This is a genomic window from Roseateles albus (assembly GCF_028595345.1).
GTDB lineage: Bacteria > Pseudomonadota > Gammaproteobacteria > Burkholderiales > Burkholderiaceae_C > Paucibacter_A > Paucibacter_A albus.
Window position 1 is genome coordinate 57,672 of sequence record NZ_JAQQXT010000009.1, and the last position, 57,048, is coordinate 114,719.

Consider the following 57,048-nt stretch of genomic DNA (forward strand, 5'->3'; position numbering starts at 1 on the left):
GCATTCGGTAATGCCACCAGCATGCGAAAGGTCAGGCTGCACGATGGCGATGCCGCCTTGTTCGAACACGCGCTTGAATTCGAAGCGTGAGTACATCCGTTCGCCGGCGGCCAGCGGAATCGAGGTGCTTTCGGCCAATCGGGGGTAATGCTCGGCCTGCTCGGCCAGCACCGGCTCTTCGACGAATAGAGGCCTGTAGGGCTCCAGCGCCCGCAGCAAAACCTTGGCCATGGGCGCAGCGACGCGACCGTGGAAGTCAATGCCGAACTCAATCTCGTTGCCAAAGGCGGCGCGGATCTCGGCGATACGGGCGACGGCGCTATCCACCGCCGCCGCACTGTCGATGATGCCGAATTCCTCGGTGCCATTCATCTTGAAGGTATCGAAGCCACCGGCGCGCAGGCGCCGGATATCGGCAATCACATCGGCCGGGCGGTCGCCGCCGACCCAGGAATAGGTCTTCATGCGGTCGCGCACCAAGCCGCCCAGCAGCTCATAGACGGGCACACCCAATAGCTTGCCCTTGATGTCCCACAGCGCTTGGTCGATGCCGGCAATCGCACTCATCAAGATGGCGCCACCCCGGTAGAAACTGCCGCGGTACATCACCTGCCAGAGGTCATTGATGCGCGCCGGGTCTTGGCCGATCAAGAAGGGAGCGAATTCCTGGACGGCGGTTTCGACGGTGCGGGCGCGGCCCTCAATGACAGGTTCTCCCCAGCCCACCACGCCCTCATCGGTTTCGATCTTGAGCAGCATCCAGCGTGGCGGCAGGCGGTAGGTCGTGAGCTTGGTAATCTTCATGGGGCCGTTGGCAGTCAAGAAACAGCCGTCAGCTTAAGTCTGCGAGATAGCTTCAAAGTATCACTTTTGAGTGATTAACTATGTTGGATCCGGATAGGTGAGAGCGTGGCTGGTGGCGATGCCCAGCGGTCAATGGGCCGCTGCTGCCGGCGCCGCTTGGGCCCCGGGGCCCAAGACCTTGAGCAAGAAGGCATCGAGCTCTTGCAGCAGTTGCAGCTGATAAGGCTGGTGGCTCAGTTGATGGTCGCCGCGGTCTTGGCTGATGAAGCGATAGTCTTTGCCGGCGGCCTTGAGTGCATCGGCCATCCAGACGCTGTGCTCATAAGGCGCTTGGCGGTCCAGGGTGCCATGCACCAGCACCACCGGGACTTCGATTCTGGCGGCTTGCAGCCGGGGTGAAGTGGCTTCAAGTCGAGCCCGGTCGGAGGCCAAGCTACCGATTTGTCGCTCAAGCGCATGGGTGCTGACTAAGAGTCGGTTGTTCGCGATCTCGCGCGCGTACTCGACCAGATCGGTCAATGGCGCAAAGGCGAAGGCGCCGCGATATTGCTGCGGTGTTTTGACCGCGCCCATCAAGGCGGCATAGCCGCCATAGCTGGCGCCTACGATCGCCACGCGTTGGGGGTCGGCGATGCCGCGCTTGACCAGTTCCGCGACGCCGTCGCTGAGGTCATCCTGCATCTCCAGGCCCCAGCGTTTCAGCCCTGCCTCCATAAAGGCCTGGCCAAAGCCGGTGGAGCCGCGGAAATTGACCTGCAAGACCGCGTAGCCCCGCTCCGCCAGAAAGGCTGGCCAGGTTTCGAATTGGCTGCCGGTCGCCGCTTGCGGACCGCCGTGCGGCAACACCACCAGCGGCAAGTTTTTGCTCGGCACCCCCTTACTGAGTTCAGGCAGGCTCAGATAGGCCTGCAAGGGCAGGCCGTCGCGGGCCTTGAAGCGGATGCTTCGCTTGCGGGCCAGGTGTTCTGGGTCGAGTTGCGCGTTGAGCTCGGCCAGTACCGCCAAGGCACTCTTGCTGCGCTGACCGAGCAAGTATTCACCCGGTTGGCCGTTGCCAAAAGAGCGCAGCAGGTAGACATCGTCGTCCTTGACCAACTGCAAGAGGCGGTTGGCCCGCTTGGGCAAGGCTTTGTCTATGCGTTCAAGCAAGGCCCTATGTTCCTCGCTCCAAAAGTAGGCGGCAGCGTCTTGGCCGTTGGAGACGAAGCCCACGGCTTCACCGGTTTTGCTGGAATGCAGCAAGCGGCCCTCCAGGTCTCTGCCGGACTTGGGCTGGAACTTCAGCGTCAAAGGCAAGGTCGGGTCGCTCAGGTCCATGGTGTAGATGGCTTGGAAGCCTTCATGCATGGCACTGACGAAAAGGACTTGCGGGTCGAGCCCGAAGCCCAGTGGCAGGACGCGGGCGGGGTCAAAGAAGCCGAAGCTGCGTGCCAGCCGCCAGTTGTCGCCCGCCGGGTCGCTGACCCAGAGCGAGAACCGGCCCTCGGTGAAGCCGACACCGACCCTTACCCGGTGCTGGGCATCGGTGAACCAGCTGCGGATGTCGGCCTTGGCCTCGCGCAGCAGTTGCCGCGCGCCGGTGTTGATGTCGACTTTGAAGACGGCCGGCGCACCGCTGAATTTGGCATTCGGCTGACTCATCAGTATGTGATTGCCATCGTCAGCCAGCCAGTCAATCACCACCGCTTGGTCGAGCGCTTGGGCGATGTCCTCTTGGCCCCGCATGCGGCTGAGATTGAGCAGGTGTGAGCCATCGGCGTTGACCGCCAAGAGACGCGATTCCATGCTGTCGGCGCTGCTGAACCAGCTCACTTGGCGCGTGCTGGGGTAGCGCAAGCTGACCACCAAACGGTCGGCGTTGACCCAGCGCAACCAGTTGAACTGGTGCTCCAGATTGTCGCTGGCCATCAGTTGCTTGAACGTGCCGCCCTTGACCGGGCGGGTCACGAGCACACTGAGCTTGCCTTGATTGAGGACGGCGGCTATCTGCTTGCCATCCGGCGAGAGCTGCACATGCTGCAGCAAGGGCGCGCGAGCGAAATCTTCTATGGTCTGGGCCGGCAGTTTCTTTGTGCTTGGGCTGCTGCTTGGCTGCGAGGCCTGCAGGGTTGACTGCTCGGTAGGCTCGCTGTCTTCGGCTTGTGCAAATGCAGCGCTGCTCAGGAGCATCAGTGCGCCCAGAGCCAGCAGCGCTCTGGCGAAATGCTGGTGGGATTTCATGCGTGCTGATCTCGTTGTTGATGACGTTGGCGGGCGGGGCCAGGCTGCAGGACTCAAACAGCGGCCTTCAACCAGGTGCAGAGCGGATGGTTTTGCAGCCGCAGCGTTTGTTCGGCCAGGCCAGCCATTGCGCGTGCGCCGGCTTCGCTGAAATGGGTGTTGTCTTTCTTGCCCGCCGGGTAACGTTCATACTCACCGGGTTTGGCCCAGAGAAAGAGCGGTTCGGATTGAGCCGGGCCGAGTGCTTGCAGCAGCACGGCGCTGGCGCGGTGCAGGTCCAGCAGCGGCACGTCCATTTCAACGGCGACTTCCCGCATCACGACGGGGTAGTCGGCATGGGTGTCTTTCAAGCGGCCTGTGGCGTCAAACTCGCGCCGCATCAGGGAGGTCGCCAGCAACGGTGTGGCGCCGCGCTCACGCACATCGCGTACGAACAGCCGCAGGTTGTCGCGGTAGGCGCCGTGCGCGGTGGCGTAGCGTGCCGGGTCCTCTTTTTTTGCGTCGTTGTGGCCAAACTGGATCAGCACAAAGTCACCCTGCGCCAGTTGAGCGAGCAGATGGGCCCAGCGGCCTTCGTCTTGAAAGTTCTTTGTGCTGCGGCCATTGACCGCGTGGTTGACGATGCGCACCGGCTCTTTGACCCGCTCGCGAAACATTTGGCCCCAGCCGCGTTCGGGGTTGGGCGGGTCCAAGGGCTTGTCCGCCATGGTGGAGTCGCCGACCAGATGCAGGGCAGGGTGGACGGTGGCAAGCGGCGGCGGAGCAGGGGGTGGCGGTGGCGGGTTGACGGCGGCGGGCAAGCCGGCATCGGCCCAAACCGGCTGGCCAGCGCCGACGGTTAAGGTCAAGGCACAAGCCTGTTTCAAAAGCTCGCGCCTCTCCAAGGGCATGGTCCTGGGCATGGCATCTCCAAATTGACATCAAACAGCCGGCGAAAAAAGGGGTGCCGAGCTTGCACTCGCACCCCTTGGACTACAGCTGCAGTTTCAAGCGCGGGGCTTAGAACTTGTAGCGGAAGCCAATCAAATACTCACGGCCGGTCACGTTATTGACCACCACGCTGTCGCGCTGGCTGCTGATGTATTGATCATTGGGCTGGTTGGTCAGGTTGACGCCTTCCAGCGTGATGTCCAGCTTGTCATTGACCTTGTAGGAGATCGAAGCATCAACGTTGAAGGTCTTGTTCTTGCCTTCCACATCGTTGTTGTTCTGACCCGGCACACGCGTCAAATAGGCCTCGCGCTGTGAGCCCGACACCCGGGCGCTGAAGGTGCCGTCGTCGTAGTACAGGGTGGTGTTGTAGCTGCGCGGAGACAGATTGATCAGGTCATTGGTGATCGTTGCCGTGCTGGTGGGCGAGACGATGTATTCGATCTGTGACTTCACATAGGTGTAGTTGAACAGCGCGCCAAAGTTTTTGCCCCAGGCCGGCAAGAAGCTGAACGGCTGCTGGACATTGAGCTCGAAGCCGCTGAGCTTGCCGCCATTGGTGTTGACCGGCGAAGTGACCGCAAAGACCTCTTCGCCCGTCATGCCTGGTGGCAACAAAGACATCGGCAAGCCGGTCTGGTTGTAGGGCAAATTGGTCTTGACGGTCTGGATATAGGTCTTGATGTTCTTCTGGAACAGACCCAGGCCGACGAAGGCGTTTTTCTCGTGGTACCACTCCAGGCTGGCGTCGAAGGTGTCGGCGCGGAAGGGCTTGAGCAGCGGGTTGCCGCCGGTATAGGTCAGCGTGCCGGTGGTGCTGAGCGTGCCGCCGGGGCTCAGATTGGCCAGCTGAGGCCTGGACATGACCTTGGCGGCGGCACCGCGCAGGATCAAGTTCTTGCTCAGGTTGGCGGCGACGTTTATCGCGGGCAGCCAGTCGTCGTAGCTGTTTTCCGCTGTGACCGGGGTGCCGCCGGCCGTGGCCAGATAGCCATCCGCCGTCATCTTGGTCTTGACGTATCGCACGCCCACGTTGCCGCGCAGCGGAATGCCGCCCAGCTCGGAGGCGAAGTCTGCCATCGCAAAGCCGCCGCTGTCGGTTTCGGTGACGGTGCGGTTGTTGCCTCGGGCGTTGGCGTTGGTGGTCGAAGTCAGCGTGTAGTCGCCTGGGCCGCCGGCTGCGCCGGTTTTCAGGCAGTTGCAATAGATGTCGTAGGCGCTGCTGATGGCATTCAGGTCGGGCAGCACCCAGCTGGTGATGGTGCCGGCCGGAATGCTTTGGCCCTTGCCGAAGCCGGTCAAGCTGGTGACCAGATTGGCCTGCGTGACCCCGGCGGGCAGGGTGTTCATGGTTTCGACCGTGCGGCGGGCCTCATAGGTCTCGAACTTGAACTTTTTGAAGTCACCGCCTACTTTCAGTGTCAGCTTTTCATTGAGCTCCCAGGCCAGATCCAGATGTGCCAGGTCATTGGTATTGGTGGTGCCGTTCGGGCGGATGCGCACTTCGCTGGGCGTGAAATTGCTGATGCTGGCCGAACCGACCGGCACGCCGATGATCTTCAGACCGCCATTCGGGTCGGACGGGTTGAGCGAGCCGTAGTTCAGGATGGGCAGGCGGTCGCTACTGCGGAAGTCCATCTCGTAGCCCTGCACATTGGCGGCGTCCAAGGTGGTGGTGGTCTGGATCGGGTTCCTGAATTTGGAGGTGGCGCGGCCGAACCTTGCGTTGAGTTTCAAGGTATCGGTCAGATCCTGCTCCAGCGTCAGGGTGGGCTGGGTGAAGGTGGTGGAGAGCTGATCGAAGCGCGACTCCGAGCGGATATCGACACCGTTGTACTTGCCGTAAAGCAGGGCGCCGTTGGGCGCATATTCGGTCGCCAGCACGCTGGTTTGCGGCTTGCCGCCCTGCGACAAGGAGCGGCTGAAGGAGATCGCTTCGAGGAAGTCTTCCTTGCGCGTTGCGTCGAGCTTGGAGTACAGCATGTCGACGGTAACCAAAGTGCCTTCGGCCGGCTTGATCTGGAAGGAGCCGGTCAGACCCAGGCGTTCTTGGTCGTGGGTTAGGCGGCCATAGCGTGGCAGGCGCGGGTGGAAGTTCTCTGCTTTGCTGGCCTCTTGGTAGGCAGCTTGGTTGGCGGGGGTATTGGCCAGGCGAGGCACACCGTTGGCGGCAGGGCCGCAAGTCGTTGCGGTGGAGCCCGTCGGCAAGGTGGTGCCGGGGGCGATGGTGGCGCCCTGTGGTGGGCACCAGCCGCCGGACGATGGGCCGTTGTCCCAGCGCACGGTGCTAAAGCCTTCTTCCAGAACCTCACGTTTGGAATAGGCGCCGGAGAACAGAACCCCGATCTTCTTGTCGGCGAAGGTGTTCGACAGCAGGAAGGAGGCTTTGGGCGTGGTTTTGCCGGACAGGTCGTTGTACATGCCCTTGAGCGACATCGCACCAGTGAAACCTGCTTTGAGGTCCAGGGGGCGGGTAGTTTGCAGGTCAACGGTGGCACCCAGCGAGCCTTCGTCGATATCGGCGGAGCTGCTCTTGCGCACGGTCAAGGAGCTGAACAGGTCGGCGGCAAAGACGTTGAAGTCAAAGCCGCGTGACCGGTTGGCGCCGCCCGAGCTGTCGGTGCCGCCGGTGGTGGCCAGCGCCTCGATGCCATTGATGCGCACACGGGTGAAGTCCTGGCCCAAGCCGCGCACGGTGATGGAGCGGCCTTCGCCGGCATCGCGGTCGATCACCACGCCGGGCACGCGCTGCAGCGACTCGGCCAGATTGGTGTCGGGGAACTTGCCCATGTCCTCGGCCTTGATGACGTCAACAATGCTGTTTTCGTCGCGCTTGGCGCGCAAGGCCGTTTCCAAGGAGGCGCGAAAGCCGGTCACCGAGATGGTGTCCAGCCTGGACTCGCTGGCCGCCGCGGGCTTGCTCGCTTCTTGCGCATGGGCCGAGCCGATCAAACTCAGCACGGCCAAGGAAATCATCGACATCACGAGGGCGTGGGGATGGGACTTGTTACTGCTGCTGGGGCGCGGGTTCATGGTTTGTCTCCTGCTGTTTTTCAATGAGCGCACCGCCGCTGGGCAGCGGTACACATAGCTGGCTTGGCCTGGATGACATGTCTTCGCATGTTTGAGGGCCGGTGTTGTGTCGCATTGCATCGCGGTGCGCGCAGGGCGCCGCGATGTCTTCATGTCTGCCCGGGCGCTGCAGTGCGCGCCGGGCGAGAAAGGGGGTTTAGAGATAGTCCTCGCGGCGGGGTGAAAACTGGTCCAGCAAGGTGCTGCCGGCTGCCAGCGCGACCACGCCATGCGGTGTCAGACGCGGCGCCACAAAGGCGTCGCCGACGCGCAAAACCTTTTTGACGCCACCGACGTCGGCCTCAAACTCGCCGCTGATTACAAAAGCGATCTGGTCATGGTCGTCATGCGCATGGACGGTGCCAATCGCACCCTGATCAAATTGCACCAGCACCGACATCAGCTCCGGCGTATGGCCGACGACCTTGCGGCGTATGCCGTCACCCAACTCGGTCCAAGGTGTGGCGGCATTGTCAAAGTAGGCGTTCATAGGTTTGGGTTCCTGCGGTCGTTGCGCTGTGGTGTCTTGCCTGCGGCCTCGGCTGCTGCTTGAAGTTGCAAATCTGAGGCTGCGATGGCTTCACTATACCGCTTGCGTGAAAAAATGAAACAGTGGTTCACTAAATAGAAACCATTATTCCGGGAAAGCACTAACATCGGTTACGCTTGCACCCAACAAGACCGCAGAGTGCCAAATCAGGGCACTCGAGACCCCAGCCGATACCAAGGAGCACCTTATGCAAGTCCGTCAACCCGTTCACAGCGAACACGCCCGCAGCCTCGATACCGAAGGCCTGCGCCGCCACTTTTTGGTGGAAGACATGTTCAAGCCCGATGAGGCCACGCTGACCTATAGCCAGATCGACCGCATCATCGTTGGCGGCATCATGCCTGTCAGCAAGGCAGTGACCTTCGCCGCTGAGTTGGGCAAGTACACCGGCACCGATTTCTTTCTGCAGCGCCGCGAGTTGGGTCTGATCAATATCGGCGGCGCAGCGCGCGTCACGGTGGATGAGCAGGTCTTCGAGGTCGGCGCCCGCGAAGCGCTTTATGTGGGCCAAGGCGCCAAGGTCTTGGCGTTTGAGAGCGTCGACGCGGCCATACCGGCCAAGCTCTATTTCAATTGCGCACCGGCGCATACGGCTTACCCGCACCGAAAGGTGACCTTGGCTGAGGCTTCGCCCGAAACCTTGGGCGCGCCCGAGACCAGCAATCGCCGCACCATCTATAAATTCCTGGTGCCCGATGTGCTGCCGACCTGCCAATTGCTGATGGGCATGACGCAGTTGGAGCCGGGCAGCTTGTGGAACACCATGCCTTGCCACCAACATGACCGCCGCATGGAGGTGTATTTCTATTTCGATATGAACGAGAACGCCGCCGTCTTCCACATGATGGGCGAGCCGACGCAGACGCGCCACCTGGTGGTGCGCAATGAGCAAGCGGTGATCAGCCCGAGCTGGTCCATCCACTCCGGCGTGGGCACCCAGGCTTACACCTTCATATGGGGCATGGTGGGCGAGAACCAGGTCTTCAAGGACATGGATCATGTGCCCATGACCGCGCTTCGCTAAATTTCAAACAAGAAGAACACCGAAAGCCAAGCATCATGATTCTCGAAAACTTCCAACTCAACGGCCAGGTCGCCATCGTCACCGGTTGCAATACCGGCTTGGGGCAAGGCATGGCCCTGGCCTTGGCGCAGGCCGGTGCCGACGTGGTCGGCATCAATGTGACCGAACCGACCGAGACGCGTCAGCAAGTTGAGGCCACCGGCCGGCGCTTTCTGGACCTGCGCGCCAATCTGTCCGACATCAGCTGCATCGATGGGCTGATCAAAGAAGCGCTGACCTTGACCGGCAAGATCGACATTCTGGTTAACAACGCCGGCATCATCCGCCGCGAAGACGCGATCAAATTCAGCGAGAAGGATTGGGACGATGTCATCGACCTGAACCTGAAGACGGTGTTCTTCTTCTCGCAGGCCGCGGCCAAGCAATTCATTGCGCAGGGCAATGGCGGCAAGATCATCAATGTGGCCTCGATGCTGTCCTACCAGGGCGGCGTGCGGGTGCCGTCCTACACCGCGTCCAAGAGCGCGGTGATGGGCATCACCCGCGCGATGGCGAACGAATGGGCTTCGCACGGCATCAATGTGAACGGCATTGCGCCCGGTTATATGGCGACCAACAACACCGCTGCACTGCGCGCCGATGAGGGCCGCAGCGCCTCCATCCTTGAACGTATCCCGGCTGGCCGCTGGGGCTCACCGGAAGACTTGGCCGGCCCGGTCGTGTTCCTGTCTTCCAAGGCGTCCGACTATGTCAACGGCTACACCGTCGCCGTCGATGGCGGCTGGTTGGCGAGGTAGCCCACCCCCGTAGGCGCTGCGCGCCACCCCCTCAAGGGGGCGAACTCAGTGGCCCGGCGGAGCCGGTTCCACGAGTTCTACTTGAGAGGTCGGCTCCTACTGCTGCGCAGTGGGGCCTCCAAGTTGTTCCGTCGGAGACACGGTGACGCTATGTATGAAAACAAAAAACTAGGCTTTCTGTTCGTGCTGCCCTTTGTGTTGGGCGTGCTGGGCTTCAAGCTATTTCCCTTCGTGATGAGCTTCGCGCTCGGCTTCACGCAATACGATCTGATGGACCCGCCGGTGTTTGTCGGTCTCGACAACTATGTAGAGATCGCCAGCGCCGACCCGCTGTTCCGCAAGTCGCTGGGCGTCACGCTCTTGTTCGCCGTGCTGGCGGTGCCGCTGCGTGTCGGCTTCGCGCTCTTCATCGCCCATGTGCTGAACTACAAGCTGCGCGGCATCAACTTCTTCCGCGCCGCTTTTTATCTGCCCTCCATACTCGGCGGCTCGATCGCCACTGCGGTGCTGTGGCGCTTCATCTTCGCCAAGGAGGGTCTCGTTAATCTGCTGATGATCAAAGTGGGCCTGACGCCGATCGCCTGGCTGGCCGATGAGCATTACTCGCTCTGGACCATCGTGCTGCTATTCACCTGGCAGTTCGGCTCGGCGATGGTGATATTTTTGGCCGCGCTGCAGAACGTGCCGGTGTCGCTGTACGAGGCGGCCGAGATCGACGGTGCCAACAAGCGCCAGCAGTTCTTCCGCATCACCGTGCCGCTGATCACGCCCGTTATCTTTTTCAACATGATCATGCAGATGGTGCAGGCCTTCCAGGAGTTCAACGGCCCTTATGCCATTACCGAAGGCGGCCCGCTGCATTCAACCTATGTGCTGGCGCTGTACATCTATGACCAGAGCTTCCGCTACTTCAACCTCGGCTATGGCGCGGCGCTGTCCTGGGTCTTATTCGCCCTGGTCGGCGGTCTGAGTGCGATCTCGTTCTGGAGTTCCAAGTACTGGGTCTTCTACTCGGGTGAGAAGGAGACGTCCAAATGAGCGGCGCAAATAGTGATGCACCTGCGCTGATCCTGGGGCGCGACCAGGGCAATTCCTGGCTCCGCTACGTGGCGCTGTTTGCCGTCGCTCTGGTGATGCTGTATCCCTTGGCCTGGCTGATCGGTGCATCGTTCAAGAGCAATGTCGAGATCTATAGCGAAATCGGCTTCTGGCCCAGCCGATTCGACTTTGGCGCCTACGTTAAGGGCTGGAAGACCAGCACCGAGTACACCTTCGCGACCTATTTTCTGAACAGCTTTTTGATCACCATCCCGCGCATCATCGTGACGGTGATCTCCTGCGTGCTGGTGGCCTATGCCTTCGCCCGCTTTGACTTCTGGGGCAAGAAGTTTTTGTTCAGCATCATGGTCGGCACGATGATGTTGCCGCTGATCGTCTTGCGCCTGCCGCAATACCTGATGTTCCGCGAGTTCGGCTGGCTGGACACTTATCTGCCGCTGATCCTGCCCTCGGCCTTTGCCACCGACACCTTCTTTGTCTTCATGCTGGTGCAGTTCCTGCGCGGCATCCCACGCGATATGGAAGAAGCGGCCCAGATCGACGGCTGCAACGCCCTGCAACTGCTCTGGCACATCATCGTGCCTATGCTCAAGCCGGCCATCATTTCGGTCATCGTGTTCCAGTTCATCTGGACCATGAACGACTTCATGGGCCCGCTGATCTATCTGGCCTCGGTGGAGAAATACCCGGTTTCGCTGGCCTTGAAGATGAGCATAGGCGCCACCGAAGAAGTCGAGTGGGCCAGCGTGATCGCGATCTCGGTGGTCGCCCTGATCCCATCGGTGGCGGTGTTCTTCGCTGCCCAGCGCCATTTCATTGAAGGTTCCGCTTCAAGCGGAATCAAAGGATAAAGAGAGATACAACAACATGGCGCAGCTAAGCCTGAAGAAAATCGAGAAGGTCTACCCGAATGGCTTCAAGGCCGTGCACGGGGTGGACCTGGAAATCCGCGACGGCGAGTTCATGGTCTTTGTCGGCCCCTCGGGCTGCGCCAAGTCCACGCTCTTGCGCATGATCGCCGGCCTGGAGACCATCACCGGCGGTGAACTGCATATCGGCGGCAAGCTGGTCAATACCCTGGCGCCCAAGGCGCGCGGCATTGCGATGGTGTTCCAGAACTATGCGCTCTACCCGCATATGAAGGTCTATGACAACTTGGCCTTCGGATTGAAGCTCGCCGGCGCCAAGAAGGACGAGGTCGACCAACGCGTGCGCCATGCGGCCAAGCTGTTGGAGATGGAGCATCTGCTGGACCGCTACCCCAAGCAGCTGTCGGGTGGGCAGGCGCAGCGCGTCGCGGTCGGCCGCGCCATCGTCAAGAAGCCCGAGGTGTTCTTGTTCGATGAGCCGCTGTCCAATCTGGATGCCAAGCTGCGCGCTTCGATGCGGGTGCGCTTGACCGAGCTGCACCGCACGCTGCGCGAGTCGGGCCAGCCGGCCACCGTTGTCTACGTCACTCACGACCAGGTCGAGGCGATGACCATGGGCGAGCGCATCTGCGTGCTCAAGGACGGCGTGATCCAGCAGGTCGATACCCCGACCGCGCTCTATGACCGTCCGGCCAACGCCTTTGTCGCCAGCTTCATCGGCTCGCCGGAAATGAATATCCACCCGGCCACCCTGCAGGCCGAAGGCGCCGGTTTGGCCGTGCTGCTCGGGGGTCAGGTCTTGCCCTTGCCCGAGGCCAAGGCCCAGCGCATGCGTTTGCAAACAGGGCCAATCAAGTTCGGTCTGCGTCCGGAACATATCTCGGCCGAGGCGCGCCCGCAGGGCGACAGCTTCCCGGTGCCGGGGGCGCTGCGTTTCTCCGAGCACATGGGCAGCGAGGTGTTTGTGCATTTCGACATCGGCAACGTGCCCATGACGGCGCGCGTGCCAGCCGACCAACTCGGCAGCTTGGCCGGCAAGGCGCGCGGTGCGGCTCATACATTTCATCTGCAGCTCGGGTGCAGCCACTTGTTTGATGGCGCTGAAGACGGCAGCGGCGCCAACCTGCTGCTCTGAAGGTTGATATGAGCTTATTTGAAAGACGCCGTTCGCTGTTCGCGCTGGCCGCCGCCAGCTTGGTCGCTTTGGCCAACGCCCCAGCAAATGCCGCCGATGCTGCCGAGCCCACCGTCTTGCGCTTCGCCTGGTGGGGCGGCGGTGCCCGCCACCAAGCGACACTGAAGGCGATTGCCGCTTTCGAGCGCCAGAACCCTGGCCTTAAGATCAAGGCCGAGTACATGGGCTTCAACGGTTATCTGGAGCGCCTAACCACGCAAATCGCCGGCGGCTCCGAGCCCGACGTGATGCAGATCAATTGGGCCTGGATGGCCATGTTCTCCAAGCGCGGCACCGGCTTTACCGACCTGAATCAATACCGCCATGTGCTGGCGCTGAATCAGTTCAGCGAGCAGGACCTCAGCATGGGCATGGTGGCAGGCAAACTCAATGCCTTGCCGGTCGGCTATAGCGCGCGGATATTCCTGTGGAACAAGGCGGCCTTCGATCGCGCCGGTTTGCCTTTGCCCAAGACCTGGGACGAGTTGTTCGCCGCCGGCGCGGTCTTCAAGCAGCGGCTCGGCCCTAAGGCCTTCCCGCTGGACGGTGAGCTTTACGACATGATTCTGCTGTCGCAGGCCTATGTGCACCAGAAGCTCGGCACCGCCTATCTGGACCCCAAGCAGCCGCGCGTGGCGATGAGCCCGGCGGCCGCGCTGGAATGGGTGCAGACCTATAAGCGACTGGTCAACGGCCACACCGCCACACCGCTGCCGCTGCGCGCAAGCCTGGGTGGTGCCGAGAAGGCTACAGAGCAGCAGCAGGATTGGGTGGTCGGCAATTGGGCCGGCAACTACACCTGGGACAGCGCGATCTCTTTGCGCGCCAGCACGCTGGATGCGCAGCAAAAGCTGGCGCTGGGCGAGTTCTCGACCCTGCCCGGAGCGGCCAATAGCGGCATGTTCGGCCGTCCCTCGCTGATGTTTGCGGTTGGGCGCAACAGCAAGAAGGCTGAGCTGGCGGCGCGCTTCATCAATTTCCTGCTGACCGATCCGGAAGCCGCGCGCATCCTCGGCAAGACCCGTGGCGTGCCCGGCGCGCAGAGCCAGTTTGATTTGTTGGTGCGCGAGAACGCCTTGCCGCCGCTGGAGCTGCAGGCCCATGCGCAGATCCAGGCGCAAAAGCAGGCCGGGCGTATCGAGCTGCCGTCGCCGCTGTTCGAGCATGCGCGCATGCAAAAGTTCATGCGTGAGGTGTTCGAGACGGTCGCCTATGGCAAGACCACCGACGCTGAGGCCGCAAAACGTCTGGTCGAAGAGGGTAATGCCTTACTTAGGCGTATCAAGTAGATGCTGGCATGAATGACGAGAGAGGGCCGTAGAGCCGGAGAGTGAGCTGGGTGGCGAGCGGATGGCCGCAGCCGCCAATGGCTGCCACCTTCAGCCTGACGCTGAGGGTGGCCCATATTTTCTTGAAACTATTGATGTGCCGAGCAGGCAAAGAAGAGCAATCACCATGAGCAAATCAACGCAGCGACAAATGCAATTCGTGTCCCGCCAGGACCCCGATACCGGTGCTCGCGTGACCCGCCTGACGCCCTTGGATGTGACTTGTCATCGGAATTATTTCTACCAAAAATGCTTTACCAATGACGGCAGCAAGCTGATCTTTGGTGCCGAGTTTGGACCTGATATTGGTGATCCCGCGAGGCCGAACTGGAACTATCACCTGCTCGATCTGGAAACGCAGGTTGCCACCCAGCTGACCGACCAGGCGGGTGAAAACACCTTCGGGGGCTTCTTGAGCCCGGACGATAAATATCTGTACTTCGTGCGAGCCGAGCGGCAGCTGATTCGCCTGCATCTGAACAATCTGAGCGAAGACGTTGCCTACACCGTGCCCGCTGGCTGGGTCGGTTATGGGACTTGGGTATCGAACAGCAGTTGCACCCAGATGGTCGGCATCGAGATCCATGCCGATGACTGGTTTCCCTTAAGCGACTGGCAGAAGTTCCACGAGATGTTCCACAAGAAGCCGCGCTGCCGCTTGATCCGCATCGACCTTGCGACGGGCGAGCGCGAAGTGATCCTGGAGAAGGACGGCTGGCTCGGCCATCCGCAGTACCGGCCCTTTGACGACAACACGGTCGCCTATTGCCATGAAGGCCCGCATGACTTGATCGACGCGCGCATGTGGTTCATCAATGAAGACGGTAGCCATATGCGCTGCGGCAAGACGCATGAAAAGGGCGAAAGCATCACGCATGAGTTCTGGGTGCCGGACGGCTCACAGATGATGTTTGTGTCCTATCTGGAAGGGCAGACCGAGCGCTGGATCTGCACACTGGACCCGGTCACGCTGGTTTCGCGGCGCATCACGGCCATGCCGCCTTGCTCGCATTTAATGAGTAACTTCGACGGCACGCTGCTGGTCGGTGACGGCAGCGGCTCGCCGGTTGACGTGGCCAATGCCAGCGGCCATGAGATCCAGAACGACCCCTATCTGCATCTGTTCGATTTGAAGGCCGGTACGCGGCGCACCATCGCAAGGCATGACAGCAGCTGGCGCGTCTACAAGGGCAACCGTCAGGTCACCCATCCGCACCCCAGCTTCACGCCGGACCAGAAGCAGGTCTTGTTCAGCTCGGACGCCGAGGGTGAGCCGGCGCTGTACCTGGCCGACTTGGGCTGAGGCTCAAGCGCCATGCGAGCCTGGCTCTTGCTGATGACCCTGAGCGCCAGTGCGGCTTTCACCCAAGCCAAGGCCGAGCCCCGGCCGCAGCTCAGTGAGGCCGACGCCAGCCACCATCAGCGCGCCGACTACCTCGGCGATTGGCAGCCGCAGCCCTTGCTGGACGCGGTCCGCTGGCCGGCCGATTTCATCGTCGCGGCTGACGCCAGCGGCACGCATCGAACGCTGCAGGCGGCGATCGATGCCGTGCCCTTGGCCGGCGCCGGGCAGCGGCGTTACTTCATTCGCCTGCGGCCGGGTACCTACCGCGAAACCGTCTGCGTGCAGGACAAGGCACCCGTCAGCTTGTATGGCGAACCCGCGGATGCGGCCGCCGTGACCCTGGTCAACGGCAACTACAGCGCCAAGCCCAAGCGGGCCGGGATAGATGCGGCCAACGCTTGCGTGCCGAATCTGGCCGCCGCCACTTATGGCACTGCGGGCAGCGCCACGCTGAGCCTGTTCAGCGACGCGGTGCATGTGGCGCATCTGACGATCGTCAATGACGCGATGGATGGCGTGCGCGCGGGTGTCGGCTATCCGCCCCAGGTCGGGGAGGGCGGCGGCGCGCAGGCGGTGGCCCTGATGACGCGCGGCGACCGGCAGCAATTGCACAAGGTGCGCTTGCTCGGCCACCAGGACACTTTTTATGCCGCCAGTCCGGCGGATGCGCGCAAGCTTGCGCGGGTCTGGGTGCAGGCCAGCCTGATCGCCGGTGATGTCGACTTTGTGTTCGGCAACGCCCGGCTGGTGATCGAAGACAGCGAGATTCTCAGCCGCGCCGGTCGGCGCAGCCCAGGGGAGGGTGGCATCGTGCTGGCGCCCAGCACGGCGGCTGCTGAAGCGCTGGGCTTTTTGATTTTGCACAGCCGCTTCGTGGCGGAGCCCGGCTTGGCTGCCGGCTCGGCGGCGCTTGGCCGGGCCTGGGATCAGGGCGTGGCCAAGGGGGCCTGGCTAGCTGGCCAGTCGCCGAACGGCCAAGCGCTGGTGCGCGACAGCCAGCTCGGGCCCCATATTGCGCCCTGGGACCCGTCAACCTCGCGGCGGCCATTCGCTAACAGTGGTGAGCAGGCCAGTCGTCTCTTGGAGTACCGCAATCAATCACTACCCTGAGTTTTGGTCGGCTTGCACCCGCTCGGTGCAAGCCCTCATGGGGGCGGGCAACCGTTCAGAGATAATTCAAATCAATTGAAACGCTTTACCAAGGCATTTGGAACAAATGGACGATGAGTCAAACGATGCCAAGCAACCGGAATCGGTTGCGGCGGTACTGAAGGTTTTTGCGATCTTGCAGGCCTTGTCAGAGCGCAGCGAGACCGGCATTTCGGATCTGTCGGTGCGCTTGGCCATGCCCAAGGCGACCGTCTACCGCTTCTTGCAGACCATGATGACGCTGGGCTATGTGCATCAACAAGCCGACAGCGAGCGCTATGGCCTGACCATGCGGGCTTTCGAACTGGGCGCCAAGGCCTTGCAGTACCCGGATCTGGTGGATCTGGCCAAGCACCATATGCAGATGCTGGCCGACAAGACCGGCGAGACGGTTCACTTGGGCACCTTGATCGACAGCGAGATCATCTATGTGCACAAGATCGATTCACGTCACACGCTGGGCATGTATTCCAAAGTAGGGCGGCGCGCGCCGCTGCACAATACGGCAATAGGCAAGGTGCTGATGGCCTGGGAGCACCCGGAGCGGCGCGACCGCATCCTCGACGGCGCCGAGTTCAAGCGCTTTCGCGACAAAACCATTGTTGACCGGCAAGCGTTTTTGGTCGAATTGGAGCGCGTCAAGGCACAAGGGTTTGGCGAAGACCGGGAAGAGTTCGATGAACATATCCGCTGCCTGGGCATCCCGATTTTTGACAGGCTGAACCAGCCGATTGCCGGCATGAGCGTTTCCTTTCCGACCTTTCGCTATGACGAGGAAAAGGCGCCGGAAATCATTGCGATGCTGACTGCGGCCAGTCGCGATATCTCCACCAAATTGGGTTGCACCAAGTTCCCACTGGACCGGTAAGCTCGCTCGATTGCTTGGGATCCTGTCATTGCCGGAGTCCACGCCTGCGGGCCATGGTCTTTCACCCGAATAGCTCTGCTCGGCGCTCTTGCGCGCGGTCGACTGACAGCCCCGGCACCAGTCTGCTGCGGCTGGGCGGCGAGGGCAGTTGGTCGAACACGCCGACGGTGACCTACCAGCCGGTCATGGGCGACCGCTTCACCCAATCGCTGCTGCAGTCGGTGCCGCCGGCGGCCGTGATCCAGCTGATTCAGGGCAGCTGGCCGGTGTAGTTGGTGCCGTTGAGGTGCTTAGTTTCTGCTTGCGGGGTGCAAAGATTCTGCTACCGTCTGCGGCAATCGTTAACGTCGGCATGTAAGGTTCTTGGCAATCGCTGGAGGAGTGAGCGACTGGTCTTGTCTACCGCGAATGATTTCTAAGGATCGGTACCGCCTATTCGACGGTTCAAGCGTCGGACATTTGACCGCGGCCTATTGAGGCCGAATGAGTTGCCGACCTGAATGACCGCAGCACATTCGATACCCGACATCGGTGCAGCCAACACTGGGGCGGGTCAGTGACCGCTGAGTGGCAGGCACCGTGAGTCTGGCCCTTGATCGCCAATGGCTGCAGCCGCTGAATCGTTGACTTAAAGATCGGGACTTTGGATGCCCGCAATGGGCACACTGCTGCCGTAGATGACGAGGGAGCGAGCGGCTCCTATAGGGGCGACCGCGCCTATTCGACGGGTCAAGCAGCAGCCATTCGGCTCCGGTTGGCCGACGATTTCGTGAACGGCTCCTCTGAATGACTGCAGCACATTCGAGACCCGACATCAGCGCCGCAATATCTGCTGCGGGTCAGTGACTTCTGGGTGGCCGGCACCGTGAGTTCGGCTCTCAACGGCCAATGACCGCAGCCTCTGCGGTGCCGCCGTTTGCAATTTCGCTGTTCATCCCCGCAATGCACGAAACGGGACATTGAAATTCTGGCTTGCCCAACCTTGGATTGCTCAATGCAGAGGACTTCTCGGACGTAGCTGGATTAAGTTTTCCAACCCTAGATTTCACTTAGCCCAATTTCCATTGCCCGCGCATGTATGAAACTGCCGTCACCTGGCCAAAAGGCAAGGTCGTCAATCGCTACAGGCGCTCCGATGTATAAACCCCTCTGGGGCGATTGGGTGATTTGAGAGCGCGAGAACTTGTGACGTTCAAGACAAACATAACCTTGAATTCACTGACCGAAGCGGCGTAGGAGAAATCCAACAGCGAGGCAGTTGAAGAAATGCCAAAAGCCAAGAAAAAATTTCCTCCCAAGACAACCAGCCGATCGCAGAGACGAAGTGGGTGTCATGAGCCGGAGCTCAAAAGCAAGACGGGCTGCAAGGTCCAAAAGATGAACACGCGGCCTTCGGGATACGACAAAGCAGTTTCGAATATGCGCAGGGGAGGGGCCTCCGGCGGCCTGGCAGGGGCCTCTAGAAAACTCAATTCAAAGCCCGGCGCACCCAACTTAAACTAGCGGCCGTATTTGAGCAACCGTTGCACCCCATCGCACCGAGCTTAGCCCGCTTCAGGTTCATACCCGGACAAGGGAATACTGTTAACCCAACGAACCGAATGATTCTAGAAGTTCAGGCAGGATCGTAGGCCGACCTCGTTCATTCAAGGCTGCGCCAATCACGACTGCGTTCAACATCAACTTGTTGTCCGGCAAACGATAGATTGACTGATTGAATGCGAGGCGGAGCCGTCCCTTTCGTTCAAACGCTGTCCGAACAACAAAGGAATCTCCGCTTGTCAGAGATGCTTTGAAGTCGGCCTCGATGCGGGTCACAACCAAGTCAATGCTGCGCTTGGCCAGTTGCGCAAAGCTGATGCCCAAGCTTTGAAGCAACTCATGCCGAGCATGCTCCAGGTAGTTGAGGTAAACCGCGTTGTTGACGACTTGCCCCATGTCGCATTCGTAGTCACGAACCTTCAGCTCAAGGTCCATCTCTGCATGCGGTGCCGGCAGTCTCTGCTCGGATTTATTGGTGTCCATACCATCTCATCACGCTGCTAGCATGTCCATACCCCCAACACGCTCGTATCGGTGTCCTCCCAGTAAACACGCATTTCCCGCTTGAAGATGTCTGTCATGTTCGGGCCGCCAAAAACGAGCCCAGACGCTCCACTGCTTCTTGCAGATCGGCCATGCTGCTGGCGAAGGACAGGCGCATCCATGACTCGGTGCCGGCGCGGCCAAAATCGCGCCCCGGGGTCAGGGCGAGCTGAGTTTTATTCATCAGCTCAAAAGCAAAACCCCAGCTGTTGGCGCAGACATCGGAGCAGTCAAACCAGACATAGAACGCACCGTCCGGTATGACGGGCACTTTGAAGCCCAGCGCCTGCAAGGCCGGCACTATGAAGTCGCGGCGCTCGCGCAAGGTTTCGCGGCGGCGTTCGAACTCGGCCAGCGAGGCCGGCTCAAAGCAGGCCAGCGCAGCATATTGCGCGATGCTGGATGCGCAGATGAAGAGGTTTTGCGCCAGCTTCTCCACTGGTGCCACCAAGTCCGGCGGCAGCACCAACCAGCCGAGCCGCCATCCCGTCATGCCGAAGTACTTGGAGAAGCTGTTGACGGAGATCACGTCGTCCCCAAACTCCAAGGCGCAGCGTTGAAAGCGTTCGTCGTAGCTCAGGCCGAGGTAGATCTCGTCCACGATGGTCACGCCGCCGCGCGCGCGCACGGCTTCGATGATGGCTTGCAGTTCATCAGGCGCAATCGAGGTGCCGGTCGGGTTGCTGGGCGAGGCCAGCAAGACGGCGCGGCTTTGACCTGCGTCGTCGTTTTCTGCTTGCGTGCTACTCAAATCATCCCAGGCCGCGCAAACTTGGGCGCTGCTGGGCTGAAAACGCTGCTCCGGGCCGGCGGGAAGCAGCACCGCATGCGCGTCGGCAGCGGCCACAAAGTGGCGGTTGCAGGGGTAGCAAGGGTCGGGCATCAGCACCCGGTCGCCGCGCTCGAACAAGGCCAAGCAGAGCAATTGCAAAGCGGCCGAGGCGCCGGCGGTGATGACTATGCGCTCGGGCGAAATATTCAAACCAAAGCGTTGCAGATACCAAGCCGACAAGGCCTCGCGCAGCGCGGGTAAACCGGTGGCTGCGGTGTATTGGGTCAGGCCGTCTTTGATGCAGGCCTGGGCGGCGGCTTGGACGGCGGGCGCCGCCACAAAATCGGGCTCGCCGATATTGAGGTAGATCATGCGCCGCCCGCCCAGGGCAGGGTCGCACAAGGGGCCTCGGGCAATTTCCGCAGCCGTCTTGGCGCATTCCATCACGTAGAAAGGCTCGATCTGGTCGAGCCGGCCCGCCAGCTTCATTTCAAGGTGTCGGGCGCCACGGCAGCAGCGGTGTTGGTCTTGGCGCTGCGGGCCGCTACTTCCACGGGCCGCAGATCGACGGCCGAGCGGTCGAGCACACCATTGACGTATTTGTGCCCGTCGGTGCCGCCAAAAGACTTGGCCAACTCGACCGCTTCGTTGATGACGACGCGGTAGGGGATGTCCATGCAATGCTTGAGCTCGTAGGCACCAATCATCAGCACGCCATGCTCGATCGGCGAGAGTTCGGTGGTCTTGCGGTCCACATGGCGGGAGAGCACTGCATCCAGATCGGCCGCTTCAAGAATGCAGCCATTGAGCAAGGCGTCGAAGTGCGCGCGGTCCACCTTGTCGAACTCATCCAGTTCGCGCATATGGGCGTCGATGGTGGCCACATCGTCACCGGTCACCAGCCATTGATAGAGTCCTTGCAGTGCGGCTTCCCGCGAGCGGCGGCGGGCCGACTTGGCCTGCGGGCGCTTGCTCGCTGATCTGTCGCTTGATTTGCTTGCTGTTTTTGCAGCGGGCTTGGGGTCCATCTTGGCGTCGGCCTTGGCGTTGTTGCTCACTGCAGTTCTTCCATCAAATTGGCCATCTCGACCGCCACACGAGCCGCATCGCGGCCTTTTTCCTCGGCGCGCGCCCAGGCTTGTTGTTCGTTTTCAACCGTCAAAATTGCATTCGCAATCGGGATCTGGTTGTCCAGAGAGACCCGCGTGACAGCCGCACCACTCTCATTGGCGACCAACTCGAAGTGGTAGGTCTCGCCGCGAATGATGCAACCCAGTGCAACCAGGGCCTCATAGTCTTCGCTGTCAGCCATTGCGTTGAGGGCAATAGGAACCTCCAGCGCGCCGGGCACAGTGACGTGGCGGATGTGGTGCTCGGCCACACCCAGCAGACGCAGCTCGGCAATACAGGCCTCGGCCAAGCGGCTGGTGATGGCGTCGTTGAATCTTGCCTGCACGATGCCGATGCGCAGGGTCTGCCCGTCCAAAGCGGCCTGCGATTTGGGCACGCCTTTGTCAGATGCTTGCATGTGCTCGTCCTCAGTTCTTGTTGTTTGGGGCCACGAAGCCGGTGACCTCCAGCCCATAGCCGGTCATGCTGGGCATGCGCCTGGGGCTGCCGAGCAAGCGCATTTTGTGCACACCCAGATCACGCAGAATTTGGGCACCGACGCCATAGGTGCGCAAGTCCATGACTTTGGGCGCGGCTAACTGCGGCTTTGCATTCAGGCGTGCCAGCAGGCCGGCGGCTTCTTCGCCACAGTTCAGGAGCACGGCCACGCCTGCCGGCGCGCGTTTGAGCTCAGCCAAGGCTTGCGGCAGCGGCCAAGCATGGCTGTTGCTGCCGGCGTCGAGCAGGTCAAGTACCGATAGCGGCTCATGCACGCGCACCATCACATCATCTTCGGCCGTCCAGCTGCCGTGGCTCAGTGCCAGATGAACGCCGCCGGTGCGGTCGCTGTAAACGGCGCAGCTGAACTCGCCTTGCGGTGTGAGCAGCGGCCGCTCGGACAGGCGCGTGACCAGCGACTCATTGCGGCTGCGATGTTCGATCAGCGCAGCGATCGTGCCAATCTTGAGGCCATGTTCTTTGGCGAACTCGATCAAATCCGGCAAACGGGCCATGGTGCCGTCATCCTTCATGATCTCGCAGATCACGGCGGCCGGCTCCAAACCGGCCATGCGGGCGAAGTCGCAGCCGGCCTCGGTATGACCGGCACGCATCAAAACGCCGCCGTCCTGCGCTTGCAGCGGGAAGATGTGCCCGGGTTGTACCAGGTCGCGGGCCTCGGCTCCGCGCGCCACGGCCGCTTGTACGGTGCGCGCGCGGTCGGCTGCAGAAATGCCGGTCGTCACGCCGGTGGCGGCCTCGATCGAGACCGTGAAAGCGGTGGCGTGCTTGGTGCCATTGCGGCTGGCCATGGGCGGCAGCTGCAAGCGTTCGCAGCGTTCGCGCGTCAGGGTCAGGCAGATCAGGCCGCGGCCAAATTTGGCCATGAAGTTGATGGCTTCCGGGGTGACGTGCTCGGCGGCTAAAACAAGGTCACCCTCATTTTCGCGGTCTTCTTCGTCAACCAGGATAACCATACGGCCGGCAGCTAACTCGGCGACCAGCTCGGAAACAGGTGATATGGGCATAAACCCGATTGTAAAGGGCGGCGCTCAAGGCTTTGGCATTGGCGGGCTAATCTCGACGCGGTCTGGCCCGAAGGCGCAGGTCCTCGCCAATCATGCTGCAGTCTAGCCAGCGCCAAGACTGCACCTCTTGCAAGGACTCGAAGGGCCCGAGTGCGGCCATCTCCAAGCCTGGCCCCAGCAGCTTGGGCGCCATATAAACCAACAACTCGTCGACCAAACCTTCACGCAGCAGCGAGCCGTTGAGTTTGTGACCGGCTTCGATATGCAGCTCGTTGACGCCGCGTGTGCCGAGGTCGCGCAGCACGCCGGCGAGGTCCACCTTGGCCTTCGCACCCGCTATCTCGATCAGCGTGGCGCCGCCGGCGCGCAAGGCCTGCGCGTGCGGCGCTTGCGTCTGGGGATCGATCGCGCAATAAATCAAGACCTCGCCGGGCGGGGCCAGCACCTGTGCGTCGACCGGGGTTTCCAGGCGTGAGTCGATGACGACGCGCAACGGTTGCAGTGCAGTTGGCACCAGGCGAACGTCCAGCCTGGGGTTGTCATCTCGCAAGGTGCCAATGCCGGTCAGGATGGCGCCCGCGCGGCGGCGCCAAGCGTGGCCGTCGCTGCGCGCCGGGCTGCCGGTGATCCATTGGCTGCGCCCGTTCAACAAGGCGGTGCGGCCGTCCATCGAGGCGGCAATCTTCATGCGCACAAATGGCAGCCCGGTCTGCATGCGGGAGAAGAAACCGATATTCAGTTCTCGGGCCTCATCGGCCAGCAAGCCCACGCTGGTCTGCAGGCCGGCCGCAGCCAAGCGAGCCATGCCCTGCCCAGCAACTTGCGGGTTAGGGTCCTCAATGGCCGCCACCACGCGAGCGAGGCCAGCACCGATCAAGGCCTCACAGCAGGGCGGGGTGCGGCCGTGATGCGAACAGGGCTCGAGCGTGACAAACGCAGTGGCGCCCCGCATGAGCACACCTTGCAAGTCTGCGCCGCGCGCCTGTGCGTCGCGCAGCGCCATCACCTCGGCATGCGCAGCGCCCGCCGCTTGGGTATGACCGCTGCCCAGCAGCCGTCCGTCCGTGGCCACAATCACACAGCCGACGCGCGGATTGGGGTCGCTCAAACCGATCGCCCCTTCGGCCAGCGCCAGCGCGTGGCGCATGGCACTCAAATCATCGGCAAAGTAGATCGGGCTGTCGTGCATGAAAGCTCAGTCCCAGGGCGCCGGTTCGGCATCGGCAAGCGGCTGTTGCGGCGCAGAGTCCTGCGCAGGAACGCTAGGCCTTGCAGGCTGTTCAGCCAGGGCCGCGCCGGCCGCCAAAAAGTCATGCTCACCGCCCAGGCCGTCGATCAACTCGGGGATCAGCTTGCACAGCTCGCCGGTCGCGATCGCTGCATCGGCGTCAAAAGCCTCGTCCTTGTCGCCCGATTCACGGCCCTCGAACACCACATCCAAGAAACTGATTTTCTTGATCTGCAAGGTGTCGGTGAGCATGAAGGACACCCGATCACGCCAGCTCATGGCCAAACGTGTCGGCGACTTGCCGCCGGTCAGGTGTTGGCGCACCTCTTCAATGTCGAGTGAGTGGCGGGCATAACGCACCACCGACTTCATCTCGTCCACGCTCTTGAGCTCGCACTCGCGGTCGATCGTGAAGCCTTCCGGCGGCACGCCGTCCATCAGCCATGCCGCCATGCAACTGGCGGGTGCCTCGGCGGTCTGAATTAGATGCAGATTCAGACCGGGCAACTCCTTGATCAGCAAGGTCACCACTTCTTCGGCCCGGCCGGCGCTGCCGGCGTCGATCATCAGCAGGTGCTGTGCCGGTGCAATCCAGACCCGAATGGCGGACTGCTTGGTAAAGGCCATGGGCAGCAGTTCCAGCGTCGCTTGCTCTTTCAGATCCTTGGTCTGCTTTTTGCCAGGTTTGCGGCCGGTTTCGGCTTCGATGCGCTCGGCCATTTCATCGGTGCGGCGTTTCACCACCGAACTGGGCAGCACGCGCTGTTCGATCATCAGCTTGAGCAGCCAGTGGCCGCCAATATCCTCGATCAACGGCGCATGTTCGATGCCACGAGGTGGCGCCCAACCCATCGACTGCTGTTGGGTCGCGCCGGTTTCAACGAAGGTCGTCTTGGCCAGGCTGTCTTCGATTTGTTCGATCGTGGGCTGCCAGTCAAGCCCTACGCGGTACACCATCAAGTTCTTGAACACTGCAGACAATCCTTGTTCACTGAACCCGCTGTCGTCGTACAGCGGGCAAAGCGTGGATTGTCACTCAGTCGGCGCGAGCTTCCCGCAGATCAGGGTTGATGCAAGACGGTGGCCGTGTTGCTGAAGTAGCCGGCAGCTGGATTGACTGCATGGCCGGCGGGGCAACTCTCGCTCGCCTTGATGACCAGAAAGTTTTGCCGCGTCAAGGCCGTGCTCACATTGACATAGTCCGCCGGATGCTCGGCGTTGGAGATGCTGCCGTTGCCGTCATAGTCTGCCGAATAGCGACAAATTCGGCGCTGATTTGGGTCTCCATCGGCGAGCGGCAAGCCCGAGAGATTGAGGCGCGCCGACCAAACCCGAGGCAGCGAATTGTTGGGGTAGACAGCGCAGTGGTAACTGATGACGGTGCCTGCGCTTGCTATTACTTCGGCGCTATCGTCATAGCACTCGTGCGAAGGTGTTGATGCGCTGGGCACGAGGCCCGCATCAAGTGCCTGGGCCGGACTGCCGGGTGCACTGGAATCGGGCGGGGTGGTGAGTGAGAAGCGCACGAAACCGCTGAGCAAATAGCCAAAGGTATTGTTGCTGCATGCCGCCACATCTTCCTTGCTTAGGCCTGTGGCCAAAGTGCCCATCGCGACCGTGCATTTGCCGATGATGACGCCGCTCAGGTTGTTAAACACCCAGGCGACGGTGTCTTGGCGTGTTGGTACGAACACGCTGTTGCCATTGCCCAAATCATGGGCGCTGACGGGAATGCTTGCTTCTCGGCCGGCCGGGCCTTGTACGGTGAGGGCGGTGGGAGCCAAGGTCAGCGCCGTGCTCAAGCCGGGGTCCGCGCGCGAAATGATGCTGTCGATCAGCACAAATTGGGCGCTATTGGCCCGGTCCACCCAGTCAACCCGGATTCTGACCGCAGTTTGAGCTGACTGGTTCTCCGCCCAGGGTGTGATGACGCGGCTCAGGGAAAAAACAGCATTGCTGTTCGGATCGCCGGCATTGGTGTTGGGTGCCTGTGTCTCTATGTCGGTATAAGCCAGCACCCCTGCTGCCGGATTGGCCGGGTCAGGGTGAGCCAGCAGCGAGTAGGTTCTTAAGCTCTCCATCTCTCTTTGAGCCAGTCGAATTGCCTCGCCGCGTTGCTTGGACAGGTCGGCGCCGCGACGCAGCTTGCCATGCAGCCCGGCCAGCGCCAACATGCCGACCGCCATGATCAGCAGTGCCACCATGGCCTCGATCAAGGCGACGCCACCGTCAAAATGCCTGCTGCTATTGCCGCTGCGACAGCTGCGAACGCACGTGCTGCTGCACTTGGACCAGTGCTTAAACATTTCAGTTCCACCAACTCCCCTGAACCCGTACAAAACTGCCAGCACGGTTCTTCAGCTCGTCCATCACGCTCGTCTGGTACCAAATGTCGACGGTGCCGTCGACGGTTAAATCACCGTCCACCAGCATGGCACCTTTCAACAGGGCCGGCTGCCCGGAGCTGTTGGTCCAAATGGTGTTGCCGCGCGCGTAGAGCAGGCCGGTCAATTCCAGGCCCGCGTCGATGCGAACGGGACCCTCGGCAATGATGAGCATCGGGCTGGTGGCAGACCCCAAAACAGTGGCGCTCAAGATGTCGAGCGAACCTCTGACCCAGGCAAGCCTTGTGCCTTTGGCGTAGGCTGCGGCCAAAGCTGGCCCGCAGTCTCCCGAGCAAGTGACCTGGCGCATCGCGGGTTGATTCACATAGCGCTTGAGTGACATGCCAAAAAACATCTTGAACATTTGCTCCGGGGAGGCTGAGGCCAAAACCGGGTCGGCGAATATCAAGCCCTGTTGGACGGGGGTACCCGGCAAACTGTCAAGGCGAGTTTCCAGCAAATTGGGAACAGCATCGTCACTGGTCAAGAGCAGCAGGCCGTTGCTGATTGCTTCGCTGTTGTGCAGCCCTATTCCGTTTGTGCCCAAGTTGATGCTGCCTTTGACGGTCAGGGCAGTGGCGGGCGGTACTTTCAAGGCACTGAGCAGTGCGGCGTCCAGTTGAACGACCGAGCGGGCCAGCGCCATATCGCTGGACATGGCGTCAGCGTCGCAGTTTTGCGCAATGCTGCTGGTGCATCCGGCGGATTCAATGCGCAGATTGCCGGCTCGATTGGCGACGGGCGAGATCAGGCTGACCTTAAAGCTGGGCTGCATATTGCCTGCGCTGGCCGGGGCTGCAGCTGCAGACCAAGTCCCCGTCGGGCAGTTGCAGGCCCAACCCTCTTGTGCTTCAGTGCGGACGCAGTCAGCGACGATTTTCCTGGTTGCAGTGCCGGGCGTGCTCACAATCGCAGCGGGCAGGATATCTCGGCTGGTGGACGAAATAGTCAGGTAGCGGTCGCGAAATCGATCGGTTGCGGAGTTGCTGGCCAAGCAGGCTTGATCAATTTTGAGCCCATTGAGCATGCCGAGCGTCCATTCCGCACCGGCCTCCGCAGCCTCCAGAGACACCCCGGCACGGTAGTAGCTACTCGCAATGCGTTGCTCGAAAATCACGTTTCGACTGGCGTAGGCCGCCATCATGGCCATGATCAGAAACAGCACCATCACGACGACAAGCGTGGCCGCGCCACGCTCGTCTCGGCACGTTTGCGCCGTCATGGACAGGCTCCGATGAGCTGATCATTGCGAACCCGGCTCGTCAGCTTGATGGTTCGTTCCACCCTGCTGTCATGGAAGGCGTGGCCCGTCAAGCTGATGTCAATGCGGCGAAGGCTTTGCTTTGGGGGGCAGGTCGTGCTGCTGGCTGGACATGCCGTACTGCACAGATCCTCCAAGATGATTTGCTGTTCACTCAGGTCCACGTCAAAGGCGGTGATGACCAAGACATTGACGTCGGTCAAGGGTTGCCATCGGTCACCGATGCGGAATTTGAGAATGCCGCCGTCTTCGATTTTGAATCCGAATTTTTCGGTGCTTGAACTCATCAAATTGTCTTCAGGGTCGGCAATGGCGACGCTGGTCGACCGGTTCCTGTCCTTGTGGCGGGAATAGCTGTATTCCAGGACCGAACTTCCACTGTCCGTTGTCAAGCTTGTTGCGGCATAGGCGTTCGCTACCGGCGCCGCTGCTGCGCCGGGTGACCACACCCCATTCTGAGGCGCTGCCCATGAGCCAGCGCGGCGTAAATCTCGCAGCATCAGATCGGCAGCGGCCCTGAGGTCTTGCTGCACCTGGGTCTCCAGCGTGAGTCGCCTATGCTCCGCGAGCTGATTGGTCATCATCACGCTGGCACCTGCCACCACAATCATGCCGATGGCAATGCCCACCATCAACTCCACCAGGCTGAAGCCGCAGTTGGCTTGGTGGCGAACGCGTTTTAAGTGGGGCATGCCGGGACTCCGCTGAAATTGCCACCTACCGGCCCAGCAAGATGTCGATGATGGCGCGGACGACCAGCACTTCTACATGCGTGACCACCCGCGAGCGATGCAGATTCATTTTGGCCAGCATTTGCTTGAACTGTCTTGGTCGTTGCTGTCTTTGGCCTCGTAGAAGAGGCTACCGCCATCCATGCGAATCGACAGCGTCTTGCAATCACTGTCACTGCTTTGAGGGCTGGCAGAGTCGGGGATTGCCTTGGCGATATAGCCAAAATTGAAACTGACCGGATCACGCACGCCTGCTACGCTGAGGGTGTAATGCCGGCTAGGCGATTGAGTGCCTAAACTCAGCTCATCATCGCCCAATGAAGAGGCGTAGCTGCCGCGATTGCTGCGCCAACGTTCTTGCGCTTGCGCAATACCCGATAAGGCATTGATCGCGTCAGCGCGGCGACCCATGGCAACTTGCTTTTGATATGCGGGCAGGGCGACCAGGGCCAAGATGGCCACAATGACCATCACGATCATCAGTTCGATCAAGGTAAATCCCGTCGCTGCGGGAGCTGCTTCGCTTCGATCGCGGGTTGCAAAGCAAGTTTTGGACATTGCTATTCCCATGCTGCGATTATGAAAATTTGGTGCCCGGCTGAGGCGGCCTTACCTCGCCGTTTGTCCTTGGGAAATGGCCTTTTATCGTGTTCCCCTAATTCAAGGGGGAGGGTTCAGCAGCGGGGAAATCGGCGCAATTCAGCGCTGGGCGAGCAAGTCCGGACCCGGCCGGCAATGCTGACCACATGGCGTATGGTTTCGCCGTTTGCGGCGCTGATGTCTATGCTGCCGGTACTGGTCACTGCGCCTTGCCGCGCTTGAAAGCTCATATTGCTGACATTGGCTCGGACGGCTATGTTCTGAGTCGAAGGAGTCCACTCGAGCTTCAAGACCTGTTGGCTCGGGGCGCAAACTGAATGGCCGTCGGCCTCGCACTGGCATTGCCCAGGGGAGCCTGTATGCAAGATATAGCAGCTACCCCCAGGATGGCGGCTGAACCGCAGTTGCACGGCATCGGCCCGGCTGACAGCCTGGCTGCGCGCTTCTTGGAGATCGGCCATCATGGTCTGGGCCACCAATTCAAGACGCTGGCGTTGTCTGAGTTGATCCAGCGCGGGCAGCGCCATGGCCATCAAAATGGCTGTGATGGCAACACACACGCAAAGCTCAGTCAAGCTGAAACCGCGGCAAGTGGAGGGCGTGCTGGGCAAGGGGAGCATGGCGGGCCTCATGTGCTCAGTTGAGGTCTGAGCACAATTTAGGCCGCAGTGGCGCGGACTTCTGTCCTACTCGCGGGGGATGGGGTGGCTGCGCATCCCCCATTGGGGGGTCAAATCTCTCGAATCAGTTGCCGGAATTCATCGACATCTTCAAAGCTGCGGTAAACCGACGCAAAGCGCACATAAGCGACCTTGTCAATTCGTTTGAGCTCCCGCATCACAAGTTCACCGAGTCGGGTGGAGGGCAACTCACGCGCCCCACTGGTCAAAAGCGTTTCTTCGATCTTGGCCAGTGCAGCATCGATTTGTTCAATGCTCACAGGTCGCTTGCGCAAAGCCAACTGCATCGAAGCGCGAACCTTTTTCGGATCGAAATCGGCGCGCGTGCCGTCTTTCTTCACCACCACAGGCAGAGCGATTTCAGCGCGCTCATAGGTGGTGAAGCGCTTGTCACAGCCCAGACAACGACGCCTGCGGCGTACCACATCGCCCTCGTCCGACTCGCGCGTCTCGGCAACTTGCGTCTCGGTGTGGCTACAGAATGGGCATCGCATGGGCTGTGCGGGCGAGGCTGTTCAGCAGGGGCTTATGAAAGGTCTATCAGCGGTAGACAGGGAAGTCGCGCGTGAGCGCGGCAACCTTGGCGCGCACCGCCTCCAGATTCGCCTCGTCGTTGGGATTATCCAGGACATCGGCGATCAAGTTGGCGGTCAAGCGAACCTGCTCTTCTTTGAAACCGCGAGTCGTCATGGCCGGCGTCCCCAGGCGAATGCCGCTGGTGACCATGGGCTTTTGCGGGTCATTGGGAATGCCATTCTTGTTACAAGTCATATGCGCGCGACCCAAGACGGCTTCGGCTTCCTTGCCCGTCATGTTCTTCGGACGCAGGTCAACCAGCATCACATGGCTCTCGGTGCGCCCGGACACAATTCGAAGGCCGCGCTTGATCAATTCTTCGGCCAAAACGACCGCATTTTTCAGCACTTGTTCTTGGTAGGCCTTGAATTCCGGGGTCAGGGCTTCCTTGAAGGCCACGGCCTTGCCGGCAATCACGTGCATCAAGGGGCCACCTTGAATGCCAGGGAAGATGGCGCTATTGATTTGCTTGGCGACATGATCCTTCATCAGGATGATGCCGCCGCGCGGGCCGCGCAGGCTCTTGTGAGTGGTGGAGGTCACCACGTCGGCATGCGGCACCGGGTTCGGGTAGACGCCGGCAGCGATCAAGCCCGCGTAATGCGCCATGTCGACCATGAAGTAGGCGCCGATTTCCTTGGCAATTTTGGCAAAGCGCTCAAAGTCAATGCGCAAGCTGTAGGCCGACGCCCCAGCGATGATCAGCTTAGGCTTGTGCTCGCGTGCGGTGCGCTCCATCGCGTCATAGTCGATCGCTTCGTTGGCGTCCAAGCCGTAGCTGACAACCTTGAACCACTTGCCGCTCATATTCAAAGGCATGCCGTGGGTCAAGTGACCACCTTCCGACAAGCTCATACCCATGATGGTGTCGCCGGGCTGCAGCAATGCAAAGAACACGCCTTGATTAGCTTGTGAGCCAGAATTCGGCTGCACATTGGCGTTCTCGGCACCAAACAATTGCTTGATCCGGTCGATCGCCAATTGTTCGACCACGTCGACATATTCGCAGCCGCCGTAATAGCGCTTGCCGGGATAGCCTTCGGCGTATTTGTTGGTCAGCTGACTCCCCTGCGCCTGCATGACAGCAGGCGAGGTGTAGTTTTCTGAAGCGATCAGCTCAATATGGTCTTCTTGACGCTGGTTCTCGTTTTGAACGGCGGCCCACAAATCGGGGTCGACAAGCGCAAGAGTGGAAGTGCTACGGTCAAACATAGGTGGGTGCAATGCTCAAAAAGTGGAGTCCCCGACTTGTCAGCCCTTAAGGGGCTCGGCAAGACAAGGCTGCCCAGGCGAACGGCTGAAAACAGCTTCTGAACGCTAGAAGCTGTCCGCGCTTCCCGGTGGTCTACCACCTTGGGGTGCCCCTGATTGGCCCACTGTGCTTAAAAAAGCACAGACCCTTGCAGGGCGCAACCTTGATCGCCAGTCGCGCAGAATTTGGAGTGTAGCGCCTGCTGTAAGGCATTCAGTTACATGACATGCTGGACGCAAGGGCCAGCCAATCAGTCAGAAAACCAATTAGCGTGCCATTGCGACCCGCTCATCGCTGATTCTGGCTTCGATGTCAGGGGGCGAGCTCTTTAAGGGCTGGCTTTCGCGTATCGGTTTGTCGATCGGTTTGCGACCTGCCGCTACGGCTTTCATTTGTTCGTGCATGGCCAGTACTCTTTGCGCATAGCCACCATCATCGGGCAAGTTAGCCGCACCTACATAGTGCTTCAGGCCTTCGTCAACACTGCCGGCTCTCTGAATGCTTTCCTTGAGCACCTGCACGCCAACCCGCAGATTCGTGATCGGATCAAAAGCGGCGAGATTGCCGCCGAAGGCCTTGTATTTGTCGTTGTGTACGCTCGTCAGTACCTGCATCAGGCCTTGCGCACCGACCGAGCTTTGTGCAAAGGGATTGAAGCTGGATTCAATCGCCATGATGGCCAGAATCAAGGTGGGTTCGACCTGCGCACGTTGGCCAACGGACCAAGCTTCTTGCACCAAACGGCTGATAGGCTCGGGCGCAACCTTGTACTTGCCGGCCAGCCAATGCGCGATCGCGGCCTGCTGCCTTGGCAGATCCTTGGGATCCGATGCTGTGGCCCGATTGACAGCTTCGGGCTCATTGCTGCCGAACAAGGTGTTACCTTCGGCCAATGCGCGCGCTTCTTCGCGGTCATGCAGCCAACCCAAGGCATGGCCCTCCAGGCGCTGCTGCAAGTCAACTTGACTGGCAAAAGTTAAACCAAGGGCAACGACTGCCAAACCCACGAGAGCCAGGGTGTTATGGCTTACCACGAGCAATCCTTGGCCGATGTCGCGAGCGAACAAAGACAAGGCGGCACCGGTATTGCGTGCCAGGGACAAAATTTCTAGACGCGCTGTCATGCGACTCCTTTGTTCTCTACCGCCCACCGCCATGGCGCTGTAGCGCACAGGCAGGGATGCGGCAGTGATAATGGGCCGGACCCTAAGCAGGCGAATCGATCTAGGTCAATTCGGCTGAACTGGGTTGCCGTCCATTGGCAGCGGGGCGTCTTCGCCCTCCCAAGGCAAAGACACGGGTTTACCCTGGATTAGCAGGACGAGCGGATTCTAAGGTTCAAAGATAACCCGTCAAGCTTATAAACCGTCTTTTAAATTACTATTAGTTATGAAGTACCGTGATCTACGTGAATTCATTCACGGTTTAGAAGCTATGGGCCAGTTGCGGCGAATTGCTGAGCCTGTGTCTCCAATTTTGGAAATAACGGCCTTGAGCGATCGCGTTTTGCGCGCGGGCGGCCCGGCGCTGCTGTTCGAAAATCCCGTCGGACATCAGAGCGTCGTGCTGACCAACCTATTTGGTACGACCGAGCGTGTAGCCCTTGGCATGGGGGCTCGAAGCCTGCAGGATTTGCGCGATGTGGGGCATGTGTTGGCCAGTCTTAAAGAGCCTGAGCCGCCAAAAGGTATCAAGGATGCAGGCCGACTTTTGCATATGCTGAAATCCTTGTGGGATATGAAGCCCAGCGTGGTGCGCAAGGCCGCTTGCCAGCAAGAAACATTTGAAGGGCCGGACGTCGACTTGAAGGCCTTGCCAATCCAGACCTGCTGGCCTGGCGACATTGGGCCACTGATCACCTGGGGCCTGGTGGTCACCCGTGGACCCCAGAACGTCGCACAGCCGCGTGCGCGGCAGAACTTAGGGATTTACCGCCAGCAAGTCATCGCTCGCAATCAGGTGATCATGCGCTGGTTGGCTCACCGTGGTGGGGCTTTGGATTTTCGAGACTTCGCGCTGGCCAATCCCGGTCAGCCATTTCCATTGGTGGTCGCGCTCGGTGCTGATCCGGCGACGATTCTGGGGGCTGTCACACCGGTGCCCGACTCATTGTCTGAGTATCAATTCGCTGGCTTGTTGCGAGGATCGCGGACCGAGTTGGTGGACAGCGGTGCGGGTCAAAACGGGCGCATGTTGCAAGTGCCCGCCAGTGCCGAGATTGTCTTGGAAGGCTGCATACCGGCTGCCCCTGCCGGCTACACCGGTCTCAGTGAAGACGGCGTTCGCCTGAAAGAGAAGGGGGGCTACCTGCACGCACTTGAGGGACCGTTTGGCGACCATACCGGTTATTACAACGAGCAAGATTGGTTTCCGGTCGTTGAAGTACGGCGCTTAACGCAGCGCAGCCAGCCGATTTACCACTCGACCTACACCGGCAAGCCACCGGACGAGCCCGCCATTTTGGGTGTGGCCTTGAATGAGGTGTTCGTGCCGATTTTGCAAAAACAATTCAGCGAGATCGTCGATTTCTATTTGCCGCCCGAGGGGTGCAGCTATCGCATGGCCGTCATCTCGATAAAGAAAGCCTATCCCGGCCATGCCAAACGGCTGATGTTTGGTTTGTGGAGCTATTTGCGCCAGTTCATGTACACCAAGTTCATTGTCGTGGTCGATGATGACATCAACATTCGTGACTGGAAGGAAGTGGTTTGGGCGATCACGACGCGAATGGATCCGGTCCGTGACACGACTTTGGTCGACGGCACGCCAATCGACTACCTCGACTTTGCCTCGCCTGTGAGCGGTCTGGGCGGGAAAATGGGGCTAGACGCAACCAATAAGTGGCCAGGCGAAACCACGCGCGAATGGGGGCAGCCGATCACCATGACGGCCGAAGTGCAACGAAAGTCCGATCACTTGTTTGAACAATTGTTTGGAGCATCCGCGTCGCCTGCATCCAGGCCTTGAAAATCTGGAGGGTATCCCCTAAAGTTGAATTGCCTGTTTAAGGCACAACCTCTGGCGCAATCATTGCGCGCCAGGAGCCCTTCGGCAAATTGCCTTAGAGCCCCAAAGGTGGCGTCAGCCACTCACCCTCCGCCGCCCTCGGGCTCCGGAGGGTTTCTCTTTATGGGAGTTTGTTTGTGTGCTTTCCCCTCTTTGGCGCGATTCAAGAGTTGATTGGCTGGATTTCGCAATCGATCTATACGGTCTGAGTTACTCCGGCCTGGGCAATGCACCAATGCGTTAATCTGCCGGCCATGAACGAGCACACCTTTTTTTGGCATGACTACGAAACTTTCGGCCGAGTTCCGCGGCGCGACCGACCGGCGCAGTTCGCTGGTCTGCGCACCGATGCCGATCTGAACGAAATTGGCGAGCCCTTGATGCTGTACTGCCAGCCGGCGCCTGACTTTTTGCCAGACCCGGAGGCTTGTTTGTTGACAGGCATCTTGCCGCAGACTTGCCTCGAAAAAGGTGTGCTAGAGCACCAATTTGCCGACGCGATCGAGGCGGCATTGGCCGAGCCTGGCACCGTCGGTGTTGGCTATAACTCGATCCGTTTTGATGATGAAGTGACGCGCCATCTGTTTTGGCGCAATTTGATTGACCCCTATGCTCGCGAATGGCAAAACGAGTGTGGCCGCTGGGATATTCTGGATGTCGTGCGTTGCGCCTATGCCTTGCGACCCCAGGGCATTGAGTGGCCCAAGCACGAAGACGGGCGGCCTTCTTTCAAGCTGGAGCACCTGACCGCCGCCAATGGCCTTGCGCACGAGGCTGCGCATGATGCGCTCAGCGATGTGCGCGCCACCATCGCGCTGGCCAGATTGTTGAAGACTGCGCAGCCCAAGCTGTTCGAGTTTTGTCTCCGCTTGCGTAAGAAGGACGCTGTGTGGGCGGAAATTGGTGTGGGTCGACCGTTCCTGCACGTCTCCGGCATGTACGGCCCGGAGCGAGGCTGCATCGCCATGGTTTGGCCTCTTGCACCGCATCCGACCAATAAAAATGAGCTGATCGTCTGGGATCTGGCCGTCAATCCTGCCGAGTTATTGACGCTGAGCGCGGGAGATATTCGCGCTCGCTTGTTCGTGAAGCAAGAAGATTTGGCGGAAGGCCTAACTCGCCTGCCGATCAAGACCATTCACATCAACAAGTCGCCGATCGTGATTGCCAATCTGAAGACGCTGTCCCCCGATCTCGCCGCCCGCTGGGGCTTGGATATGGCGCAGGGCTTGGCCCATGCGCAACTGTTGATGGACAAGAATGGGCGGGCGCTTGACGGTCTATGGGGTGAGGTGTTCAAGCGCGAGAAAGCTCCCAGCCTGCCCGACGTTGACGAAGACCTGTACGGTGGCTTTGTTGGTCCGGATGACCGGCGTGCCCTGACGCGTCTGCGTAGCCTCACACCAGAGCAACTGACGCAGCGCGCGGAGGAGGGCAAGCTGAGTTTTACCGATTCGAGGCTGGACGAGTTGGTGTTCCGTTTCAGGGCGCGCAATTGGCCGGCCAGCTTAAGCCCGGCCGAACAAGAACGATGGACCGCACATTGCGCGGGCCGACTCCATGAGGGGCAGGGTGGTGCGCAGACCCTGTCAGCGCATTTTGAGCAGATCGATCAGCTGAGCGAGACTGCCGATGAGCATGGACAGGAAATCCTTGGCGCGCTTTATGACTACGCAGAGCAGATAGCGCCCTTGGTGTAGAGGAAATCCCCCCGTGTCGGATCAAAAGAGATTGAATCGCGGGCTTGTTCCGGGTTTTCTGCGTGGCCTAAATGCCTTACACCTGCGATAGTCGAGATTCGGTGAAGCCACCGTCATAGGAGTTGCAGATGCAAGAAGCAAATTCAGGGGAAGGTGCCCAAGGCGCGCAGGACGTAGGCGCCGCGCGTATGCGGGCCTTGTTGGTGCGGGCGCCCATGGCCATTGGTTTCGTCAAGGACGGAACCTTTGCCGTGGTCAGCGAGCATTTCAATCACCTGTTCGGCCACGGCGATGACACAGATTTGACGGGCCAGCCTACGCGCAGCGTTTACGTCTCGGAGGCAGCGCTGAGTTCCGTACAAGAGCGCATGGCGGCGGCTTTTGTCAGCGGCAAGCCCTTGGATGATGAGTTTGAGTATGTGCGGCGCGACGGCAGCCGTTTTTGGGGCCGCCTGCAGGCCACCCCGGTGCACTGGGATGTGCCGGCGGGTGAGGCGCTGTGGTTGCTGGACGATGTCACGGCAGCGCGGGCCTTGCGTATGCAGCCGACCTGGACGGCCAAGCATGACGCCTTGACCGAGTTGGCTAACCGGCGCGAGTTTGAGCGTCGCTTGGCCGAGCATGTTGGCAGCCGGCGGCATGAACCGGTTTCGGTGCTTTGGGTCGATGTAGATCATTTTTCCGAGGTCATCGCTGGCATGGGCGTGGAGGTGGGCGACCATTTCCTGTACGGCCTGGGTCAGCTGCTGATAACCAAGGTGCGAGCCTCCGACTTGGTTGCGCGGCTGGAGAACGATTGCTTTGCGGTGCTGCTGCCCAATTGCGACCAGCATTACGCCGAAATCGTGGCAGAGAAAATGCGCTCCGGCATTGCCGGCTTCCGCCTGCGCTGGGGCTTGCACCGCACGCGCGTCAAGGCCTGTGTCGGCGTGGTGCAGCTGCAAGCGACGTTGGAAACCGTTGATGCGGTGATTGGCGCGGCCGTATTGGCCTGCACCGAGGCCAAGGCGGCCGGTGGCGACAGCGTGCGGGTCTTTATTTCGGCCGGCGGCTATGAGGAGTTGGCGGGCTAGCTTAAAACTCTTGCCTGCGGATCAGCCCACCCATTTCGCGGTGGGCTTTTTTTCGACAGGGCGCTGTTGGGCGGTGAATTGAGCATGGCGTGAAGAACTGACGGGAAATATCCCTTCTTTTCTAAAGTTCTGGCGCAGCCTGCCGATGATGTCTTCAGAATCCAGGCATTCACCAAGCAGTACGGAGTTTCGCCATGTCCATCGGTCTGTCCACCGCCCTGTCCGGCATCTCCGTGGCTAACGAGCGCTTGCGCGCGTCCGCCAACAATATCGCTAACACTCAGACTACGGACTTCCGCCGCCAGCAGGTGGAAGCGCAAACTTTGGAGTCCGGCGGCGTCAAGGGTCAGCTGCGCCAAGTCAACTCGGTCGGCAATGCGATGGAAGCCGATTTGATGACCCAAAAATCAGCCACCTATGCCTTTGTGGCGAATCTGAGGGTCTTGCAAACTCAGCTGGAAGCATCGGGCACGATGCTGGATATCCACGCCTGAAGACCCCAGCGCTGAGGCGTTCACAGCCGCTCAGCGCAAAGGCAGGGTCAGCTCAACCTGCGTTCCAAGGCCAATTTGGCTCTGCACGGCGATCTGTCCATGCAGCATTTCTTCCACCAACATGCGCACGACACTCAGGCCCAGGCCGGCACCTGAGCGACCCAACTGGCCGCTGTAAAAAGGGTCAAATATGCGCGGCAAAGCCTCGGCCGAAATGCCGCAACCGTTGTCCCTCAGGCGCAGCACCAGCCTGTCTTGCTGAACCTGCAAACTCACCTTGAGTTGCGGGTCATCTGCCTGCTTGAGGCCATGCTCAATGGCGTTATCCAGCAGTTCCTTCAGCACGTCGCCCAGCGCATGCATGGGGCCGTGCATCGGCAGTTGGGCCGGCATATCGCACTCACAGCAGACGCTGGCAGCGTCCAAGCTTGCTTGTTGCTGGGCCAAGGTGTTGCGCATGAGCGAGCAAACATCAAAGTCTTGAGCGGATTCTTGCGCGCTGTCGCTGGAGAGCGCTTTCAGGCGTTGCACCAGCGCGGTGGCGCTTTCCAGCGAGCGGTCCACGAGCGAGGAGCATTGCTGCAAGGAGCTGGCGGTCTCCGTCAGCGCTTGGCGGCGAACCTGACCTTCGTTGAGCCATAGCTCCAACTCGATGGCGCGGTCATGGATGACCGATGCGCCCATGCGAGCATTGCCCAGCGGCGTGTTTAGCTCATGCGCCATGCCCACGACCATACGGCCCAGTGCCAACTGCTTTTCTTGCTGCGCCAACGCCCGCGAGGCCTGCTCCAGCTCATGCGTGCGGGCCGCTACGCGCGCCTCCAATTCTTCATTGGCCTGTTGCAAAGCCGCCTCGGCCGCTCGTCGGATGCTGGCCTCGGTTTGCAAGCGAGCCAAGGTCTGGCTCAGTTCGGCATTGCGTGCAGCCAAAGACTGTTCAAGCCGATTGCCTTGCCGGGTCAGCTGTTCGTTCTCGATGCGGCTGTGCTGCAAGGCCACCACGTCTTGCACCGCAGTCGACAGGGTGGCCGAAATGGCGCGCATTCGTTGGCGATAGACATCCAGCAGGCTGTGGCTTGCTTGCACAGCGGCGCCAGCGTCGCCGGCCGCCTGGCCGTGACGGGCAATCGACCGCAAAGCATACTCACGCACGAACTTGGTCGCTTCGCCTTGGTTTCTGAGTTCCATTTCAAAGGCCAGCACTTGCTGCCAAGCGGCGGCGCTGCCTCGTTCGCGCCATTCGATCAATCGACGCGACAGCTCAATGCCCAAGCCGGCGCCGGCGAATTGCTCACGCATTTCCTGGACAGCGGGGTCATTCAAGGCATCCAGATGGAGCCGCGCCTGAGCGGTGTCGCCGACCAAGCTCTCGACGAAGGACAGATTGAGGTGGCTGGCCAAGGCACTGGTCGCGAGTCCATGTTCCACGGCCACGCTCAGCGCATCTTCATGCATGGCTTTGCAGCGCAGCCAAAGCGGCGCTCCGGCCGGCGCCATCTGTTCGTCGGCCAAGACAAAGCAGGCCGTGGCCGCACTGACCAGCAAACGATGAACACTCAGCGGCGTCATATGGCTGCGCCTGGGCAATATCTGCTCCGCCAGGCTCAGCAGGTCTTCGAACATCTCGCCCAAGGTCAGCACCGTGGCACGGGAATTCTGAATGGCGTCGGCTAACTCGGCTTCCCCTTCACCCTGCGTCAACTCATAGGCTCGGCTGAGCTGGGTCAAAGCGCCATGGTGCATGCGCATGCGAGCTTGTAGCAAGGCCAGCGTATGCAGCGCCGCTGCTTCAATCAGCGGCTCGTTGGGTAGCGCGGCGGCAGCTCTCGCCAATTCCAGCGCTTGTTCCAACAAAGCGCTGTCGGCTGCCCCGATGTCGGCGCGCAAACGCATCAGCAAAGTCAGGATCTGCGCAAAGAGTGCGTTGGCCGGCGTCGCCTCACCCTCGGCAGTGTCCTGCTCGAAATGTGCCAGCGCCGCGCTGGCTGCCTTTAACTCCATGCGAGTCAATTGCAGCTGGATGGCCAATAGCTCGGCGCGCTGCTGCTTCTCGGTTTCAAGCGTGTCTTGCGAGCTGTGCTCCATAGTTCATTGGCCCTTTGTGACCGACTCCCCTCGCTAAGCCATTGTTGCGGATTTTCTCGCTTGCTCGCCCAGCGAGAGCGCGATTTCCCCCGATTCAGGGGGCTATTTTTTCAGGGCAAGGCCGGCATCGTGCATTTCTACCCGCCTCGGTCGTGAGCAATGGTTCGCAAGGTCGTGGCGCCGCTGCGGCGAGGCCCCAAGGGTTTCTCCGAGGGCTGTTTTGTCCGGCTTGATCAAATCAGGCCCGGCGATCCGCTACGCTACGGCTGAGCCGCCGGTGACCCTGGCGCATCTGCCGTGCGAGGGGCTGTGCAGCACCGCTGAGCCTGCTTGTTACGATTTTGTATTGCTTGGGCGCGAGATCCGCGCAGGAGTGAGATACGCATGAAGACCGAAGCCCCGATCGCTGGCGGATGCCTGCGCTTGCACGTGCCGGAGCCGACCGGCCGGCCCGGCTGCCACACGGATTTTTCCTATTTGCATCTATCGCCAGCCGGTGCGGTGCGTAAACCGGCCATTGACGTCGCCGCTGTTGACACCGCGGATTTGGCCTACAGCCTCATCCGCGTGCTGGATGAGCGCGGCTTGGCGACGGGCCCGTGGGCGCCGCAACTGAGCCCGGAGCAACTGCGCCGAGGCCTGCGCACGATGCTGAAAACGCGCGTGTTTGATGGGCGCATGTTGATCGCTCAGCGACAGAAAAAGCTCTCGTTCTATATGCAGAGCCTGGGCGAGGAGGCGATCGGCAGCGCGCATGCGATGGCGCTCGGCGACGGCGATATGTGCTTCCCGACCTATCGTCAGCAAAGCCTGCTGATGGCGCGCGACGACGTGCCCTTGGTCGAGATGATTTGCCAGTTGCTCTCGAACTCGCACGACCCGCTGAAGGGGCGGCAGTTGCCGGTGATGTATTCGATCAAGCAGGCCGGTTTTTTCAGCATCAGCGGAAACCTTGCGACCCAGTTCATCCAGGCCGTCGGCTGGGCGATGGCCTCGGCCATCAAGGGCGACACCCGCATCGCCTCGGGCTGGATCGGCGACGGCGCCACCGCCGAGGCCGACTTTCACACCGCCTTGACCTTCGCCCATGTCTACCGCGCGCCGGTGATCCTCAACGTGGTCAACAACCAATGGGCGATCTCGACCTTCCAGGCGATTGCTGGCGGCGAGGGCACGACTTTTGCCGCTCGCGGTTCCGGTTGCGGCATCGCGTCGCTGCGGGTGGACGGCAATGACTTCCTGGCCGTTTACGCAGTCTCTAAATGGGCGGCTGAGCGGGCCCGGCGCAATCTGGGTCCGACGCTGATCGAATGGGTGACCTACCGAGCTGGGCCGCATTCGACCTCGGATGACCCGAGCAAGTACCGACCCGCCGACGAATGGCAACGCTTCCCCTTGGGCGATCCGATCGAGCGACTGAAAGCTCATCTGATCGCCTTGGGCGAATGGTCGGACGCGCAGCATGAAGCGGCGCAAAAAGAGTTGGAGGCAGAAATCATCAAGGCCCAGAAAGAAGCCGAAGCCTTCGGCACCCTGGCCGATGGCCATATTCCGAGCATTGCCTCGATGTTCGAGGATGTTTACAAGGAAATGCCGGCTCATCTGCAGCAGCAGATGGCAGAGGCGCGCCGCTTTGGAGGCCGGGAATGATGGAACAAGAGATGCAGCAAGAGAACGAGCAAAGAGGCGTCCCCATGACCATGATCCAGGCGCTGCGCTCGGCCATGGATGTGATGCTGGCGCGCGATCCCGATGTGGTGATTTTTGGCCAGGACGTCGGCTACTTTGGCGGCGTCTTCCGCTGCACCGATGGGCTGCAGAAGAAATACGGCGATCAGCGCGTGTTTGACGCGCCGATATCTGAAGGCGGCATCGTCGGTGTGGCTGTCGGCATGGGCGCTTACGGGCTGCGGCCGGTGGCCGAGATTCAGTTCGCGGACTATTTCTACCCGGCCTCGGATCAGATCGTTTCCGAGGCGGCGCGCTTGCGGTACCGCTCGGCCGGCGACTTCACCGCGCCGCTGACCCTGCGTATGCCTTGCGGCGGCGGCATTTACGGCGGCCAGACACATAGCCAAAGCCCCGAAGCCTTGTTCACCCATGTCTGCGGCCTGCGCACGCTGATGCCGACCAACCCCTATGACGCCAAGGGCTTGTTGATTGCCGCCATCGAGTGCGACGACCCGGTGATATTCCTGGAGCCCAAGCGCCTGTATAACGGCCCATTTGATGGGCATCACGACCGCCCGTCCACGCCGTGGTCCAGTCATCCGCTGGGTTTGGTACCTGAGGGGTATTACAGCCTGCCACTGGATCAAGCGACGATCTTCAGGCCGGGCCGCGACCTGACGGTGATCACCTACGGCACCATGGTCTACGTGGCCGAAGCGGCGGCCAAGGAGACCGGTATAGACGCGGAAATCATCGATCTGCGTAGCATCTGGCCGCTCGACCTGGCGGCAATCGTCAACTCGGTCAAGAAGACCGGCCGCTGCGTGGTGCTGCATGAGGCCACCCGCACCAGCGGCTTCGGCGCCGAGTTGGTGGCGCTGGTGCAAGAACATTGTTTTTATCACCTGGAAGCGCCGATCGAGCGCGTCACCGGTTGGGATACACCCTATCCGCATGCCCAGGAATGGGACTATTTCCCGGGCCCAGCCCGCGTAGCTGCAGCGCTGCAACGCGCGATGGAGAAGTGAACATGGCAGTCCATACGATCAAGATGCCGGATATCGGCGAAGGCATTGTCGAAGTAGAAGTGGTGGCCTGGCGGATCCAGGTCGGCGACAACATTACCGAGGATCAAATCCTCGCGGACGTGATGACCGACAAGGCCACGGTGGAGATCCCGTCGCCGGTGCATGGCCGAGTACTGGCGCTGGGTGGTGAGGCCGGCGAGGTCATGCGCGTGGGCTCGGACTTGGTCAGGATTGAGGTGAGCGGGGAGGGAACTGGTGAAGCTGCCGGCTCAAGCCCAGCTCCCGCTGCTGCCCCAGCCAAGCAAGCGGCGGCAGCTTCACCAGCAGCGCCCATGCGTCAGGCTGCAGTGGCCGAGCCGTCTGCAGCGGCAGCGCATAGTCCGCAAGATTTCAGCTCGAAAGACAAACCGATTGCCTCCCCCTCGGTGCGCCGCCGGGCCTGGGAGTTAGGCCTTGATCTGACACAGGTGCGGCCCAGTGGTTCCGGCGGGCGCATCATGCATGCCGATCTGGAGGGCTGTGCGCCGCAGCCCCGAGTATTGGCCGGCCCGATCGCCGTGCAAGCCAAGCGCTTGGCTGCCGATGAGGTGATCAAGATCACCGGCCTGCGCCGCAAGATTGCCCAGAAGATGCAGGAGTCGAAACGTCGGATTCCGCATTTCAGCTATGTCGAGGAAGTCGACGTCACCGAGTTGGAGGCCTTGCGCGAGCAAATCAATGCGCGCTGGGCTGCGACGCGCGGCAAGCTGACTTTGCTGCCGCTGCTGGTGCGAGCGATCACGCGGGCGGTCGCCGAATTCCCGCAGGTCAACGCGCGCCTCGACGATGAAGCCGGTGTGCTGACGCGTTACTCGGCCGTGCATCTAGGCGTAGCTGCGCAGACCGATGCCGGCCTGATGGTGCCGGTCCTTCGCGACGCTCAAAATCTCAACCTCTGGACGGCGGCGGCGGAAATCAAGCGTTTGGCGGAAGTCGCTCGCAGCGGGCGCGCCACCCGCGATGAATTGAGCGGCTCGACCCTGACCTTGACCAGCCTGGGCGCTTTGGGCGGCATCGTCACCACACCGGTGATCAACCATCCCGAGGTCGCCATCGTCGGCGTCAACAAGATCGTGGAGCGCCCGATGATGCGTGGCGGCTTGGTGGTCGGTCGTTTGATGATGAATTTGTCATCGTCGTTTGATCACCGGGTGGTTGACGGCATGATCGCGGCCCAGTTCATTCAAGCGATCCGGGCACAACTTGAGAGCCCGGCAATGTTGTTCATTGACTGAGCGCTAAACGCTTGCTCGGTGTTGGCGGCGTTTGAATGCGGCTTGGAGAGGCGCTTTAGCCCGCCAATTCTGCCCATTCGCCCGCCTTGTTCGGCGCAAAAGGTCGCGGGTTTGATGCGAGACTTGGCGCTGTGAAGTCTGCCTCCCTTTCCGTCGCAATCATCTGGGTACGCAACGCAGCCCATTCGGGTTCGGTGGCGTGCTTGCTGCTGATTTTGGGGCTGCTTCTTTCGCCAGTGTTTGCCGCCGGCGCGCGTAGCTTCCATTTCGAGCGGCTTTCTGAGGCTCAAGGCTTGGCGCGTGACTCGGTGACAGCGATCGAGCAAGACGGCCTGGGTTTTATGTGGATAGGCAGTCAGGCCGGCCTCAGTCGTTTTGATGGTCTGCGCGTGATCAATTTCCGCCATGAGGCGAATGAGCCGCGCAGCCTGGCTGATAACTGGATTCAAGCCTTGTTGACCGACCCGGCCGGCAGTTTGTGGGTGGGCACAAGACGTGGTCTGCAGCGCTTTAATCCCGGCGGGGACGATTTCGAAACCATCAAGCTGCCGACAGTTGGCCGCGTTGGCCAAGGCGCGACGCAGGTCAATGCGCTGCTCAGTGACGGCCGTGGGGGGCTGTGGATAGGCACCGACGACGGCTTGCTGCATTTCGAGCCCAAGAGTGGCGCGTTTAGGACCTTTTACCGTCATGCCTCCGGCCGTGCGCAGGGCCTTGCCCATGACAAGGTGCAGGCCTTGGCCTTGGACGGCGAGGGCAATTTGTGGGTGGGCACGGCAGGCGGCGTTCAAATCCTGCCGGCTGGTGCCAGCACATTCAGCAGCTTTGAGCCGGCGGGCCAGTTGCTCAAGTTTTCGCTCGATTTGGTGAAGAGCCTGGTGGTGGACAGGCAAGGGCAGCTGTGGGTGGTCAGCGAGGCCGGCGCGCAGGCTTGGCGCCTGTCGGCTGGGCGCCGCGCCCAGCAGCTGGTGCATGCCCATGCGCGCAAGAGCAACGAAGGATTTATTGCACTCCTGGTCGACCGCCAAGGTGCTCTGTGGCTGGGCACCGGCACGGATGGGCTTTGGCAATGGCAGGCCGAAGAAATGCAGTTCCGGCAATATGCGCACCGGGCTAACGACGCATTCAGCGTGCCTCAACACATCTCCTACATGTTCCATGACCGCAGCGGTTCGCTGTGGTTGGGCACCTGGGTGTCGGGGGTCTACAGGGCTGACTTGGCCAGCGGAGGTTTCAATAAATTTGGCGCCGCCGGGACGGACAACAAAGGCTTGACCGATCAACGCGTCTTCAGCATCGCCGCCCAAGGGCCGGGCAAGCTGTGGCTGAGCACCACCGACGCGGTGGCTTTGCTCGACACCCGCTCGGGCAAAGCCCAGCAATTCCAGTTTGGGCATACCGAGCAAGACAGCATGAATTTCGCCGACACGCGCCCGAGTGCTGCGGACAAACCGGCGCTGGATTGGTTGCGCCGCTATATGGATGGTCGCAGCAGTCAGCTGCGCTTGCCGAGTTTTGGTGCCGACAACCCGCTCGGCGATGTGATTCGCCATGTCGCTAGCGATGCCCGGGGTCAGCTCTGGCTTGGTTCCCGCAGCGGCCTGCACAGGCTGGACCCCGTCGGCGGCCGCAAGAAGACCTTTCGCCATGACGCGAACCAGAGCGACAGCCTCAGTGATGACAATATCAAAATGGTGCTGCCGGAGCGCGACGGCGACATTTGGGTGGCGACCGATCAAGGGCTTGATCGCTTCAACGCCGCTGCTGAAAACTTCAGCCATTTCCGCTATGACAGCGCACGCCCTGGCAGCATCAGTAGTGACCGGGTTCAATACCTGTTTCAAGACTCGCAGGCGCGCATCTGGGTGGGCACGGCGCAGGGCTTGAATCAGCTGATCAAAGCGGCCGACGGGCAGGTGAGCTTCAAGCAGTTTCCCGACCTGCCAAGCCTGGGTGCAGATCCGATTGGCGGCATTTTGGAAGACGGCAAGGGACGGCTTTGGGTCAGCACGACGGCGGGCATTTCACGCTTCGACCCGGCCAGCCGGGAACTGCGCAACTACACCGCCAAAGACGGCATGATCGAAAGTTTCTATTTCGCCAACTCGGCTTTTCAGAGTGCCGATGGGCAGATGTATTTCGGGGGCTTGAATGGTCTGACCGCCTTTCACCCCGAGGACATCACCGACAATCCAACAGCGCCGCCGCTGCAAATCACCGAAATTCGCGTCAATAACGAGGCCTTGCGCCCAGGCAAGACGGTGCAGGGCCTGCGGCTTGATGGGGCTATCGCAAACCTGCGCGATCTCCAACTCAAGGCTGGCCACAACGCCATTTCGCTGGAGTTGGCGGCACTCCATTACGCCGACCCGCTGCGCAATCGTTATGCCTATCAGCTGCAAGGATTTGACGCCGACTGGGTCATGCCCGAGCCCGGCCAACGCAAGGCGTCGTATACGAATTTGGCCCCTGGCAATTACGTCTTTCGGGCCAAGGCCGCCAACAAGGATGGGGTTTGGAATGAAGAGGGCGTCACCTTGGCGCTGCGCGTGCTGCCTGCCTATTGGCAGACTTGGTGGTTCCGGCTTGGCGGGTTGGGCCTGTTTGTGGGCGGCTTGTGGGCCTTGTTTTACGCGCGTGTCCGGGTCTTGAAGAGCCAGCGCTTGCAGCTGGAGCGCCAAGTGGCCGGGCGCACCGCCGAGTTGCTGCAAGAGAAGCAGACACTGGAGCAGACCCGCGACCTGCTGCTGGAGCAAAAGCTGGAGGTGGAACGTCAAAAAGACATCGTCGAGCGGGCTCACGGCAATATCTCCACGCTCAGCGAGATGGGCCGCCATATCACGGCCTCTTTGGACCGCGAACTGATTCAGCGCAGCCTGCTTCTGCATGTGCAGCAGCTGATGCCTGTGGACTGCTTTGCGATCGGTTTTGTCAATCAGGCCCAGCGCTTGCTGGAGTTTCCTTTCATCGTCACTGCGGGCAACTTGGAACTGAAGCCGGCGGAGGTTCTGAGTTTGAATGCCAGCGAACGGGCTGAGTTGCGCTGTGTGAATGGCCGTCAAGCGCTGTTGTTGACGAGCGGCTCTGAGGCTGCAGCCTTGGAGCGCTTGGTTGGGCCGCTGGCCGATGCGGCCCGGTCGGCGGTCTTGGTGCCCTTGCAAGTGGGGGAGCGCGTCTTAGGCGTGGTGCTGGTGCAAAGCCGGCGCCCTCATGCTTATGAGCCCTGGCAATGCGATATGTTGCTCACTCTGGCGGCGTACGGCGCGATCGCCCTGGAAAACTCGGCCAGCTTTTTGTTGTTGAAGCAAACGCAAGAGGACTTGGTGCAACAACAAAAATTTGCCGCGCTGGGCTCCTTGGTGGCGGGCGTCGCGCACGAATTGAATACGCCGCTGGGCAATAGCCTGATGGTGGCCAGCACCTTGATGGATAAGTCGCAAGATTTCGGGCAGAAACTTGCGTGCCAACAAGGCCTGCGCAAATCAGATTTGCAGGCCTTCGTAAGCGAGACACAAGACGCTGCCGCGCTCTTGATGCGCGGCCTGACGCGCTCGGCGGATCTTGTACGTAGCTTCAAGGAAGTTGCCGTAGACCGCAGCAGTGAACAGCGCCGGGTTTTTGATCTCAAACACATTGTTCAGGAGGTTGCCGACACTTTGGCCAATGAGGTGCGCAGCAAGGGGCACAAGCTGAGTCTGGACATTCCCGCCGCTTTGGAGATGGACGCCTATCCTGGCCCCTTGGGGCAGGTGCTGACCAATCTGATCACAAATTCCATCTTGCACGGTTTCGAGGGGCGCCGCGGCGGTCGGATGCACATCAGCGCCGAGCCAGTAGGGCCAGCGGCGCTGCGCATACGCTTCAGCGATGATGGCGTGGGCATCCCGGCGGAGAATCTCGAGCGCATCTTCGACCCCTTCTTCACCACGAAAATGGGGCAAGGCGGCAGCGGTTTGGGCCTGAGCATCAGCTACAACCTGGTGCATTCGATTTTGGGCGGAGAAATCAGCATCAGCAGCGAAGCCGGTGCCGGTGCTGTGTTCACGATCGATCTGCCGCGCAAAGCGCCACTGCCGGGCGAGGCGGCTGAGGCGCCCGAGTCGGCCTAGCCCGCTTGCTCACCAGGTTTTGGTGTCCTGAGCTCGACCCGTTTGTTGTAGGCGAGAAAGACCTGGTCCTGCACCCAACCCAATGATTCGTACAGCGACTGCGCCGCCAGATTGGTTCTGGCAGTGGTGAGGTCAAGCCTGGCTACACCGGCCGACGCCGCGTAGTCATGAGCGGCCAACAGGAGGGCGCGGCCGGTGCCGCTACGTCTGGCTTGAGGGCAGACAAACAGGTCGTAAAGCGTGCAGATGGGTTTAGCCTCGACCGAGCAAAAGCTTGGATAGAGCTGACAAAAACCCAGCGCCTGCCCGCTGGCGTTGGCGGCCAGCAGGAGCACCGATTCGCTCTTTTGCAAGCGTTCTTGAAGAAATTCTCTGGCCAGCGTCAGATCGGCCGGCTGTTCATAAAACTGCCGGTAGGCATCAAACATGCCGGCGAGTGCATCGAGGTCGCTGAGCTCGGCTCGGCGGATGGTGATGTTGTTCATGGGCTTAGTCAGTTTGAAGCTTGTTTGTCCTACTTGATTTGCTGGCGCACCAAGTGCGCCAGCGCGACCGAATTCGCGTCGCCCAGGGCGGCCAAACCTTCGACCGTACCGAGTCGGTCCGCCATGGCCTCGTCTTGGCTGAGTTTCCACTTGCCCTGCAATTTGCTGATCGGTATCTCGATGCCGACCACGGCCCGCGCGAGGCACTGGATGAAGTCTTGCGGTGCGTCCGCAAGCTTCCAAGGCATCGCCTGCTGGGCTTCGCTGTGCTCGGTCAGGTCAAAAAGAAGCTGCGCAATCCAGTGCGGGTCTTCGATAGCGTGGGCTTGGCCATGCGCATGTGCGACCACATAGTTCCAGGTCGGCACCACCTTGCCCTCGGTCAGGCGGGTCGGGTACCAAGACGGCGTGATGTAGGCATGCGGGCCCTGAAACATCACCAGCGAGTCCACCTCGCGTGAGAGTTGCTGCCAGACCGGGTTAGCGCGGGAAACATGCGCTCGCAGCGTCCCTAATTCACCCCGGCCGCGGTCAAGTATGAAGGGGATGTGGTTAGCGATCAGCCCATCGGCACCCACCGTGACCCAGGCGCCCAGTGGCTGCGTCTCGATCAAGGACAGCACCGTAGAGACATCGGTTTCGGCGTGGTAGGGCGGGATGTACATGAGCTAGGAAATCCTTAATTGCGCTGCGGCGCCCGCAATGTAGCAGCGGCCGCGTCATGCGTGCCGACAGACGTGGAAGCTTCAGGGCTTTTGGGCGGGCACCGCAGGTGATTGAGAGCCGAAACAGCGGCAAATCAGAGCCGATGCAACTCTGATTTCAGATACCAGTCACTGATGCGCTCCCCGTTCCAGCGCAGCGTGACATGTTCGGCCTGCCGCGCTGGCGGCTGGGTCGCTTGCGGGGTGAACAGCGCCACGCATTGGCCGCCCTCGCGACGCACGCTGTCATAGACCAAGCCCGCGCTGCCCAGCGCGCGTTGTGCCGCGGCAAAGGGCCGTGAGCTTGCATAGGAATTGGGCTCGTACAGCGCGGTAAAAGTAGCCTCTTGTTGTAGGCCACGCAGGTCGCCTAACGCTGCTTTTACCGTGACTCGGTAGCAGCGCAAATCGACATCGATGGCGGCTTCGGCCGTGCGGGCCAAGAAGAGGGCGCGGTGATGGCTGACCTCGGCCACGGCCGTTTCCAATTCGTTGGCGGCGTAGTACACACCGTAGCTGCCGTCGGTGAAGCGGCTGCCGTCCGGATTGAGGTGTGTGAAGGCCGCCATGATGGGGCTGCAGCCCGGGCCGCTGATGCGCTGCTCGGGCGGCACCAGGCTCAATTCGCCAATTTCGTCGCGCAGGCGCGGGTTGCCCAATGCTTCGATCGCAAATACAACATCCAGATCGGCCGCATCTGCCACTCGCTCATACAGCGAAATCGGGGGATAGCGGCTCGGCAGCAGGCGGCAAGAGTCAACCCAGAAGAGCTCGCTGCTGGGCAAGGCGTCTGCAGCGCTCATGGGGGTGGCTTGTGCCTTCAAGCCCAGCCGCCACGTTGGGCATCCAGGTATTGGCGCACCACGAACAGATCGCTGATTTGCCCCCCAAGCATGCGCGCCAGGGCACTGCTGCCCCCAAACAATGGCGCGCTATTGGGCTTTTTGATCCAGGCGTCGGCGCGCTCCGGAATAGGCAAGAGAATTTGCAGGCCGGCATAGATGCCAAACAGATGCGAAAGCCGCTCCAAGGTGGCCGCATCCAGCCCGCTTTTGATGCGGCCGGCCTTCCAATCAAAAAACGTGGTGCGCCCGCAGCCCAGCAGGCGCTGCTGTTCGTCATTGCTCAAACCCCAGGCCTGCGCAATGCGAAAGAAGCCACGCAAAGCGGCCGCAGCAGCTTCGGGCGATTGCAGGTCGGGCGATTGCAGGTCGGGCGTTGTGTCCCGCGTCAGCCGCGCCCGCGCTTTGCCCGACAGAGCGGATCGCGCCGAAGAAGATGAAGCAGCGAAAGCAACCATGGCAACCCCTCCCAAAACCGCTGCCGGCGACAGGCCGGCCATGAGAGGAGTGTAAATCCGCCTGCGAATCAAATCAACAAATTAGTTCGATAGCGGATTCCGATGCGAGGAGCTCAGTCGTCTGCGTGACTATGCCCTTGGCCATGGGTGTCGATAGGCATGCTGCGACCATCGGCGCCGTCGAAGAAGAAGGGCTTGCGCGCCTTCTGGCGCGGCAGCACTTCATTCATCGTGCTCACCTCGAACAGGCGGCCGTTTTGCATCACATGGCTGATGCGGTCGCTCTGGCGGATGTCCTTCAAGACGTCCCCGTCGATGATCAGCAGATCTGCCAATTTGCCCACCTCCAATGAGCCCAGGTCCTTGTCCAGGCCCAGGTAATGGGCCGGATTGGCCGTGGCCGTACGGATGGCCTCCAGCGAAGTCATGCCGCCCAGGCCAAACATCCACATCTCCCAATGTGCGCCCAGGCCCTCGCGCTGACCATGAGCGCCGATATTGGCTTTCACGCCCGCGCGCTGCAAGGCGGTCGCGGTGCTGGCAACGCGCAAGATGTTGAAATCCTCGTCCGGCGCGGTGGGGCGCCTCACTGCGCGGGCCTCCAACATCGCCCGCGGCACGTACTTGGTCAGCAAGGGGTGCTTCCACACATCGGTGCGGGCATACCAGTAATGCTCGCCGTCCAGGCCGCCATAGCCGACGTTTAAGGTCGGCGTGTAACCCACCTGCGTCTGCGTCCAAAGCTGGTGCACATCGTCATAAACCGCGGCCAAGGGAATCGCATGTTCGATGCCGGTGTGGCCGTCAACAATCATGCTCATATTGAGTTGAAACAGCGAGCCGCCCTCAGGCACCACCATCATGCCGGTCTGCCGCGCCGCTTCGATCACTTGTTGGCGTTGCTCACGACGCGGTTGCTGATAACTCTTGACGCTGATGGCGCCGGCCGCTTGCTGCCGCTTCAGATGGCTGAGTGCGTCATCAAGGTTGTTGACCACCGCCGTGATACCGCCCTTGGCGCCGTAGAGGATGGAGCCGGTCGAGTAAATGCGCGGGCCGGTGACGAGGCCGGCGCGCTGCATCTCGGCCTGCGTGAAGATGTCGCCATTGCGATTCGATGGGTCGTGAATCGTGGTCAGACCGAAGGCCAGCGAGGCATAGTTGATCCAGCTTTGCTGTGGAATGATCTCGTTCTCGCCCATGCCGCCATGCCAATGCGCATCGATCAAGCCAGGAATGACGGTCTTGCCCTTGGCGTCGACGCGCTTGGCGTCAAGCGGAATTCTCACTTGTGCAGCCGCACCGATGGCGGCGATGCGGTTGCCTTCGATGACGATCACGCCGTCCTCGATCACCTCATCGCCCTTCATCGTGGCGATGCGCGCGCCGGTGATGGCGATGCGCCCTTGCGGCTTGTCGCTGGCCTGACTGAAACCGATCTTGCGGCCGGCTTTTTGCACATCGGCCGCTTTGAAACTGCTGGGCTGCGCTTTGCCCTCGGCGTTCAAGAGTGGGGCAGCGAATGCCTCGGCCAAACCGGTGCTGAATAACTCGTCGGCGTAGCTGAACAACACCCGCTGGCTGTCGCCGCTCCACTGCATGTTTTCACCGGCCACCACATCGAGCAGGCGCACCGGCAGTGCGTCCATCTTGGGGCCAACCGTGATGGTCTTGCCGGCCAACGGCAGCGGGGTCACATAGGCATGCGAGCGCTCGACAAAGCCCAGCCATTGCCCGTCGGGCGAGAGGCTGAAATCACTGACGAACTCGCCGCGCGCGACCTCGGTCTCGCTGCGATCCTTCAGCTCGATGCGCCATAGCGCGCGGCGCGAGTCGACCTCGTTGCTCATGCTGAAACGGCTGACAAACACTGCATCGTTGCGCGCGCCAAACTGCGGCGATTCGCCGTCCTTGGCAATGCGCTGCGGCTCGCCTCGGCCATCGGCTGCGGCCAGAAAGACGCCGTTGTCCAGGCCATACCAGGGCGTCGTCAAGTAGCCGCCCTTGACCTTGCTGTAGACAATGCTCTTGCCATCGGGCGAGAACTTGGGCGACAGGTATTTGCCCGGCGCTTTGGTGATCACGGTCTCGCGGCCGCTGGCCAGATCCAGCTTGCGCACGCTGCCTAGCTTCTCGTCGTGCCAGCTCACATAGACCAACTCGCGGCCGTCGCGTGAGAAGCTGGGGAAGAACTCGAAACCTTCGCTTTGTTGGGTCAGGCGGCGCGGCGCGACCTCTTTGCCGGCGCGCAGATCCTTCAGGTAGAGATGGCCCAGCGCCGAGTAGACGGCGCTGCTGCCGTCGGGCGCCACCGTGACCCAGCGCAGTTGTTTGACATCGAACTGATCCGGGGCCACCACCTGCGGCTGGCGCAGTGCTTCGCGCACCTCGCGCTGGTCCTTGACGTGAAAAGGAATTTCGGCGGCGCTTTGCTTGAAGGGGTCGACCCGCCACAGCTTGCCCTTGGCCCACAGCACCACGCTCTTGGCGTCGGGCGTCCAGGCAAAGGCCGGATAGACGCCGTTGACAGACCAGCTCTCTTGCAGATCGCGTTCCAGATGCCCCCAGACCGGTGTCTCGCGCCCGGTCTGCAGGTCCTTCAGGAACAGGGTGCTCTGCATGCGCACGCGTCGCACAAAGGCCAGGTATTTGCCGTCCGGCGAGGGCGTGGGGCGGATAGCGCCGCCGGGGCCCTGCACGAAGGGCTCAACGCTGCCGTCGCTGAGGTCCTGACGGAAGATCTTGAATATCTCGCCGTTGGCGTCCTTGTTGTACTCAAAGTAGCGGCCGGGCGTCGCGTCTTGCGAGTAGTAGAGGAACTTGCCGTCCGGCGACAGCGCGGGCTCGCCCAGATCCTTTTGCCAGTTGGGCTTTTCATTCAGCTGCACGCCCTTGTTGCTGGCAGCCGCAGCGTCCACGTGATAGAGCCAAATCTCGCCCGAGCCGGCCGAGCGGGTGCCGGTGTAATGCTTGCGCGCAGCGATGTAGTTGCCGCTGGGGTGCCAGACCGGGTTGTTGAGCAAGCGGAAGTCTTCTTGTGTTACGGCGCGCGCATTGCTGCCGTCGACATTCATCACCCAAATATTGTCGCCGCCGCCGGCGTCGCTCTGAAAGGCCAGCCGCTTGCCGTCGGGTGAAAAGCGCGCTTGCTGCTCCCACGCAATCGAATGCGTCAACGCACGCGCTTCGCCGCCCTCAATCGGCATCAGGTAGAGGTCGCCGAGCATGTCAAAGACAACTTGTTTGCCGTCCGGGCTGACGTCCACGCTCATCCAAGTGCCGCTGCGGGTGTCGATGCTGACTTGCTTGGCCTGGCCTGGTGGGTGATTGACGTTCCAGACTTTTTTGTCAGCTGCTGCCGCAATACTCGGCGGAGATGCGGCTAAAGCCGCTGACTCGGCCGGCGCTACTTCGGCCGCATGAGTGAAAACAGTGTTGGAGCACAGGCTCAAGCCCGTGAGCGCTGCGGCCAGATGGCGCAACAGAATGTTCTTTTGCATGGGATGAAAGAGCCCAGGGTAAGGGCCGAATTGAGGGTGCCTGAGAGTGCAGGGTGGTGACTTCTCGGGCAGCTTAGCGAGTGTTGGCGGCCCTGAACATTGGCACAAGTCCCTGCATGGGTTGTCTGTCGCACGCCGATATTGCTAGGGCGCTGGTGATGTTGCGCCAAGCAAGTAGTGGGCTGGGATGAGATACCTGGGTTGAACATGCGTTTACTCAGGCCGGCCTTTTGAGGGCATTGCTCATCATCATCTTCATCGCAGTGGCTTTTCCCGTCCAAATCAGTTTGACACTGGGCTACTTGCCGCCGCCCACCGATTGCATCAGTTTGCGAATCGTTAAGTTCGAGAGCTTGTCCATGGGGCGCATGCGGCTCACCGTGAATTTGGGGAACCCGGAGGCCTTGTCATATTCCTGGCTCGGCGCCGAGTGGCTATATCGTTGCTTGCGAATACAATGAATTCCTTCCATCACCTCAGGGAATCATGGACGCTCGCGTAACGCAAGACAGGGTTTTTGAATCCGTCGCCGAATTGTTTTCATTGCTGTCCACACCAATCCGCTTGAAGATCATCAGCGCGGTCTGCCATGGTGAGAAAAATGTCTCTGAGCTGCTGAGCGAGATCGACACCACGCAGCCGAATATGTCGCAGCATTTGTCTACCTTGTACCGCAGCGGGGTGCTGTCCAAGCGCCGCGAGGGCACGCAAATCTATTACCAGTTGCAGAGTGAGCGGGTTGCGGCACTTTGCCGGGCCGTCTGCACGCAGGTGGAGATGGAGATGAACCCCAGTGCGGAGATCGAGACCAAAGAACGTTTGATGCCGGCTGGGGTTCGCTGAACTCGTGACAACGGGCCGAGGTCAGCCGGCTGCCGATTATTTCAGCCCCTGCGGGTCGGGCAGTACTGGTTTTTCGGCTCTTCGCCGCGTAGGTACTGGGCTTCTTCCTCTTCATTGGCTGGTTGCACGGCCACCAACTGGGTTCGGTCGGCATAGAGTTCCCGCAACTCTTCGTTGAGGCAGGCTGCAATGGCGCTCGCGTCGAGCGAGCGCTCAAAGGCTTTGAACCAGCGCCGCGCACGACCTTGGTAGCGAAAGTCGATCACCCACAGCGTCGATGATTTGAAAAACTCGGCCATCGCGCTTCAGCTCAATCAGGCCGCCTCATCCATCATGACGCGGATCTGCGTCTCCACCTCGGCCGAGATGCCGGCCAGCTCCGGGTCAACCGAGAGCGCCGTTAGCATTTTCACCGGCTCAATCATGCCCAGTTTGGTGCGGCCCGCCTCGGTATAGACGGAGATGCGGCAGGGCAGGGCCATATTCAGACGCATATCGATGGCCATCACCCGCGCCGCTTGGCCCGGATTGCAGACTTCAAAGACCTTGCACTCGTTCTCGAAGGCCAAGCCTTTGCCGCGCAGCGTGGCGCCGAGGTTGTGCACATGCAGCACGCCGAACTGCTGACGTTTGACCGCCGCTTCCAGATCGGCACTGGCTTGCTCGAATGATTTGTCGCTTTCGATGATGTAGTACATAAGGCTCCTTGTTGCGGGGATGGTCGGGTGTGGGGGATCAGCTGCGCCGAACCGGCAGGCCGTGGCTGCTCCAGGCGCCGATGCCGCCGGCCAGATTGCGGACTTTGGTATGACCTTGGTGCAATAGGAACTGCAGCGCCTGCATGCTGCGCCCACCGGCCGCGCAGGCCAAGATCAGATCAGCGTTGCGTGGCAACTCGGCATGGCGCTGCTGCAATTGGCTTAAAGGCAGATTGATCACATTGGGCAAGTCAAAGCCGGCGCGCGCCAGCTCATGTGCCTCGCGCACATCGATCAACCAGCAGCCCGGCAGGGTCAGAGCCTGCTGGGCGGACAGCGGGTCCAATTGAAGCTGACTTGGGTTCATGGTTTGGTACTCCTTGCTGGGTTGAAGGGGAGTGCGGCGCGCCCGCGTGCCAGGCATTCGGCCTGGTCTGCGATTCGGCCGCAGACAAGCTCGCAAAGTTCGTAGATGGCGGGGTCGGCAATGCGGTAGTAGGCGCTGGTGCCGCGACTCTCGCGCGTGACCAAGCCGCGTTGCTGCAACAAACTCAGGTGCCGGGAGACATTGGCGACCGAACAGCCGCAGAGCTCGGCCATGTCACCGACCTTGCAGGGCTGGTGGCGCAGCAGATTGAGGATCTGCAATCGCGTCGGCTCCGCCAGCGCTTGAAAGTAGCTCGCTACCTGCTGCAGGGCCGCATCGCTCAGGGCTTCGAACTTGGCGCCAGCTTGTTCACTGGTTTTAGCGATGTCAGCGGGCGGGATGGTGGGCTGGGCAGTTTTCTTCATTGATGCGTTGCCGATGTTTGACTATTTGCGTGAATGCGCAAATAATACGATAACGATATACAAATGTCCAGCTCTCACCAGCGACCACCGCCATGCAGACAAATATGACATCTACCGCCTCCTTAATGAAGCCGGCCTTGCCCCGAAGCGTTGCCACTGCGGCCTCATTGCTTGTTCTATTGGCGCTTTTGGCCCAGCCAATCGCCGCGCGGGCCGACACGCAGCTCAAGCCAACACCGGCCTTGAAGACCCTGCTGGTGCAGGCCGGTGCTGCGGGCCAGCGGCTGAGTTTTGACGGGCAGGTCGAGGCCTTGCGCCAGACCGTCCTGGCGGCGCAGGTCGCTGGTGCCGTCGTGCAACTCGACGTCAAGGCGGGTGACCGGGTCAAGGCCGGTCAAGTATTGATGCGCATTGATGCCCAGGCGGCCGAGCAGGCGACGGCGGTCAGCGAGGCACAAGCGCAGTCGGCTCGGGCGGCCTTGCAACTGGCCAGCCAGGAACTGGAGCGTCAGCAGCGTCTATTCAAGCAAAACTACATCAGCCAGGCCGCCTTGGATCAGGCCGAGGCGCAGTTCAAGGCGGCCCAAGCGCAAGCCAATGCGCAGTTGGCACAAGTCGCTGTGACACGCACGCAGAGCGGTTTGAGCATTGTGCGCAGCCCCTATGACGGTGTGATCGCCGAGCTGCCGGTGACGCTGGGCGATATGGCCATGCCGGGCCGCGCGCTGGCGACCGTTTACGACCCCGCTGCCTTGCGGGTGACGGCCCATCTGCCGCAAAGCGTGGCCAGCAGCCTCAGCGTGGCTGAGGGCACGCGCGACGTTCGCATAGAAATTCCCGCCCTGGGCGAGGCGGGCGCGGCCATCACGGCCTTGCGCGTGCAACTGCTGCC

The 57,048-nt window shown here is 60.9% G+C and carries 50 protein-coding genes and 1 riboswitch (2 of these 51 running past the window's edge); of the genes, 20 read left to right on the top strand and 30 right to left on the bottom strand.

What is annotated here, in order from left to right:
• From dgoD to PRZ03_RS15110, 5 genes are all read right to left on the bottom strand, one after another.
• Positions 1-804, bottom strand: partial view of a galactonate dehydratase gene (gene dgoD / locus PRZ03_RS15090; protein ID WP_273601078.1) — the 5' portion only. Its footprint begins 345 nt before the window's first position; only the first 804 of its 1,149 coding nucleotides appear in the window; it begins with the start codon at positions 802-804; the stop codon falls past the left edge of the window.
• Between the two features lie 129 nt (positions 805-933).
• The gene (locus PRZ03_RS15095) at positions 934-3,024 is read right to left on the bottom strand and encodes a S9 family peptidase (RefSeq protein WP_273601079.1); all 2,091 of its coding nucleotides are present in this window, start codon (positions 3,022-3,024) and stop codon (positions 934-936) included.
• Between the two features lie 53 nt (positions 3,025-3,077).
• On the bottom strand, positions 3,078-3,872 hold the full coding sequence (locus tag PRZ03_RS15100) for a rhamnogalacturonan acetylesterase (protein WP_273601080.1): 795 nt from the start codon (positions 3,870-3,872) through the stop codon (positions 3,078-3,080).
• Positions 3,873-4,023: 151 nt separating this feature from the next.
• Positions 4,024-6,987 (bottom strand): TonB-dependent receptor, encoded by a 2,964-nt coding sequence (locus PRZ03_RS15105; RefSeq protein ID WP_273601081.1) that lies wholly within the window; start codon positions 6,985-6,987, stop codon positions 4,024-4,026.
• A gap of 196 nt (positions 6,988-7,183) precedes the next feature.
• Positions 7,184-7,516 carry a cupin domain-containing protein gene (locus PRZ03_RS15110; protein WP_263534027.1) on the bottom strand — a complete coding sequence of 111 codons (333 nt, stop codon included), beginning with the start codon at positions 7,514-7,516 and terminating at the stop codon, positions 7,184-7,186.
• 247 nt (positions 7,517-7,763) lie between these two features.
• On the opposite strand from PRZ03_RS15110, the gene kduI reads away from it, so the two are divergent.
• The 10 genes from kduI (at position 7,764) to PRZ03_RS15160 (ending at position 17,461) form a co-directional block, all read left to right on the top strand.
• Positions 7,764-8,600: a 5-dehydro-4-deoxy-D-glucuronate isomerase gene (gene kduI, locus PRZ03_RS15115; protein ID WP_273601082.1), complete on the top strand. Its 837-nt coding sequence runs from the start codon at positions 7,764-7,766 to the stop codon at positions 8,598-8,600.
• A gap of 35 nt (positions 8,601-8,635) precedes the next feature.
• On the top strand, positions 8,636-9,397 hold the full coding sequence (gene kduD / locus PRZ03_RS15120; protein WP_273601084.1) for a 2-dehydro-3-deoxy-D-gluconate 5-dehydrogenase KduD: 762 nt from the start codon (positions 8,636-8,638) through the stop codon (positions 9,395-9,397).
• A 150-nt stretch (positions 9,398-9,547) separates the two neighbouring features.
• Positions 9,548-10,435: a carbohydrate ABC transporter permease gene (locus PRZ03_RS15125; RefSeq protein ID WP_273601085.1), complete on the top strand. Its 888-nt coding sequence runs from the start codon at positions 9,548-9,550 to the stop codon at positions 10,433-10,435.
• Positions 10,432-11,307, top strand: a complete 876-nt coding sequence (locus PRZ03_RS15130) for a carbohydrate ABC transporter permease (protein ID WP_273601086.1) — start codon at positions 10,432-10,434, stop codon at positions 11,305-11,307. The genes PRZ03_RS15125 and PRZ03_RS15130 overlap by 4 nt, the downstream gene beginning before the upstream one ends.
• Before the next feature lie 16 nt (positions 11,308-11,323).
• A complete protein-coding gene (locus PRZ03_RS15135) occupies positions 11,324-12,460 on the top strand; it encodes an ABC transporter ATP-binding protein (protein WP_273601087.1) in 1,137 nt (378 codons plus the stop codon).
• 8 nt (positions 12,461-12,468) lie between these two features.
• Positions 12,469-13,788 (top strand): ABC transporter substrate-binding protein, encoded by a 1,320-nt coding sequence (locus PRZ03_RS15140; protein ID WP_273601088.1) that lies wholly within the window; start codon positions 12,469-12,471, stop codon positions 13,786-13,788.
• 166 nt (positions 13,789-13,954) lie between these two features.
• A complete protein-coding gene (locus tag PRZ03_RS15145) occupies positions 13,955-15,130 on the top strand; it encodes an oligogalacturonate lyase family protein (RefSeq protein ID WP_273601089.1) in 1,176 nt (391 codons plus the stop codon).
• Between the two features lie 12 nt (positions 15,131-15,142).
• The gene (locus tag PRZ03_RS15150) at positions 15,143-16,282 is read left to right on the top strand and encodes a pectinesterase family protein (protein WP_273601090.1); all 1,140 of its coding nucleotides are present in this window, start codon (positions 15,143-15,145) and stop codon (positions 16,280-16,282) included.
• A 106-nt stretch (positions 16,283-16,388) separates the two neighbouring features.
• Entirely contained in the window at positions 16,389-17,189 is an 801-nt protein-coding gene (gene kdgR / locus PRZ03_RS15155; protein WP_273601091.1) for a DNA-binding transcriptional regulator KdgR, read from the top strand.
• A gap of 53 nt (positions 17,190-17,242) precedes the next feature.
• A complete protein-coding gene (locus PRZ03_RS15160; RefSeq protein ID WP_263556718.1) occupies positions 17,243-17,461 on the top strand; it encodes a hypothetical protein in 219 nt (72 codons plus the stop codon).
• A gap of 1,312 nt (positions 17,462-18,773) precedes the next feature.
• Here the strand turns inward: PRZ03_RS15160 and PRZ03_RS15165 are convergent.
• The 15 genes from PRZ03_RS15165 to PRZ03_RS15235 form a co-directional block, all read right to left on the bottom strand.
• Positions 18,774-19,214 (bottom strand): acyl-CoA thioesterase, encoded by a 441-nt coding sequence (locus tag PRZ03_RS15165; protein WP_273601092.1) that lies wholly within the window; start codon positions 19,212-19,214, stop codon positions 18,774-18,776.
• A 94-nt stretch (positions 19,215-19,308) separates the two neighbouring features.
• Positions 19,309-20,535: a pyridoxal phosphate-dependent aminotransferase gene (locus PRZ03_RS15170; protein WP_273601093.1), complete on the bottom strand. Its 1,227-nt coding sequence runs from the start codon at positions 20,533-20,535 to the stop codon at positions 19,309-19,311.
• Positions 20,532-21,074 carry a transcription antitermination factor NusB gene (gene nusB, locus PRZ03_RS15175; protein WP_263535580.1) on the bottom strand — a complete coding sequence of 181 codons (543 nt, stop codon included), beginning with the start codon at positions 21,072-21,074 and terminating at the stop codon, positions 20,532-20,534. Before nusB ends, PRZ03_RS15170 begins: the two co-directional genes overlap by 4 nt.
• Before the next feature lie 26 nt (positions 21,075-21,100).
• A complete protein-coding gene (gene ribH / locus PRZ03_RS15180) occupies positions 21,101-21,574 on the bottom strand; it encodes a 6,7-dimethyl-8-ribityllumazine synthase (protein WP_263535442.1) in 474 nt (157 codons plus the stop codon).
• A 10-nt stretch (positions 21,575-21,584) separates the two neighbouring features.
• Entirely contained in the window at positions 21,585-22,682 is a 1,098-nt protein-coding gene (ribBA, locus tag PRZ03_RS15185) for a bifunctional 3,4-dihydroxy-2-butanone-4-phosphate synthase/GTP cyclohydrolase II (RefSeq protein WP_263535443.1), read from the bottom strand.
• A gap of 46 nt (positions 22,683-22,728) precedes the next feature.
• A complete protein-coding gene (gene ribD / locus PRZ03_RS15190; RefSeq protein ID WP_273601094.1) occupies positions 22,729-23,871 on the bottom strand; it encodes a bifunctional diaminohydroxyphosphoribosylaminopyrimidine deaminase/5-amino-6-(5-phosphoribosylamino)uracil reductase RibD in 1,143 nt (380 codons plus the stop codon).
• Positions 23,872-23,877: 6 nt separating this feature from the next.
• Positions 23,878-24,882, bottom strand: coding sequence for a recombination-associated protein RdgC (locus PRZ03_RS15195; protein WP_273601095.1), 1,005 nt, complete (start codon positions 24,880-24,882; stop codon positions 23,878-23,880).
• An 89-nt stretch (positions 24,883-24,971) separates the two neighbouring features.
• Positions 24,972-26,216, bottom strand: coding sequence for a type IV pilus modification PilV family protein (locus PRZ03_RS15200; protein WP_273601096.1), 1,245 nt, complete (start codon positions 26,214-26,216; stop codon positions 24,972-24,974).
• 1 nt (position 26,217) lies between these two features.
• A complete protein-coding gene (locus PRZ03_RS15205; protein ID WP_273601097.1) occupies positions 26,218-27,516 on the bottom strand; it encodes a pilus assembly PilX family protein in 1,299 nt (432 codons plus the stop codon).
• Positions 27,513-28,247, bottom strand: a complete 735-nt coding sequence (locus PRZ03_RS15210; RefSeq protein WP_273601098.1) for a PilW family protein — start codon at positions 28,245-28,247, stop codon at positions 27,513-27,515. Before PRZ03_RS15210 ends, PRZ03_RS15205 begins: the two co-directional genes overlap by 4 nt.
• Before the next feature lie 105 nt (positions 28,248-28,352).
• The gene (locus tag PRZ03_RS15215) at positions 28,353-28,844 is read right to left on the bottom strand and encodes a type IV pilin protein (RefSeq protein ID WP_273601099.1); all 492 of its coding nucleotides are present in this window, start codon (positions 28,842-28,844) and stop codon (positions 28,353-28,355) included.
• 116 nt (positions 28,845-28,960) lie between these two features.
• Positions 28,961-29,518 (bottom strand): GspH/FimT family pseudopilin, encoded by a 558-nt coding sequence (locus tag PRZ03_RS15220; RefSeq protein WP_338109614.1) that lies wholly within the window; start codon positions 29,516-29,518, stop codon positions 28,961-28,963.
• Positions 29,519-29,616: 98 nt separating this feature from the next.
• Positions 29,617-30,060, bottom strand: a complete 444-nt coding sequence (gene nrdR / locus PRZ03_RS15225; protein WP_263535450.1) for a transcriptional regulator NrdR — start codon at positions 30,058-30,060, stop codon at positions 29,617-29,619.
• Between the two features lie 46 nt (positions 30,061-30,106).
• A complete protein-coding gene (gene glyA, locus PRZ03_RS15230; protein ID WP_263535451.1) occupies positions 30,107-31,354 on the bottom strand; it encodes a serine hydroxymethyltransferase in 1,248 nt (415 codons plus the stop codon).
• Positions 31,355-31,418: 64 nt separating this feature from the next.
• Positions 31,419-31,582: riboswitch (ZMP/ZTP riboswitch) on the bottom strand.
• Positions 31,583-31,660: 78 nt separating this feature from the next.
• On the bottom strand, positions 31,661-32,518 hold the full coding sequence (locus PRZ03_RS15235; RefSeq protein ID WP_273601101.1) for a lytic transglycosylase domain-containing protein: 858 nt from the start codon (positions 32,516-32,518) through the stop codon (positions 31,661-31,663).
• Positions 32,519-32,783: 265 nt separating this feature from the next.
• On the opposite strand from PRZ03_RS15235, the gene PRZ03_RS15240 reads away from it, so the two are divergent.
• The 4 genes from PRZ03_RS15240 (at position 32,784) to PRZ03_RS15255 (ending at position 37,667) form a co-directional block, all read left to right on the top strand.
• The gene (locus PRZ03_RS15240) at positions 32,784-34,361 is read left to right on the top strand and encodes a UbiD family decarboxylase (protein ID WP_273601102.1); all 1,578 of its coding nucleotides are present in this window, start codon (positions 32,784-32,786) and stop codon (positions 34,359-34,361) included.
• Positions 34,362-34,654: 293 nt separating this feature from the next.
• On the top strand, positions 34,655-36,100 hold the full coding sequence (gene sbcB / locus PRZ03_RS15245) for an exodeoxyribonuclease I (protein WP_273601103.1): 1,446 nt from the start codon (positions 34,655-34,657) through the stop codon (positions 36,098-36,100).
• Positions 36,101-36,228: 128 nt separating this feature from the next.
• Entirely contained in the window at positions 36,229-37,173 is a 945-nt protein-coding gene (locus PRZ03_RS15250; protein ID WP_263535455.1) for a sensor domain-containing diguanylate cyclase, read from the top strand.
• A 194-nt stretch (positions 37,174-37,367) separates the two neighbouring features.
• Positions 37,368-37,667 carry a flagellar basal body rod protein gene (locus tag PRZ03_RS15255; protein WP_263535456.1) on the top strand — a complete coding sequence of 100 codons (300 nt, stop codon included), beginning with the start codon at positions 37,368-37,370 and terminating at the stop codon, positions 37,665-37,667.
• A gap of 30 nt (positions 37,668-37,697) precedes the next feature.
• On the opposite strand, the gene PRZ03_RS15260 is transcribed toward PRZ03_RS15255, so the two are convergent.
• Positions 37,698-39,752, bottom strand: coding sequence for a sensor histidine kinase (locus PRZ03_RS15260; protein ID WP_273601105.1), 2,055 nt, complete (start codon positions 39,750-39,752; stop codon positions 37,698-37,700).
• 384 nt (positions 39,753-40,136) lie between these two features.
• Between PRZ03_RS15260 and PRZ03_RS15265 the strand changes: the two genes are divergently transcribed.
• From PRZ03_RS15265 to PRZ03_RS15280, 4 genes are all read left to right on the top strand, one after another.
• On the top strand, positions 40,137-41,402 hold the full coding sequence (locus PRZ03_RS15265) for a 3-methyl-2-oxobutanoate dehydrogenase (2-methylpropanoyl-transferring) subunit alpha (RefSeq protein ID WP_273601106.1): 1,266 nt from the start codon (positions 40,137-40,139) through the stop codon (positions 41,400-41,402).
• On the top strand, positions 41,399-42,451 hold the full coding sequence (locus tag PRZ03_RS15270; protein WP_273601107.1) for an alpha-ketoacid dehydrogenase subunit beta: 1,053 nt from the start codon (positions 41,399-41,401) through the stop codon (positions 42,449-42,451). The genes PRZ03_RS15265 and PRZ03_RS15270 overlap by 4 nt, the downstream gene beginning before the upstream one ends.
• 2 nt (positions 42,452-42,453) lie before the next feature.
• Positions 42,454-43,725, top strand: coding sequence for a dihydrolipoamide acetyltransferase family protein (locus PRZ03_RS15275; RefSeq protein WP_273601115.1), 1,272 nt, complete (start codon positions 42,454-42,456; stop codon positions 43,723-43,725).
• Positions 43,726-43,856: 131 nt separating this feature from the next.
• Positions 43,857-47,834, top strand: a complete 3,978-nt coding sequence (locus PRZ03_RS15280) for a sensor histidine kinase (protein WP_273601116.1) — start codon at positions 43,857-43,859, stop codon at positions 47,832-47,834.
• Here PRZ03_RS15280 and PRZ03_RS15285 read toward each other — a convergent pair.
• From PRZ03_RS15285 to PRZ03_RS15305, 5 genes are all read right to left on the bottom strand, one after another.
• A complete protein-coding gene (locus PRZ03_RS15285) occupies positions 47,831-48,319 on the bottom strand; it encodes a GNAT family N-acetyltransferase (RefSeq protein ID WP_273601117.1) in 489 nt (162 codons plus the stop codon). The genes PRZ03_RS15280 and PRZ03_RS15285 overlap by 4 nt on opposite strands.
• 29 nt (positions 48,320-48,348) lie before the next feature.
• Positions 48,349-48,984: an FMN-binding negative transcriptional regulator gene (locus PRZ03_RS15290; RefSeq protein ID WP_273601118.1), complete on the bottom strand. Its 636-nt coding sequence runs from the start codon at positions 48,982-48,984 to the stop codon at positions 48,349-48,351.
• 134 nt (positions 48,985-49,118) lie between these two features.
• On the bottom strand, positions 49,119-49,826 hold the full coding sequence (locus PRZ03_RS15295; RefSeq protein WP_273601119.1) for an RES family NAD+ phosphorylase: 708 nt from the start codon (positions 49,824-49,826) through the stop codon (positions 49,119-49,121).
• Positions 49,827-49,843: 17 nt separating this feature from the next.
• Positions 49,844-50,323 carry an antitoxin Xre-like helix-turn-helix domain-containing protein gene (locus PRZ03_RS15300; RefSeq protein WP_273601120.1) on the bottom strand — a complete coding sequence of 160 codons (480 nt, stop codon included), beginning with the start codon at positions 50,321-50,323 and terminating at the stop codon, positions 49,844-49,846.
• Positions 50,324-50,436: 113 nt separating this feature from the next.
• Entirely contained in the window at positions 50,437-53,823 is a 3,387-nt protein-coding gene (locus tag PRZ03_RS15305; RefSeq protein WP_273601121.1) for an amidohydrolase family protein, read from the bottom strand.
• A gap of 486 nt (positions 53,824-54,309) precedes the next feature.
• On the opposite strand from PRZ03_RS15305, the gene PRZ03_RS15310 reads away from it, so the two are divergent.
• Complete coding sequence (locus PRZ03_RS15310; RefSeq protein ID WP_273601123.1) at positions 54,310-54,666, top strand: ArsR/SmtB family transcription factor; 357 nt, start codon at positions 54,310-54,312, stop codon at positions 54,664-54,666.
• A 41-nt stretch (positions 54,667-54,707) separates the two neighbouring features.
• Here the strand turns inward: PRZ03_RS15310 and PRZ03_RS15315 are convergent, their stop codons facing one another.
• The 4 genes from PRZ03_RS15315 to PRZ03_RS15330 are packed head-to-tail and all read right to left on the bottom strand — an operon-like array spanning position 54,708 to position 56,156.
• The gene (locus tag PRZ03_RS15315; protein ID WP_273601124.1) at positions 54,708-54,965 is read right to left on the bottom strand and encodes a hypothetical protein; all 258 of its coding nucleotides are present in this window, start codon (positions 54,963-54,965) and stop codon (positions 54,708-54,710) included.
• Between the two features lie 15 nt (positions 54,966-54,980).
• On the bottom strand, positions 54,981-55,364 hold the full coding sequence (locus PRZ03_RS15320) for a DUF302 domain-containing protein (protein WP_273601125.1): 384 nt from the start codon (positions 55,362-55,364) through the stop codon (positions 54,981-54,983).
• Between the two features lie 37 nt (positions 55,365-55,401).
• Positions 55,402-55,731, bottom strand: a complete 330-nt coding sequence (locus PRZ03_RS15325) for a rhodanese-like domain-containing protein (protein WP_273601126.1) — start codon at positions 55,729-55,731, stop codon at positions 55,402-55,404.
• The gene (locus tag PRZ03_RS15330) at positions 55,728-56,156 is read right to left on the bottom strand and encodes an ArsR/SmtB family transcription factor (RefSeq protein WP_273601127.1); all 429 of its coding nucleotides are present in this window, start codon (positions 56,154-56,156) and stop codon (positions 55,728-55,730) included. Before PRZ03_RS15330 ends, PRZ03_RS15325 begins: the two co-directional genes overlap by 4 nt.
• Before the next feature lie 137 nt (positions 56,157-56,293).
• Here PRZ03_RS15330 and PRZ03_RS15335 point away from each other — a divergent pair, with 137 nt between their 5' ends.
• Positions 56,294-57,048, top strand: partial view of an efflux RND transporter periplasmic adaptor subunit gene (locus PRZ03_RS15335; RefSeq protein WP_273601128.1) — the 5' portion only. The gene runs 337 nt beyond the window's last position; the window shows 755 of its 1,092 coding nt (coding positions 1-755); it begins with the start codon at positions 56,294-56,296; the stop codon falls past the right edge of the window.

Coding starts and splice junctions, on each gene's coding strand:
- PRZ03_RS15095 (WP_273601079.1), bottom strand. CDS start 3,024: ATGAAATCCCACCAGCATTTCGCCAGAGCGCTGCTGGCTCTGGGCGCA.
- PRZ03_RS15105 (WP_273601081.1), bottom strand. CDS start 6,987: ATGAACCCGCGCCCCAGCAGCAGTAACAAGTCCCATCCCCACGCCCTC.
- PRZ03_RS15110 (WP_263534027.1), bottom strand. CDS start 7,516: ATGAACGCCTACTTTGACAATGCCGCCACACCTTGGACCGAGTTGGGT.
- kduI (WP_273601082.1), top strand. CDS start 7,764: ATGCAAGTCCGTCAACCCGTTCACAGCGAACACGCCCGCAGCCTCGAT.
- kduD (WP_273601084.1), top strand. CDS start 8,636: ATGATTCTCGAAAACTTCCAACTCAACGGCCAGGTCGCCATCGTCACC.
- PRZ03_RS15125 (WP_273601085.1), top strand. CDS start 9,548: ATGTATGAAAACAAAAAACTAGGCTTTCTGTTCGTGCTGCCCTTTGTG.
- PRZ03_RS15130 (WP_273601086.1), top strand. CDS start 10,432: ATGAGCGGCGCAAATAGTGATGCACCTGCGCTGATCCTGGGGCGCGAC.
- PRZ03_RS15135 (WP_273601087.1), top strand. CDS start 11,324: ATGGCGCAGCTAAGCCTGAAGAAAATCGAGAAGGTCTACCCGAATGGC.
- PRZ03_RS15140 (WP_273601088.1), top strand. CDS start 12,469: ATGAGCTTATTTGAAAGACGCCGTTCGCTGTTCGCGCTGGCCGCCGCC.
- PRZ03_RS15145 (WP_273601089.1), top strand. CDS start 13,955: ATGAGCAAATCAACGCAGCGACAAATGCAATTCGTGTCCCGCCAGGAC.
- PRZ03_RS15150 (WP_273601090.1), top strand. CDS start 15,143: ATGCGAGCCTGGCTCTTGCTGATGACCCTGAGCGCCAGTGCGGCTTTC.
- kdgR (WP_273601091.1), top strand. CDS start 16,389: ATGGACGATGAGTCAAACGATGCCAAGCAACCGGAATCGGTTGCGGCG.
- PRZ03_RS15160 (WP_263556718.1), top strand. CDS start 17,243: ATGGTCTTTCACCCGAATAGCTCTGCTCGGCGCTCTTGCGCGCGGTCG.
- PRZ03_RS15165 (WP_273601092.1), bottom strand. CDS start 19,214: ATGGACACCAATAAATCCGAGCAGAGACTGCCGGCACCGCATGCAGAG.
- PRZ03_RS15170 (WP_273601093.1), bottom strand. CDS start 20,535: ATGAAGCTGGCGGGCCGGCTCGACCAGATCGAGCCTTTCTACGTGATG.
- nusB (WP_263535580.1), bottom strand. CDS start 21,074: ATGGACCCCAAGCCCGCTGCAAAAACAGCAAGCAAATCAAGCGACAGA.
- ribH (WP_263535442.1), bottom strand. CDS start 21,574: ATGCAAGCATCTGACAAAGGCGTGCCCAAATCGCAGGCCGCTTTGGAC.
- ribBA (WP_263535443.1), bottom strand. CDS start 22,682: ATGCCCATATCACCTGTTTCCGAGCTGGTCGCCGAGTTAGCTGCCGGC.
- ribD (WP_273601094.1), bottom strand. CDS start 23,871: ATGCACGACAGCCCGATCTACTTTGCCGATGATTTGAGTGCCATGCGC.
- PRZ03_RS15200 (WP_273601096.1), bottom strand. CDS start 26,216: ATGTTTAAGCACTGGTCCAAGTGCAGCAGCACGTGCGTTCGCAGCTGT.
- PRZ03_RS15205 (WP_273601097.1), bottom strand. CDS start 27,516: ATGACGGCGCAAACGTGCCGAGACGAGCGTGGCGCGGCCACGCTTGTC.
- PRZ03_RS15210 (WP_273601098.1), bottom strand. CDS start 28,247: ATGCCCCACTTAAAACGCGTTCGCCACCAAGCCAACTGCGGCTTCAGC.
- PRZ03_RS15215 (WP_273601099.1), bottom strand. CDS start 28,844: ATGTCCAAAACTTGCTTTGCAACCCGCGATCGAAGCGAAGCAGCTCCC.
- PRZ03_RS15220 (WP_338109614.1), bottom strand. CDS start 29,518: ATGAGGCCCGCCATGCTCCCCTTGCCCAGCACGCCCTCCACTTGCCGC.
- nrdR (WP_263535450.1), bottom strand. CDS start 30,060: ATGCGATGCCCATTCTGTAGCCACACCGAGACGCAAGTTGCCGAGACG.
- glyA (WP_263535451.1), bottom strand. CDS start 31,354: ATGTTTGACCGTAGCACTTCCACTCTTGCGCTTGTCGACCCCGATTTG.
- PRZ03_RS15235 (WP_273601101.1), bottom strand. CDS start 32,518: ATGACAGCGCGTCTAGAAATTTTGTCCCTGGCACGCAATACCGGTGCC.
- PRZ03_RS15240 (WP_273601102.1), top strand. CDS start 32,784: ATGAAGTACCGTGATCTACGTGAATTCATTCACGGTTTAGAAGCTATG.
- sbcB (WP_273601103.1), top strand. CDS start 34,655: ATGAACGAGCACACCTTTTTTTGGCATGACTACGAAACTTTCGGCCGA.
- PRZ03_RS15250 (WP_263535455.1), top strand. CDS start 36,229: ATGCAAGAAGCAAATTCAGGGGAAGGTGCCCAAGGCGCGCAGGACGTA.
- PRZ03_RS15255 (WP_263535456.1), top strand. CDS start 37,368: ATGTCCATCGGTCTGTCCACCGCCCTGTCCGGCATCTCCGTGGCTAAC.
- PRZ03_RS15260 (WP_273601105.1), bottom strand. CDS start 39,752: ATGGAGCACAGCTCGCAAGACACGCTTGAAACCGAGAAGCAGCAGCGC.
- PRZ03_RS15265 (WP_273601106.1), top strand. CDS start 40,137: ATGAAGACCGAAGCCCCGATCGCTGGCGGATGCCTGCGCTTGCACGTG.
- PRZ03_RS15270 (WP_273601107.1), top strand. CDS start 41,399: ATGATGGAACAAGAGATGCAGCAAGAGAACGAGCAAAGAGGCGTCCCC.
- PRZ03_RS15275 (WP_273601115.1), top strand. CDS start 42,454: ATGGCAGTCCATACGATCAAGATGCCGGATATCGGCGAAGGCATTGTC.
- PRZ03_RS15285 (WP_273601117.1), bottom strand. CDS start 48,319: ATGAACAACATCACCATCCGCCGAGCCGAGCTCAGCGACCTCGATGCA.
- PRZ03_RS15290 (WP_273601118.1), bottom strand. CDS start 48,984: ATGTACATCCCGCCCTACCACGCCGAAACCGATGTCTCTACGGTGCTG.
- PRZ03_RS15295 (WP_273601119.1), bottom strand. CDS start 49,826: ATGAGCGCTGCAGACGCCTTGCCCAGCAGCGAGCTCTTCTGGGTTGAC.
- PRZ03_RS15300 (WP_273601120.1), bottom strand. CDS start 50,323: ATGGTTGCTTTCGCTGCTTCATCTTCTTCGGCGCGATCCGCTCTGTCG.
- PRZ03_RS15305 (WP_273601121.1), bottom strand. CDS start 53,823: ATGCAAAAGAACATTCTGTTGCGCCATCTGGCCGCAGCGCTCACGGGC.
- PRZ03_RS15310 (WP_273601123.1), top strand. CDS start 54,310: ATGGACGCTCGCGTAACGCAAGACAGGGTTTTTGAATCCGTCGCCGAA.
- PRZ03_RS15315 (WP_273601124.1), bottom strand. CDS start 54,965: ATGGCCGAGTTTTTCAAATCATCGACGCTGTGGGTGATCGACTTTCGC.
- PRZ03_RS15320 (WP_273601125.1), bottom strand. CDS start 55,364: ATGTACTACATCATCGAAAGCGACAAATCATTCGAGCAAGCCAGTGCC.
- PRZ03_RS15325 (WP_273601126.1), bottom strand. CDS start 55,731: ATGAACCCAAGTCAGCTTCAATTGGACCCGCTGTCCGCCCAGCAGGCT.
- PRZ03_RS15330 (WP_273601127.1), bottom strand. CDS start 56,156: ATGAAGAAAACTGCCCAGCCCACCATCCCGCCCGCTGACATCGCTAAA.